This is a genomic window from Paenibacillus sp. FSL R10-2778, from assembly GCF_038593035.1.
Classification (GTDB): domain Bacteria; phylum Bacillota; class Bacilli; order Paenibacillales; family Paenibacillaceae; genus Paenibacillus_AQ; species Paenibacillus_AQ odorifer.
In genome coordinates, this window is sequence record NZ_CP151956.1 from 5,875,900 (window position 1) to 5,933,570 (window position 57,671).

The 57,671-nt window shown below is 44.9% G+C and carries 40 protein-coding genes, 1 pseudogene and 1 riboswitch (2 of these 42 only partly in view); of the genes and pseudogenes, 11 read left to right on the forward strand and 30 right to left on the reverse strand.

The window, feature by feature from the left end:
• The 4 genes from NST40_RS26360 to NST40_RS26375 all read left to right on the forward strand — a co-directional run.
• Positions 1-936: the 3' portion of a DUF6385 domain-containing protein gene (locus NST40_RS26360; RefSeq protein WP_342410139.1), read on the forward strand. The gene continues 441 nt to the left of window position 1, outside the view; the window shows 936 of its 1,377 coding nt (coding positions 442-1,377); the start codon falls outside the window, past its left edge; its stop codon occupies positions 934-936.
• A gap of 113 nt (positions 937-1,049) precedes the next feature.
• A complete protein-coding gene (locus tag NST40_RS26365) occupies positions 1,050-3,095 on the forward strand; it encodes a TPR domain-containing glycosyltransferase (RefSeq protein ID WP_076277204.1) in 2,046 nt (681 codons plus the stop codon).
• On the forward strand, positions 3,092-4,513 hold the full coding sequence (locus tag NST40_RS26370; RefSeq protein ID WP_076277203.1) for a glycosyltransferase: 1,422 nt from the start codon (positions 3,092-3,094) through the stop codon (positions 4,511-4,513). Before NST40_RS26365 ends, NST40_RS26370 begins: the two co-directional genes overlap by 4 nt.
• 15 nt (positions 4,514-4,528) lie before the next feature.
• Positions 4,529-6,478 carry a glycosyltransferase family 2 protein gene (locus NST40_RS26375; RefSeq protein ID WP_076277202.1) on the forward strand — a complete coding sequence of 650 codons (1,950 nt, stop codon included), beginning with the start codon at positions 4,529-4,531 and terminating at the stop codon, positions 6,476-6,478.
• A 25-nt stretch (positions 6,479-6,503) separates the two neighbouring features.
• Here NST40_RS26375 and NST40_RS26380 read toward each other — a convergent pair whose 3' ends face one another.
• The 8 genes from NST40_RS26380 to NST40_RS26415 all read right to left on the reverse strand — a co-directional run bounded on the left by NST40_RS26380 (position 6,504) and on the right by NST40_RS26415 (position 15,032).
• Positions 6,504-7,241: a glycosyltransferase gene (locus NST40_RS26380; RefSeq protein ID WP_076193397.1), complete on the reverse strand. Its 738-nt coding sequence runs from the start codon at positions 7,239-7,241 to the stop codon at positions 6,504-6,506.
• Positions 7,234-8,439 (reverse strand): hypothetical protein, encoded by a 1,206-nt coding sequence (locus tag NST40_RS26385; RefSeq protein ID WP_076277201.1) that lies wholly within the window; start codon positions 8,437-8,439, stop codon positions 7,234-7,236. The genes NST40_RS26380 and NST40_RS26385 overlap by 8 nt, the downstream gene beginning before the upstream one ends.
• Positions 8,436-9,920, reverse strand: a complete 1,485-nt coding sequence (locus NST40_RS26390; RefSeq protein ID WP_076277200.1) for a hypothetical protein — start codon at positions 9,918-9,920, stop codon at positions 8,436-8,438. Before NST40_RS26390 ends, NST40_RS26385 begins: the two co-directional genes overlap by 4 nt.
• A gap of 69 nt (positions 9,921-9,989) precedes the next feature.
• Positions 9,990-11,069, reverse strand: a complete 1,080-nt coding sequence (yunB, locus tag NST40_RS26395) for a sporulation protein YunB (protein ID WP_076099391.1) — start codon at positions 11,067-11,069, stop codon at positions 9,990-9,992.
• Positions 11,070-11,223: 154 nt separating this feature from the next.
• Positions 11,224-11,835 carry a VTT domain-containing protein gene (locus tag NST40_RS26400; RefSeq protein WP_076099392.1) on the reverse strand — a complete coding sequence of 204 codons (612 nt, stop codon included), beginning with the start codon at positions 11,833-11,835 and terminating at the stop codon, positions 11,224-11,226.
• A gap of 287 nt (positions 11,836-12,122) precedes the next feature.
• Complete coding sequence (locus NST40_RS26405) at positions 12,123-12,992, reverse strand: glycine betaine ABC transporter substrate-binding protein (protein ID WP_076220053.1); 870 nt, start codon at positions 12,990-12,992, stop codon at positions 12,123-12,125.
• 13 nt (positions 12,993-13,005) lie between these two features.
• The gene (locus tag NST40_RS26410; protein ID WP_076099393.1) at positions 13,006-13,839 is read right to left on the reverse strand and encodes a proline/glycine betaine ABC transporter permease; all 834 of its coding nucleotides are present in this window, start codon (positions 13,837-13,839) and stop codon (positions 13,006-13,008) included.
• A complete protein-coding gene (locus tag NST40_RS26415) occupies positions 13,839-15,032 on the reverse strand; it encodes a glycine betaine/L-proline ABC transporter ATP-binding protein (protein ID WP_036685362.1) in 1,194 nt (397 codons plus the stop codon). The genes NST40_RS26410 and NST40_RS26415 overlap by 1 nt, the downstream gene beginning before the upstream one ends.
• A gap of 256 nt (positions 15,033-15,288) precedes the next feature.
• Here NST40_RS26415 and NST40_RS26420 point away from each other — a divergent pair, with 256 nt between their 5' ends.
• The gene (locus NST40_RS26420; protein ID WP_036685364.1) at positions 15,289-15,846 is read left to right on the forward strand and encodes a transcriptional regulator; all 558 of its coding nucleotides are present in this window, start codon (positions 15,289-15,291) and stop codon (positions 15,844-15,846) included.
• 72 nt (positions 15,847-15,918) lie between these two features.
• Here the strand turns inward: NST40_RS26420 and NST40_RS26425 are convergent, their stop codons facing one another.
• The gene (locus NST40_RS26425; RefSeq protein WP_342410141.1) at positions 15,919-21,054 is read right to left on the reverse strand and encodes a carbohydrate binding domain-containing protein; all 5,136 of its coding nucleotides are present in this window, start codon (positions 21,052-21,054) and stop codon (positions 15,919-15,921) included.
• Between the two features lie 291 nt (positions 21,055-21,345).
• Between NST40_RS26425 and NST40_RS26430 the strand changes: the two genes are divergently transcribed.
• Entirely contained in the window at positions 21,346-22,380 is a 1,035-nt protein-coding gene (locus NST40_RS26430; RefSeq protein WP_256719035.1) for a LacI family DNA-binding transcriptional regulator, read from the forward strand.
• Between the two features lie 124 nt (positions 22,381-22,504).
• Here NST40_RS26430 and NST40_RS26435 read toward each other — a convergent pair whose 3' ends face one another.
• The 3 genes from NST40_RS26435 to NST40_RS26445 form a co-directional block, all read right to left on the reverse strand.
• Entirely contained in the window at positions 22,505-23,515 is a 1,011-nt protein-coding gene (locus tag NST40_RS26435) for a ketoacyl-ACP synthase III (RefSeq protein ID WP_076277199.1), read from the reverse strand.
• 131 nt (positions 23,516-23,646) lie between these two features.
• Positions 23,647-24,315 carry a DUF3153 domain-containing protein gene (locus tag NST40_RS26440; RefSeq protein WP_076277198.1) on the reverse strand — a complete coding sequence of 223 codons (669 nt, stop codon included), beginning with the start codon at positions 24,313-24,315 and terminating at the stop codon, positions 23,647-23,649.
• Between the two features lie 1,297 nt (positions 24,316-25,612).
• A complete protein-coding gene (locus NST40_RS26445) occupies positions 25,613-27,010 on the reverse strand; it encodes an MATE family efflux transporter (protein ID WP_342410142.1) in 1,398 nt (465 codons plus the stop codon).
• Positions 27,011-27,172: 162 nt separating this feature from the next.
• Here NST40_RS26445 and NST40_RS26450 point away from each other — a divergent pair, with 162 nt between their 5' ends.
• A complete protein-coding gene (locus tag NST40_RS26450) occupies positions 27,173-28,054 on the forward strand; it encodes an AraC family transcriptional regulator (RefSeq protein WP_076220150.1) in 882 nt (293 codons plus the stop codon).
• A gap of 77 nt (positions 28,055-28,131) precedes the next feature.
• Here the strand turns inward: NST40_RS26450 and NST40_RS26455 are convergent, their stop codons facing one another.
• From NST40_RS26455 to NST40_RS26465, 3 genes are all read right to left on the reverse strand, one after another.
• The gene (locus NST40_RS26455; RefSeq protein ID WP_341088817.1) at positions 28,132-29,742 is read right to left on the reverse strand and encodes an extracellular solute-binding protein; all 1,611 of its coding nucleotides are present in this window, start codon (positions 29,740-29,742) and stop codon (positions 28,132-28,134) included.
• Positions 29,743-29,810: 68 nt separating this feature from the next.
• A complete protein-coding gene (locus tag NST40_RS26460; RefSeq protein ID WP_036685379.1) occupies positions 29,811-30,704 on the reverse strand; it encodes a carbohydrate ABC transporter permease in 894 nt (297 codons plus the stop codon).
• 11 nt (positions 30,705-30,715) lie between these two features.
• The gene (locus NST40_RS26465; protein WP_094903677.1) at positions 30,716-31,591 is read right to left on the reverse strand and encodes an ABC transporter permease subunit; all 876 of its coding nucleotides are present in this window, start codon (positions 31,589-31,591) and stop codon (positions 30,716-30,718) included.
• A 503-nt stretch (positions 31,592-32,094) separates the two neighbouring features.
• On the opposite strand from NST40_RS26465, the gene NST40_RS26470 reads away from it, so the two are divergent.
• Positions 32,095-34,329, forward strand: coding sequence for an AraC family transcriptional regulator (locus NST40_RS26470; RefSeq protein ID WP_342410143.1), 2,235 nt, complete (start codon positions 32,095-32,097; stop codon positions 34,327-34,329).
• Between the two features lie 86 nt (positions 34,330-34,415).
• On the opposite strand, the gene gtfA is transcribed toward NST40_RS26470, so the two are convergent.
• The gene (gtfA, locus tag NST40_RS26475) at positions 34,416-35,858 is read right to left on the reverse strand and encodes a sucrose phosphorylase (protein WP_342410144.1); all 1,443 of its coding nucleotides are present in this window, start codon (positions 35,856-35,858) and stop codon (positions 34,416-34,418) included.
• Between the two features lie 372 nt (positions 35,859-36,230).
• Here gtfA and NST40_RS26480 point away from each other — a divergent pair, with 372 nt between their 5' ends.
• Together NST40_RS26480 and NST40_RS26485 are read left to right on the forward strand one after the other, a co-directional pair.
• Positions 36,231-37,223 carry a LacI family DNA-binding transcriptional regulator gene (locus NST40_RS26480; RefSeq protein WP_076128039.1) on the forward strand — a complete coding sequence of 331 codons (993 nt, stop codon included), beginning with the start codon at positions 36,231-36,233 and terminating at the stop codon, positions 37,221-37,223.
• Positions 37,224-37,423: 200 nt separating this feature from the next.
• The gene (locus NST40_RS26485; RefSeq protein WP_342410145.1) at positions 37,424-39,364 is read left to right on the forward strand and encodes an exosporium glycoprotein BclB-related protein; all 1,941 of its coding nucleotides are present in this window, start codon (positions 37,424-37,426) and stop codon (positions 39,362-39,364) included.
• 369 nt (positions 39,365-39,733) lie between these two features.
• Here NST40_RS26485 and NST40_RS26490 read toward each other — a convergent pair whose 3' ends face one another.
• The 4 genes from NST40_RS26490 to NST40_RS26505 form a co-directional block, all read right to left on the reverse strand.
• Positions 39,734-40,846: a cysteine desulfurase family protein gene (locus NST40_RS26490; protein ID WP_076221014.1), complete on the reverse strand. Its 1,113-nt coding sequence runs from the start codon at positions 40,844-40,846 to the stop codon at positions 39,734-39,736.
• A 35-nt stretch (positions 40,847-40,881) separates the two neighbouring features.
• Positions 40,882-41,919 carry a tRNA 2-selenouridine(34) synthase MnmH gene (mnmH, locus tag NST40_RS26495; RefSeq protein ID WP_341003823.1) on the reverse strand — a complete coding sequence of 346 codons (1,038 nt, stop codon included), beginning with the start codon at positions 41,917-41,919 and terminating at the stop codon, positions 40,882-40,884.
• Positions 41,920-41,977: 58 nt separating this feature from the next.
• On the reverse strand, positions 41,978-43,039 hold the full coding sequence (gene selD / locus NST40_RS26500; protein WP_076277190.1) for a selenide, water dikinase SelD: 1,062 nt from the start codon (positions 43,037-43,039) through the stop codon (positions 41,978-41,980).
• A 528-nt stretch (positions 43,040-43,567) separates the two neighbouring features.
• Positions 43,568-44,377: an alpha/beta hydrolase gene (locus tag NST40_RS26505; RefSeq protein WP_076130474.1), complete on the reverse strand. Its 810-nt coding sequence runs from the start codon at positions 44,375-44,377 to the stop codon at positions 43,568-43,570.
• 105 nt (positions 44,378-44,482) lie between these two features.
• Positions 44,483-44,669: riboswitch (cyclic di-AMP (ydaO/yuaA leader) on the reverse strand.
• A 261-nt stretch (positions 44,670-44,930) separates the two neighbouring features.
• On the opposite strand from NST40_RS26505, the pseudogene NST40_RS26510 reads away from it, so the two are divergent.
• Positions 44,931-45,026 (forward strand): annotated as a pseudogene (locus tag NST40_RS26510) (glyoxalase); the annotation flags it as partial.
• A gap of 77 nt (positions 45,027-45,103) precedes the next feature.
• Here NST40_RS26510 and NST40_RS26515 read toward each other — a convergent pair.
• From NST40_RS26515 to NST40_RS26560, 10 genes are all read right to left on the reverse strand, one after another.
• A complete protein-coding gene (locus tag NST40_RS26515) occupies positions 45,104-45,277 on the reverse strand; it encodes a hypothetical protein (RefSeq protein ID WP_169744809.1) in 174 nt (57 codons plus the stop codon).
• A gap of 84 nt (positions 45,278-45,361) precedes the next feature.
• On the reverse strand, positions 45,362-46,120 hold the full coding sequence (locus tag NST40_RS26520; protein ID WP_256719036.1) for a Nif3-like dinuclear metal center hexameric protein: 759 nt from the start codon (positions 46,118-46,120) through the stop codon (positions 45,362-45,364).
• 60 nt (positions 46,121-46,180) lie between these two features.
• Positions 46,181-48,235, reverse strand: coding sequence for an alpha-glucuronidase family glycosyl hydrolase (locus tag NST40_RS26525; protein ID WP_076277189.1), 2,055 nt, complete (start codon positions 48,233-48,235; stop codon positions 46,181-46,183).
• Between the two features lie 82 nt (positions 48,236-48,317).
• Complete coding sequence (locus tag NST40_RS26530; RefSeq protein WP_256719033.1) at positions 48,318-49,337, reverse strand: endo-1,4-beta-xylanase; 1,020 nt, start codon at positions 49,335-49,337, stop codon at positions 48,318-48,320.
• A gap of 44 nt (positions 49,338-49,381) precedes the next feature.
• Positions 49,382-50,914 carry a glycoside hydrolase family 43 protein gene (locus NST40_RS26535; protein ID WP_076277187.1) on the reverse strand — a complete coding sequence of 511 codons (1,533 nt, stop codon included), beginning with the start codon at positions 50,912-50,914 and terminating at the stop codon, positions 49,382-49,384.
• 47 nt (positions 50,915-50,961) lie between these two features.
• The gene (locus tag NST40_RS26540; RefSeq protein WP_139329891.1) at positions 50,962-51,864 is read right to left on the reverse strand and encodes a carbohydrate ABC transporter permease; all 903 of its coding nucleotides are present in this window, start codon (positions 51,862-51,864) and stop codon (positions 50,962-50,964) included.
• A gap of 59 nt (positions 51,865-51,923) precedes the next feature.
• Complete coding sequence (locus NST40_RS26545; protein ID WP_076277186.1) at positions 51,924-52,892, reverse strand: ABC transporter permease subunit; 969 nt, start codon at positions 52,890-52,892, stop codon at positions 51,924-51,926.
• 87 nt (positions 52,893-52,979) lie between these two features.
• Positions 52,980-54,686, reverse strand: a complete 1,707-nt coding sequence (locus tag NST40_RS26550) for a sugar ABC transporter substrate-binding protein (RefSeq protein ID WP_076184796.1) — start codon at positions 54,684-54,686, stop codon at positions 52,980-52,982.
• A 115-nt stretch (positions 54,687-54,801) separates the two neighbouring features.
• On the reverse strand, positions 54,802-56,337 hold the full coding sequence (locus NST40_RS26555; RefSeq protein ID WP_342410146.1) for a response regulator: 1,536 nt from the start codon (positions 56,335-56,337) through the stop codon (positions 54,802-54,804).
• Positions 56,338-56,354: 17 nt separating this feature from the next.
• Positions 56,355-57,671, reverse strand: the 3' portion of a protein-coding gene (locus NST40_RS26560; protein ID WP_076277209.1) for a sensor histidine kinase. It continues 486 nt past the right edge of the window; the window shows 1,317 of its 1,803 coding nt (coding positions 487-1,803); its start codon lies off the right edge, out of view — the gene reads right to left on this strand; its stop codon occupies positions 56,355-56,357.

Here is a 57,671-nt window from a genome sequence, read left to right on the forward strand (position 1 = left end):
ACTAACATTCTCGAAGGCACGATTACTAGCGTGCTCGGAGCTACGATTACGGCTGGTACCATTACTAGTGTACTAGGCGCAACTATTACCGCGGGTACTTTGTCCTCAGCAGGTACGGTCACCAATATCCTTAACGGGACCATTACCAGCGTACTTGGAGCTACCATCACCGCCGGTACTTTGTCCTCAGCAGGTACGGTCACCAACATTCTTAACGGGACCATTACCAGCGTACTTGGAGCTACCATCACCGCCGGTACTTTGTCCTCAGCAGGTACGGTCACCAACATTCTTAACGGGACCATTACTAGCGTACTTGGAGCTACCATCACAGCCGGTACCCTTTCATCCGCAGGTACAGTAACCAATCTCTTAAACGGGACCATTACCAGCGTGCTTGGAGCCACAATCACCGCGGGTACTTTGTCCTCAGCAGGTACGGTCACCAATCTCTTAAACGGGACCATTACCAGCGTGCTTGGAGCCACAATCACAGCCGGTACTCTGTCCTCCGCAGGTACAGTAACCAATCTCTTAAACGGGACCATTACCAGCGTGCTTGGAGCCACCATTACCGCTGGTACGCTCAGCAGTGTGACCTCTATATCACAACGCAGCTTTATCGAACAGACGACGACGGGTATTGCAACTGCTAATGCCTATACTCCACTGCCAGCAGTGACTACGAGCGTATTGGGTACCTATTCCTTTTTCATCAATAACACTGGAGCTAACCCAGTCAACACACGAGTAGAAATCAGTGCTGACGGAACAAACTATTTCGTCGATACCACAGGAGATAATCCTTTAGCAGCAGGTTCTATCGATGTGATAGTTCCAGCCAGATTCCTGAAATATACACGCTTATCCTATCAATCAACGAATGCAGGGGCCGCCTCAACAATAAATGTAAGTTTCAACGCACAGGGAACGTAATGCAGATGCCCATCATATGTTGTAACGAAAGAGTGCATGGATATCCATGTGCTTTTTCTTTTGATAGCAAAAGCTGATTTCAACTTCTACATATGTAACAAGGAGGAAACAACGTGAACAATATTACGCTTGGCGTCCACCTCATCGTTAACAATGAAGCTGATCTTCTGCCCCACTGTCTCACAAGCGTAGCAGGTGTTGACGAGATTGTGGTCATAGATACAGGCTCTACTGACGAATCCATAGCTATTTCCCAAGCGCACGGGGCTAGAGTATTCCAACGGGAATGGACAGAAAACTTTGCTGCAGCACGTAACGAAGGTCTCGATCAGGCGGATACCGATTGGATTCTAGTCCTTGATGCCGATGAACGCCTGCAAACTCCACTTCCGGAACTCCGCAGCCTCCTGCAAAACACGCAAGCTCAGGCTTTTACAGTACACATTGATAATTGGCTTGGCGTTCGGCCTGAGGATAAGGTAAAGCACAGTGCGGTTCGTTTATTCCGAAATGGACAGGGTTATCGATATAGCGGAAGAATTCATGAAGGAATTGACGCTGCAATCCTTAAATCACATAACATCTCGGCGATTGTGCATAGTGATATTGAGATTGAACACTTCGGATATTTGCCGGAAATCATGGCACGAAAAAATAAAATCAAACGCAATGAGCAGCTGCTGCGACGCGCTTTAGCCGAACAACCGGAAGATCCTTTTCACTCGTATAATTTAGCAGTCACCTGCTGTCAGGACGGTCGTCTTCAGGAAGCAGAGACATTACTTCGCCAGACCCTTCACCATGTGCCACTTGAAGCTTCTTACCGTCCTACGATGATTAGAGATCTCTGTAAAATTTATCTGACTCAAGGAAAAACCAATATCATAGATCCCTTGCTGTTGCCTGAATTGGAGCGTTATGAGGATTACCCTGACCTGCATTTTTTATTAGGCCAATCTTTGGAGAGTCAAGGCTTGTTAGAACGTGCTTTTCAAGCTTATCAGCGTGCAGCATCCATTTCTGGAGATCATGTTAGTCAAAAATATGTATCTGAGCAAGGGATGAACACCTTCCGCCCACTTTATCGACTAGGCTTAATCTCAGAGCGGCTTGAGCTTCAGGAGGACGCTGCGAGATTCTACCACCGTGCGCTTCAACACCACTCTTTATATAGGCCTGCCTTGCAGGGAATAGCTTCTGCTTTTCAACGCTTAGCTGTACCCGATGAGGAGATTGCCGGCTTGCTGATACAACTCGTCCCCCCAACTAATGCTGCCCAACGAGCTGCAATCATTGACAGCTTATTTGAGATAAATGCTAATGAGACCATCACTAACTTATCCCGAGACACTTTTCCCTTGGAATTAGAGACGGCAAATTGGATGATCTCTTCACTCCTCATCACCAGCAAGCTAGAGGACGCCTATACAACCATAAGACAAATGACCTCCTTAGCTACGCAAGATAACCATGATTTAGAATATCTGAAAAAGTGGGCTACCCTCTGGGCTATTTGCTCTTGGGCGCTTTTTGGAGAATTCCACAATGACCTGCTAACCTATGCACCAGACGAACTCCGTTTCGGACTGCAATACATTCAGAAGTGCCACCAGCAACAAAAGGTAGATCCCGCTGAAGCAGAGGTAGATTCATTAACATTACATTCCTCATTCATTTCAGATTTGATCGAACAATCAGTAAAACTACACCAGCCCGCGTTAAGCGAAGCTTTGATAAAGCTGTTCCCTCCCTTCCGGTCTGAATTAGCCGCAGCATTATATAAAGAAGGGAATAGGAATGCAGCCGGTGAGCATTTTATCAGGTTAGTTAGCGATCAAGCAGCTGATGCGAAGGTTCTTTTTTATATAGGTGAGATGGTCTTTGACAAAGGGCATTACACGGAAGCCAGTGAATGGTTTCAACAAGCACTGGAGCAGATGCCTGAGCATGAGGCTGCCCGAGTGGGTTTAGCACTCTGTTACCTTCAGCAAGCGAAGCTTAGCATGGAGGAGGCACTGAACAGCTTGGATGCAGCTAACGTTCATGGTCCACTGCAAACGGATATTGGTGCCATCCATAAATCCATCTTTTTACTAAATCGTACACCGTGGCACACACAGTGGAGCTTCCGCCAGAGTGAGGGGAGGACAGCCAAATGAGCATGCCAAGCCAAAAACCTCTGATTTCTCTATGCATGATCGTTAAGAACGAAGGAGATAACCTAAGCCAATGTTTAAAAAGTGTACGTGGTGTCGCCGATGAGATCATAGTAGTCGACACCGGCTCTACCGACTCCACGCTACAAATTGCTCTAAGCTTTGGAGCTAAAGTTGTTCACCATCCTTGGAATGGCGATTTTGCCGCTGCCCGCAACGCGGGTCTTCAGCAAGCCCACGGACAATGGATTCTCATTCTGGATGGAGACGAGGAACTGGATGCGAAAAGTAAGGGGGAGCTGTTGCTGTGTGCGGAGCATTTGGAGTATGAAGCTTTTTTTCTGCGCATTCATAATCATAAAGGTTTAACCGCAGCTTCCCAGACCATTACTGTTAATCCGATTATCCGGCTATTCCGTAACCGCCCGCAGTACCGTTTCAGCGGCATCATCCACGAACAGATTGCAGAAACGATCGTAAGAGCTACACCCAAAGCAGCTATGCATTTAAGCAACGTAGTCATCCATCATTACGGTTATGCAGACGGCGTAGTAGCAAAAAAAGATAAGATCAAACGAAATGTAGAGCTGCTCAAGGAACAGCTAAAGTTAAATCCCAATGACCCCTTCCACCATTTCAATATGGCTGTTGAATATATGCGGCTTAGTGAATATCAACCGGCTCTAGAGCATATCAAAAGATCACTTAACGAAGCTCCACCCGACACAAGTTACGTTCATCTGCTGCACAAATATCAAATCCGCTGCCTGGCAGAATTAAAAGATTTCAGCGCGGCGCTGGAAGCTTGCGACTCAGGGATAACCTTACATCCGGATTATCCTGACTTGGCTCATATCAAAGGTGTGCTGCTGTTTCAAATGGGGGCCCTAGCTGAGGCCAAAACAGCATTGCTGCAAGCCTTAGTCATTGGAGAAGCTCCTTCCGGTTACCATACCGAGTCCGGATTCGGATCTTATTTGACATTTTATTTGCTGGGACAGTTATGCGAAGAAATAGGCGATGAGACCAAGGCCTGTGTCTGTTATACCAAAGCTGCTCAGCTTCATCCCGAGCCAACACCCATCATAACCCGACTGATCCGAGCCTTAAAATGTGCTGAGCGCGAAAATGAAATTTTGGGCTGGCTTCACGCTCATCTACCCGAATACACAGCTGCTAAAAGCGGACTTCTCTTAGATTTATTGCGGATTGAGGGATGTGAAGAGGCAGCAAAACAGCTGATGAAGACCACAGGGCAGTCCTCATCTAATGACTCGTTATTCAACCCAGCCTATCACCCAGGGCGTTCGGAGCTTTTGTTGGCGGATCGTCTGCTTGCCTCCCTCACTTCTTCAACCCCCTATTCTCCAGCGGCTAAAAGAGTGCGGCTCGCACTTCCACTGCCCAGAGTTTCAGATTAGGAAGGACGTATTCCTATGACCACACCGGATATCACACTTTGCATGATTATTAAGAACGAGGCAAACCATCTGGAGAAATGCTTATCCTCTGTGCGCGGGCTAGTGTCTGAGATTATCATTGCGGATACAGGCTCAGAGGATAACAGTAAAGAAATCGCTCAGAGGTTCGGTGCAAAGATTATCGACATTCCTTGGGAAAATGATTTTGCCAAAGCGCGGAATATAAGCCTAGAGTATGCAACTTCCGCTTGGGTTCTGGTACTGGATGCTGATGAGGCTGTGGATCATTGGAGTGAGGAGCTGCTCCAGCCCTTGCTTGGTGCCGAGTATATTCATGGGTATTGGCTGCCCATTATCCACTATGTCGGTGAAATACCTGAAGCGGATTTTGTTACAGATCATGTCTGTCGATTATTCAAAAATGATAAAAGAATTATTTTTCGCGGAAGTATTCATGAGGAGATTGCCAGCAGCATTTGGGAGCTTCCAGCGGGGGAGATCGCTTATGCAGATTTGCGTATTTTCCACTACGGATATTTAGAAGATGAACTGCTGCGTAAAAATAAATATAACCGCAATTTAGCACTCATCAACAGGGATCTGCAGCTTCAACCGAACCATCTTTTTCTTCGTTACGCGTTAGGGGCAGAGTATTATCAGCAGGGTCAATATAAAGAAGCGGCAGAGATCCTCCTTCCGCTGCTCACCGATGTTCCAGCCCCTTCCGGTTATGTCTCAGATATTTACCTTAAGACGGCGTACGCCTTACAACTATGTGACCGAAAGCAGGAAGCCGAGGAAGTTTTTCGTACGGGGAGCGGTCTTTTTCCTGATTTCACGGATTTATTAGAAAGCTATGCCCTCCTATTACTGGAACAAGGGAAGCTCAGCTCAGCCAAGCACTTCTTGGAGAACGCACTTCAGAGCGGGAATACAGCACAGAAATACCCTTCTTCCTCAGGCAGTGGAACGTATCGGACAGAACTACTAGCCGGAAGAGTCTGTGAGAAGTTATACCAATATCCGGATGCGTGGAGACATTACGAGGCTGCTATACAACATAAGCCTGATTATAGCGAAGCGTGGAAAGAACTCGTCCCACTAAGCCTTCTATCTGGAGAGAAGGCACAACTACGAGCATTGACCCACAACTATCTTCACTCTTTATCTCCTGATACTTTGTGTTATCTTCTGCCCGCAGCGCTCAATGCCCGCGATCCGGAATGGCAAGCTGAGCTTTCTACAGCCAGCCAGTTACCCTCATCTGTTCAGGCTGCATTGCAGGCGATTCTGGAAATAAACAATCAACCGGAACATCTTCAGACACTCGCACCGCTTGAACAGCTGCTTCATGATCCTTCCCATCTTTCCAACCGATCCTTTGTACTTGGCTACCTGTGGGCTTTCTCTTGCCGTATTGGAGATACTGAGTCTGCCATGCGCTGGCTTGTCTGTCTATTGCCTTACAGACCGGGGATTTTATCGATCCATCATATTTTAGCGGGGAATTATAGGCTTAAAGCTGATCTTTCGGATCTCAACTATGCAGCACAATTGCTGCTTCAGACTGGTGCTTGGAATAGTTTATTGACACTTTATCGCCATTCGGAAGGATCTTCCTTACAATGGTCCAGTCTGCCGCAGCCCTTACTCTACGGATTACTCGAAGCCCCTACCTCCATAAAAAAACAATGGTGCTCTATTTATGTCAGCAAGCACCCTCAATATCATACACCTGCAGACTGTACCGAGTGGCAATTATACGCTGCGATAGCCTACTCCTGTGGAGAGATGCCCATCCTTCATGTAGAGGATGAAGCCGCTTTGCGTAGAGTCGGGGGGGCTACCGCAGCCGTGAGCCTCGCTTATTACAAGCTGCAGCTCGCAGCAGAAGTATATCCGCAAGGGATACCATCAGCTCATATCCCTTCTGCGCTGCTTCTGAGATCTGCCAGCCGGACTTAGCCGGTTGGCAGATCAGATGCGGATTTCAAAGCTCCTCTTGCCATTCCACCAGATGGGGCTGCTCATCAAGGATAGATTCGTACTGCTCCAGACTACCCCAGCGCCCCTCTGGATCAAGCTCCAGGTAACGCGAGTATTTTCGCCGAAGCTCCTCAGGGGATATCGCCCAACCATAATGTTTCACACGCAGCTCGGTAAGAAAACCCGGCAATACCGAATAAGAGAGCGGAAGTCTTGGCACATGATGATCCATTTTCGGAAAAAAATAATGAAAGTTCGGCAAATACCGGACTAGTGTACGGGTATGCTTCGTGTGGATATTCCAATGCTCATCTTCACGGTAATGTGTGGTGCCGCCCCAAAAATCAAATAATCGGAAGGATACCCAGTCATACACATCCTGATCGATGAGTCGCCTCATCTCCCGTTTAGCAGACTCTTCATAGAATTCATCGGCATCCACAGACAGCAGCCAATCCGGATTCGTAGATACCGCCAGCTCCCACAATGTTTGCCGTAGCTCCCATTCACGGTTAAACAAAGAGCTTTGCAGGGTTACGAGCTTCTTAACTTTGGCAAAAGAGAGACATAACTGAGCCGTATGATCTGTACTCCCATCATCCACGATCACAATATCATCCACGAACTCACTTAATTCCTCCAGCACCTGCTCTAAATACCTTCCGGCTTCGTTCCTGACCTGCATTATAGCGGTCAGACGATTGCCTGACGTTTTGCGGAGTGGCCCTCTATGACTACTCATCCTCCACTCTCCTTCTCAATCGTCTAACAGCCTCTTCGAGATCTGCCATCTCTGACAAAAGTGGCCATGCCTGATTGTCTTGCCCTCCTGCATTTAAAAAGCTGCGAATGGCCTCGTGCCGCCTGCCATACAGCAAGTGTATGGTGCCTTCCATGGCTTCATCCACATTTTCTTCCTGCTCATGTTGCAGCACTATTGCCTTTTCCCATTGAAAAGTCCGCACATAATTTTGCACCAGCAACGCTTTTGCCTCGGGAGAAGTTAGCGGACTTAAAATTCTTACCGCCGCTGCCTCATCCTCATTCAGGTGGAACAACTCCGCGCGAACCAGTTCATCCTGCCCGGAATGGAGCCAGCCCTCCATCCTTTCTACTGCTTGCTTCTCCTCTGCGGTAAATGCTGTAATCGCAAATTGGCGGACCGCCGTTTCCAGATTCCCTGTCTTGGCTTCTATTGCAGAAAAAAACCGGAAGTGTGAAATAAGGCAATCCAAATATTCATACAGCACCATTAACTCAAAGGATTGCGCCAGATATCGATTCGCTGTGGAGTCCCCAAGCAAATACAAATAAGATGCTGCCAAATAATGTACAACAGGCTGGCTGGGCAGCTTGGCGCACATCGAAGTATAATAATCCGCCCTAAGCTGGAGTTGAATCCTAAACCAGTCCTTAGCAAGGAGGGGCTCCTCCTGCCATAAGCTCCCAATCGCCTTACTCCATAACACTTCATAATCTGTCAGAAAATAAATCCGCTCGCGCTGACATACAACTCCATAGGATTCCTGCTGATCCCCGTCGAGATAAATAATATTCTCCCTGCACAAGCTCTGCTCCAAATAGATCCGTTCTGATCGGGTTCCTACTAGATCGGCCTTTGCTCCAAGCAAGCCGCTGTATTTATCCCATAAGACCTTATTTTCTTCTTCCGGACAGCGCTCTAACAAAGCCACTATATATCCCGCTTGCAAAGAAAGAACCTCTGGTAGCCAATAGGGAGAAGAGACCAGAAGTGTGTACTCCCTCGCCTTGAGAGTATGAATATCCGCGATCATTACCGGCTTGATCTGGCTGTTAGTCTGCTGCTCAAGAGTCATTCTTCCGGCAAAACAGACCTCTTCCCGCTCGGGCAGAAGATCCAACAGTCTTTTATATTCGTATTCCTCCCAGGAGCCTCTGCTCAGAATTAAATATTTCATGACTGCGCCTCCTTGCCCTTGCTGCTATCTGCCTTCTTCCCCTGCGGTTCGGACAAATCCCCTACATAACCTATAGTTAGTGAAGCTTCAGGGTGAAGCTGCAATTGGTGCGAAGTAGACGCCTTACAGGTAATCACTCCAGGCACATTCCCGCCTTTATGAGCAACTCGCTCTAATGGAAAAACAATTCCCGAAGGGTCCCCCCTAAGCAACCGCCCCACCTCTTCGTCCATATCCGTAGATAAACTAACGATCAGATCCGCGGAACCTTGGGTGATCGCCTTCACTACCCGTTCAACGTAATATTTCTCATACCTGATAGAGTCTGATAAATACACAGTTATCTCACACTCAAATAATGCAGATGCATTCCTCAAAGCCCGCAGCCAAGCCTCTTGACCACGAACTGCAATCACTACATCCTGTTCATTTACTGGCAAGCCGGGAGCTGTGTTCATCCAGCTGTCCTTGATCCAGATCCAGCGAATATTCTTGTAGCTCTGCTGCTCCTGTGTAGCTGCCCATTCCTGCGGAAGATGGTCCCCATTCCCATCCTCTTCACAATAAACAATCGCCGTCACTAATGGCGTTGTCAAGGATGCCTTACCGAGTGAAATAACAGGTTGTGTTGATTGTAAGAATCCATTCTGCGGTACAAGATGTTCTTCGGCTTCTAAGACATCTTCCAGCGCCCATTTTGTACTGTACGCCTGCCAGCCATCCGCAAGTGTTGGTCCGTTCAGCCTTCTCTGGCCCCTATCAAGTGAATGTATAGCATGAACATACACAGCATCACTTAGCGCCAGCTTGGCTCCAGACTGCCGGGCTCGAAGACACCAATCGGCGATCATAAGAGGCCGCGCTTGAAGCGAGATGTCCAACCCTCCAATACGCTGAAGCAGCTCTTTAGAGAACAGGAGACAAGAACCCGTTAGTACATCCATCTCTCGCCATTCTCCTTGATGCCGGCCAAGACTGTAGCTTACATGAGCAGCAAACTCATCATAGGTGCCGAAGTGAAGACGTTTCTTCCCTTCCCCTCTTTCGGTTGAAGAGCGAGGGGCCACCACCTTAACTGCAGCATCATCAAAAGGAACCCACAATAGCTCACTTAGCCAGCCAGGCGATACCATGATCGAATCTTCAAGCAAAACCGCGAAACTGGTTTCGATCTGTGCCAAAGCCTGGTTAGGCATGTACTCCTCCTTTTCATAAGGAAAAAAGAGAATCGGCTGCTCCTGTGAGAACTGTCCCGCTAAAGTTTCCATAGGAAAATCAGGAGTCATCGCCACAGCAATAATGCGCACAGACTCTCCAGAATGGAGCAGCAGCAAGGGTAAGCAAGCTGCGGCACATTCCAGGCGGCTTAGCTCAACTACAAGGGTAAGCCCATCTTTACTCGGCAGTGGAAGTAGTCCCGTGCGCTCCAAGAACCCATACCTTTCCGCCAAGCGTTCCACATTCAGAGATTCTTGCGACATTAGGATTCACGCTCCATTTATTAAAGCTGTTCTACCTATAGTCTATGAGCGCTGAAGCGTGATATCCCCTTAATTTCCTCCGCCCGCGCCTTTGTCTTCTTCCGTATGCTCTGCACCCGTACTCGCGGGATCGGTTGCCGCTGGAGACGAGCTGTTATCTTTCTGACTATTACTGGAGGTATCCTTGCCCTGATCCACTACTCCACTCTTATCCCCGCCTACAGCTGGAGCAGGAATGGCAATTCCCGGAGCACTGCTGCCGTTCGCCCCCACAGGTTGACCTTGATTATCGTAATAATACATAGGTACATCTCCAACAACCATCAGATAAGACACAGGAATTTCTGTATCCACTACCTGCGGCTCCATATCAAAAGGAATGACGACTGCAACCTCTGTCACAATATGAATGTATACCTCGACCAGAATCATATTGATCCCAGCGTTTTGCTGGCGGGTGCTGAGTTCAACCTTAACCGCACCTTGTGGTTCAATCTTGATCGGAATATCGGGTCCATAAGAAGCAATAAGGGGACTGCCCAGCGCTTGCCCCAGCGGAATATATTCTGTTCGATTATGCAATTCCTGCAGCGTAGACTGAATGACCTGTGCCGCTTGCGAAGTAATACGCATATGCTCCGCGTAGTTGAGCATGAACCCTGATATTTTCCCGTTCTTATCCGTCTTCCAATCAATTAGCTCTTCCGCATTCCCTCCATTCGCAACCTGAGAGGTAATCGCCTTATTAATCGATTCCGTAGCGATTTGCTTCACACGTATTTGTGCTAAATGCAGGATGGGCGGCTTCATATGCAGCTCCACATAGCGCAAGGATTGCAGCACCAGCACAAGTATTACTAAGGAGGCTATCAGCCAAAATTTGCGTCGGCTTCTTGGCTTATGTGTTCTTCCGCCTGCAACCGTTACCTTACTCTCTGGCCGGCTGGATAACCTAAAGCGGCCTTTGCTACGTTTGGCTTCAAAGCGCGTACGCTGCGGCCTAACCGCTGCCCGGCTGGGTTTTGACTTGAATGCAGAGCTTCTCGCTGAGAATCTCCGATTCGTGTCCCCATTTATTTTTGGCAGCCGAAAATGGCCTAGATCAGGTATTCTCAGCCTTCGGTTCCCCCATTTTTTCAATCTGCCCATTGCAATAGTCCCTCCCGCCTTACGCAGAGGTCAAGCCACCTCCACTTAATTTAAGGTATTCGCTAAGAGGACAAAAAAGAAGAACGTTCCCTCCGGCAAACTGCGCCTGAAGTAACGTTCTTCATCCTTTAGATCATGAACTGGGAAGATGATATTAGTGCATTCTGCTCCGCTTATCCTCCTGCAAATGGTCCCAATGACGCCGAATAAAGATGCCAATGAGAATAGCTATAAACACCGCATACCAGGTAAGATAACCATTCCATTCTTCACGCGGAACAATTAAGGTGGATCCGATCGTACCGAATAACCATATATAAGACAAATTACCAAGTACGGTTCCCCATATAAAAGATGAGGCTTTAATCGGTGAAACAGCAGACATGAAATTGATTACATTATTCGGAATAATCGGGATCGTACGCAATAGCACCAGTGTCCAAATCCCATATCGATCCAAGTAACGTTGCCATTTATCATAGCGCTTCAGTTTGCTTCTCCATTTTCGGTCAAACCAGTTATACAGATATCGCCGAATGAGAAAATACATCAGTATTCCGCCCAGATTGCAGGCCAGCCAACTGATCAGCATACCTCCAATTACGTTAAAAACAGAGACATGCAGCACGATCAAAATTACGAATGGAAAAAATCCTAATATACTCTGCAAAAGTGCGAGCGGGATGGTCACGAATAAAATAGATGGCCCGCTAAGGCCCAGCGTTTGCAGCAGCCAATCAATCCAGGTATTTATGGTCTCTGTCATGAAGCAGTCTCCTCTCTTGACTCCTTGCAGCAGCTGCCTCCTGATTTACTTTGACAAAGCATAAGTCTAAGTGTGTAAACTAGGTATCCATTCTTATTGAAATATAAGCAGGGTACACTAAGAGCTTGTAATACTTTGCTTATATTCCCAAGAAAAACACCCCTTACGGGGTGTTTTATTGAATGAGCTTGCTTATGAAGTGTAATGTGTAAAGAACAGTAGTTAGCGTACAAGTTACATTTTTGTTTCCATTTATTCTTCACATCATAACACAGTTTTTAATCTACTTACAATTCTATACCTGCAACCCAAGCATTCACTTTATCCGGATTGCTCTCCACCCAAGTTTTAGCGGCTTCTTCTGGTGACTTCCCACCCTGAACCTCGATCATTACTTTGGCCATATCTTCTGCTGTCCATTCGAATTGATCCAGGAATTTGTAGACATTCGGCATGTCATCTTTCAGACCTTGGCGAACCATCGTGTGGATCTGTTCATCCGCACCGTAAACCCCTTTTGGATCTTCCAGATATTTCAGATCCATATTGGCGAACATCCAGTGCGGTGTCCAGCCTGTAACAACGATTGGCTCGTTGTTGTCATAAGCCTTTTGCAGTTCCTGAGCCATCGCTGCGGATGAGCTTTCAAGAAGTGTGTAATCGCTAAGATCATATTCAGCGATAGCTTTTTCTGTGGTTGTCATAATGCCGGCACCTGGCTCAATGCCGATAATGCGATTGTTCAGCTTTGCTGCCATATCACTGTTCTTCAAGTCTTCAATAGAGTTAATATCCATATAGGCAGGAACAGCCAAGCCAACCTTAGTCCCGTTTAGATTTGCACCCAAATCTTCAATTTTTGCACCGTACTTCTCTAAATAAGCCGCATGGGTGCTTGGCAGCCAAGCTGCAACCATTCCATCCGCACTACCGTCTGCAACCCCAGCCCACATTGGACCAGCATCTACCTGCAGCATTTCAACGGTAGCTCCAAGCTTAGTTTCAAGTACTTCCTTTACTACATAAGTACTCGCAATTTCCGAATCCCATGCTACATATGCTAATTTTACCTTCTCTTTACTTGATGAGGAACATCCAGCAATAACAGCAATCATCATAATAACTAACAGGAATAGCCCTATATTTTTCTTCTTCATTTATTTAAAACTCCTATCTTTGTTTTGGTTTTAGTGCGTTCTGTGTCAAACGGTCCAGTAGAATGGCGATAATAACGATCGCAATCCCTGCTTCGAATCCGTCTCCTGTCTTAGCCTGTGATACCGCACGGTATACATAGGCACCCACGCCCTGTGCACCAATCATCGATGAGATAACAACCATTGACAGTGACAACATAATGGTCTGGTTCACACCTGCCATAATTGTTGGTAAAGCGATTGGAAGTTGCAATTTAACCAATTTCTGAGTAGGTGTCGATCCGAAAGCATCTGCTGCCTCCACCAGTTCCTCCGAAACCTGACGAATTCCGAGATTGGTCAAGCGAATCGTTGGCGGAATTGCAAAAATAATCGAAGCAATAACCCCTGGAACTACGCCCAGTGAGAAAAAGGATACCGCTGGCAATAAATATACAAAAGCCGGCATCGTCTGCATAAAGTCCAAAATAGGCGTAACTATATTTCTAACGGTATTTCTCTGCGCACATAAAATACCAATCGGCACACCAATTACTACAGCCAATATCGAGGCGGTTAGAACAAGGGCCAAGGACTGCATAGAAGGTCCCCATAATCCAAGATTATCGATCAGAAGCAACCCAATGACCGCAAATAGTGCCATGCGCCATTTACCGATCCAATAAGACAAAGCTGCAATAAGCACGATAAGTACTAGTGCTGGCAGGAAGGTAAGTGCATTTTCAATGCCAGCCACCATACCACCGATAATCGAATGGATGAAGTCAAACAGGGGCCCACAATAAGTCGTCAGCCAATTTTCCAACCACTCGAGTGCCTTTCCCAAAGGCAGTTTAGGAATGTCCATTATAATCCTCCTTCCGGTACCGCGTTGCCGGCGAGTGCGGAAAGAACGGCTCCTTTAATCACAATACCCTTCAATTTATCCGCTTCATCTACGACGGCTACAGGCAAATGTGTCTCAGATATTAATTCAAAGAAATCATTGAGTAGCGTTTCCGGTTGTACACGTGGGATTTCTCTCCGCGTTACTTCCAGAATAGATTTATTATCATTCAGTGCCTTAAGGGCATCCTCAGCTGTAATAACACCCAGAAGCTTATTTTCCTTGTCCACTACATACAGACTGAATATACCACTGTCACGCATTAATTGAAGCGCTACCCGAGGCCCGCGTTCAGGTCTGACTGTTTCCGGCTGACGCATTACATGAGCTGCAGTCAACACCTTGGACAAGTCCACATCCTCCACGAATCGCTCTACATATTTATTGGCAGGTTGGATGAGGATTTCTTCCGGTGTACCAATTTGCACAATGACTCCGTCCTTCATCAGTGCGATCCGATCTCCAATCCGCAAAGCTTCGTCTAGATCATGAGTGATAAACACGATGGTCTTCTTCACTCTGGCCTGTAATTCCAGCAGCTCTTGCTGCATGTCTTTACGAATAAGCGGATCCAGTGCACTAAATGCCTCATCCATAAGCAGGATATCCGGGTCGTTGGCAAGGCCCCGTGCCAGTCCAACACGCTGCTGCATCCCTCCACTGAGTTGATCAGGACGATGATTCTCCCAACCTTTCAGACCTACCAGATGCAAGGCTTCCGTTGCCAGTTCAGTTCTTTTCTTTTTATCTACGCCCTGAACTTCAAGCCCGTATGCTGCATTCTCCAGTACGCTTCGATGTGGAAATAATGCGAACTTCTGAAACACCATGCCGATGTTCTTCCGTCTGAATTGGCGCAGCTGCTCCGGGTTCATTTTCACAACATCTTTCCCTTTAAAAAGAACTTGCCCCCCTGTAGGCTCAATCAAGCGGTTCAACAAACGAACCAGCGTCGACTTACCGCTGCCGGACAAACCCATAATGACGAATATTTCTCCTTCTTCAATGCTGAATTCGGCTTTGTTGACTCCGACTGTCAACTTCAATTCCTGAGCAATTTTTTCCTTCGACATCCCTTGCTCTAATAAAGGAATCGCGCGTCCCGCATCATGACCGAATACTTTGGTTAGTTGTTTCACCTCTATAATAGCCATGCCGTCCTCCTTCTCCCGAAATGTTATCCGGGTTTAGTTCACTTATAGTAGTTTACCGGACTATTGAAAATTCATGCAAACACCATATACGGATAAAAATTAGTGTACAGTTTTAACTTTACGAACTTTATGTATGGAATACTCTGTTTTACGCCAAATTCCTTTATTCATGAATTCTTTACTTATGGAGGGGGATTTGATTACAATACATTGTATAAGGTTGCAGTCTATCGACCTATTCCTCAGGAGGGACATCATGAACGATTTAGAAGGGCTTACGCCCGAACAAATAGAGAAGATTAGTAAAGCCCGTGAACGTGTGATCGATTCTATCGGCAAAAACATGGATCTGTATGGCATTACCTTGTCTATTGGACATTTATACGGTTATATGTACTTCAATCAAGGTCCAGTGACACTGGATGAGCTCAGCAAAACAATGGGAATGAGTAAAACGTCCATGAGTACGGGAGTCCGTACCCTTCTAGATCTGAAAATGATCGACAAAGTATGGGGGAGAGGGACGCGCAAAGACTTGTTCACCACTGTGCCTGACTGGCATCAGAACTTCAGTGATTACTTCTCTATTAAATGGAGAAAAGCCGTCGAAGGTAATATGATCTCACTAGCGAAATCACTTGCAGAAATTAACGATATGAAAAAAGAGTATAGTGACGATAGTAAACTTATGCAGCTCTTAAATACAGATGAAGAAAAAATAACTGAATCCATTAACTACTACCGCTGGTTGCTGAAACTAATAGAATCTTTTGAGAGTGGCAAAATTTTTGAATTTATCCCTAAAGAAACTTAAATCAAACCCACAAAAAACACACAAAAAAACGACAGTGCTCCTGTAAAAGGAAAACACTGCCGTTTTTTTCGTTTACCCTTCGATCAAGCTTACATCATCCAAATAAATTGTACTGCCCGCGCTAATTTCACTATTCGTCTCCGTACTATTCCCATCTATAAGCCCTAGCAAAAACACCAGATGAACACCAGCGTCTGTTGCCCCATTCATGGTAAAAGTGTAGCTGTATTCGTCCATATTCTGGGTCAAGGCTACAAGCTCAGCTTCCATATATTTGGTGTAGTCCCCGCCTTTATGCTCCACAGCTACCTGAATATTGCGGTTTACTGTAGAACGAGCTTTAAACTTCAAGGTGTACGTTTTTCCCTGAACGAGCTTGAGATTTTCGTAATCCACCTGTGCGCTATAAGGGGCTTGCCCGGTACCTGTTAAGTTGATAGCAAATTCCCCCTCTTGAACAGAAGCAGATCCGATTCCGTCAAAATACTGGCTCCAGCCCGTTGCATCTACATCGAAGGTTCCATTATCCAGCGTACCGCTTGGCGGTATTACTGGTGGACCCCCTTGTACCTCCCTGACCACAATATCGTCAAAAGAAATCGTATGCGGCGTATTGTTAGCCGCAGGATCAGCGCCCAGCGTTTTGCCGATCAGATAATTAAGCTTCAGCGGGTTGCTGTTCGACACCGTAAATTGTGCTGTATAAGTAGCCCAATCCGCATGAATATCAAACTTAGCTTGCGCGGAAGCAGCTGAAGTATTGGAGTATTCTAACACAATTTGGCGCGGAACCGTTGATTTTGCTTTGAAGCTCACCTCATATGTTTTTCCGCCCTCCAGTGGAATACCCTCTTGGAAAAATTGTGTATGCCACGCTTCCCATCCGGCCGACGTAATCAGGATTTCAGCTACGCCATCCTTCACATTAAACGCGGAGACGCCACCTTCTCCGGACCATGTAGTCCAGCCCGTCTTATCGCTGCCAAACGAACCATTGATGACTAGATTGTTATCATTAGCTAGAATAGTCTGCGCGACAGTTGCAGTAACATAATGTTCAGCCTCAACAGTAATGGTATAACTTCCTTCTGCCGGAAATACTGCTGCTTCAATTGTGATTTTTCCCGGTTCAATAGTGTACTGCTCTGCATTAAGTGTTGTACCGTTAACCTTTACCGCCATGATTTGATTCCGCCAATTTGCATTGTCGATAAAAGTAAGCTCAATCGGCTGCGAAACTCTGTTATTGCTGCTGTCGCTTAGCAGCTCCTGCGGTTTGGCCGGTGCATTTTTGATCTCAAATTTCACATTGTCAATGATAATATCATGGTTTTGAGGAATACTAATCCCCTCAACCTTCCCAAGCAGGAATTTAAGAGACAATGTATCCTTGCTGCCTTGCCGGAATTCGAATCTGTAATGATTCGTCTCCGGCGTTACCTCCAGAATATTGCTGAACGAGGCCTGATACGTACCATTTTCTACGTTCACCCCGATTTTGCGGATTACGGTTGAACTGGCATCAAATTCAACCACATAATCCATTCCAGCAGCAGCTTTCAAGTTGTTCTGAAACAACATTACAGAATACGCCTGACTGCCGGTATTCGTAATGCTAAATTTTGCTGTTCCATCTGCAACCGTAGCGCTGCTCTGACCACCCTGCTCTGTCAACAGGCGATCCCAGGCGCTAAACCCAAAGTTAAATTCACCATTCAGGAGCGGGTAATATATTAGCGATGGATCAAAATAGAAGCTAGTACGTATCATCTGGAAGTTATCCAGAACGACTGTATCCGCTGCCCCGTTTAACAAAAATACGAATTGTCCTTCATGATCGGTTGCACCTGCAAGATTGATAAAGGTGGCTTTAATTTTTTGCTCACCTTCGCTTAAGTTAACCGGTTGTTCTGCCTGTACACTGCCGTCTTTTGCTAGTAGTTGGACCGTTCCTGTGCGTGCAGAGGAGACTGAAGCATTGAAGGTAACCTCGTAGTCCTGCCCTTGAATGAGCTGAATTCCCTTCTGAAGTAACCGAACCTCACCATTTTCACTGCCGCCAATCTGCAGCTTTAACTGGCCAGCGTCATTAACGCTTGATTCTACCGTGGCACCACCAGCTGCTTCCGTATGCCAATAACTCATCCGATTGGGTTCCCCAATATCGAAAGTACCATTGTACAGATGATTACCGTTGGCCAGCGGTTCCTTCGCACTATCATGCGGGAATTGAATATTCTCAATCTCTTCTAATCTGACATTACCAAACCATACCGGTGAAGTATTGGTACCCACGTTGAACTCGACGCGTGCAGCAATATCTGAGTTCTCCTTCATTTGAAACATCGTTTCGTAATGCGTCATCGCTGAAGTTAGATCTACCTTAAGCGATGGAGAATACGCTGCAAATCCACGAGATTCTCCACCTGTTAACCGAACGCTCATACTGCGGGACATATCGGTTTTGGCATCGAAGCTGAGTTTATAGAACCTGCCTTTAGCTATAGATACGATAGCTTGGGGTTGAATCGAATAAAAATTCCCGCCCCCACTGCTGATATCTACCTTCACATAATTGCGCTCCCCAATAGGAACGGTAGAAACCGTAGCTTCAGCCCCTGTTTCTTTATAAAGTGCCCAATGTGCGGTATTCGGGATTCCCATACCGCCATCCCCCGGCACCTGCTCCGAATAATTGTTGTTATAGACCATGTTGCCGTCTGCCAGTGCAAGCTTGGAGCCTTCCGGATAGGCTGCCTTCTCCAGTGTAACTGGAACAGGCTCACGGTACTCACGACCTGTCAGCTCGTAGACTCTAACGTAATCAATCTCCATCGATTTTGGAAATACGGTTTCGCTAGTCGGATCACCATCAAAGTTACCGCCTACGGCCAGATTCATCAGCAAGTGGAACTTCTGATTAAACGGCGCTGGATACACATTATTGGCAGGCTGCCCATTGCTGATGCTGTACCAGTCATTTTTGGTCGAATATAATTCACCATCCACATACCAGCGAATTTCGCCCGGCTCCCACTCAATAGAGTACGTATGGAACTGCTCAATCGTAGCGTTATCCGGAAATACATATTCTTTGCCGGAGTATACATTGTTCGGCGCCATACCGCCGTAATGAATCGTCCCCGCTACCGTGTCTGGACGACTGCCCCAGCCTTCCATAATATCAAGCTCACCGGAAGCAGCCCAAGTCCCGTACACATCGTTCTCCGGCAGCATCCAGATCGCCGGCCAGTACCCTTTTCCAGTAGGTGCTTTGGCCCGAATTTCAAATTTCCCATATTTCTTACTAAACAACCCTTTAGTCTTAATCCGTGTAGAAGTATATTGTTTGCCAGCTTTTTCTTCTTTGTGGGCCGTAATGATCAGGTTACCGTCCTGTTCCTTTACATTCTTTTCATCGTTGGTATACCACTGCTTCTCATTGTTTCCCCAACCTGGATTGTTGTATTGCGAACCATCTCCAAGGTCATAGGTCCACTTTGTAGCATCAATCTCTCCATCATTAAACTCATCCCCCCACACCAGTGTCCACGGATCAGTGGTTGGTGTTGGCGTGGCTGTTGGCGTGGCTGTGGGTGTTGGCGTTGGTGTTGGTGTTGGTGTTGGTGTTGGTGTTGGTGTTGGTGTTGGTGTTGGTGTCGGTGTCGGTGTTGGTGTCGGTGTGGCTGTTGGTGTCGGTGTGGCTGTTGGTGTCGGTGTTTCGGTTGGTGTTGGTGTTGGTGTTTCGATTGGCGTAGCAGTTGCCGTAGGTGTCGCCGTTGCTTCAGGTGTGGAGTTTGGTGTCGATATTGGACCTACATTCCCCGAACTGCTTGGCGCTGAGCTTGCTATTGGCAATGTTGTTTTGCCAGTGTTTCCTTTTTTTAATGCTACACCGCCAATCGTTACTCCATCGGCTTTGTTATCTATTGTGGTTACGCTTCCGCTGCCTTGAATTGTTGTACCTCCAGCGCTCGCAGATAGGATTAGTGCCGCCACTTGTGAATTGTTCTCCAATGTTAATTGGGCCGGACTTCCCAGAGTAAGGCTGCCGACAGTTCCAAGGATTCTTAACAAAGAACCGCTGACTGCTGAGTCTGCCGAACGAACCGCTCCAAATGTTCCGCGAAGCGAAATATTGTGAGGAACGACATCCATCTCAACATCCCCAAACCCTGCCCCGGTAAGATCGCTGCTTTCTTCCAAGATTGCCCCAGATAGCAGCTGCACTGTACCCACAGCTGTCGACCCGCTGGCATAAATCCGAACCTTACCATTAGGCTTGGCTACTTGAAGCAGTCCAAGAGAAGTATGGTATAAGCCGATACTTTGCTCGCCGCCCCCGCGTACAAAAGTAGTCCCTGTTACCTTTACACCTTCAAGCTTTGCATTCCCGTCAGCTATCCCCTCGGTTAGATAAAGATTACCTTGGATGACCGTGTCTTTAAGAATCACATCAGCCCGATTAATGACTACATTGCCCTTAACTGTTCCTAGTGAAGTCTCTCCTGATTTCAGGAGGAGTCCCGAAACCATTCGATCAGCCAACTGAGCTAACTCTGCACGGGTGATCCCACCATCTGGCTTAAACAAACCTCCAGGATATCCTTTTACATAACCTGCACTCGATAGAACAGCTATTGCTTTTGCGGTTTCATCGCTGACTCCGTTCAGATCGGTGAATGCTGCTGTACTGCTTTTGTCTGCATTGAAACGAAACACTTTCTCCAATGCTAACGCCGCCTCAGCGCGCGAAAGTGCTTTTGAAGGATAAATATTGTTCTTCTGATCACTGCTTAAATATCCAGCTGCAATCCCTTTGGCTATATCATTTTTATACCAGTCTGTAGCCTGGACATCAGCGGGAACCTTATCCGATTGCTCCTGATAATTAAATATACGATTCATAATAGCTGCGAATTCTGCCTTCGTGACTTCCTTACCCGGACGAAACGACCCGTCGTCATATCCGCTTATGATCCCATTTGCGCTCCAACGCTGTAATGGGCCTGCGGCCCAATGACTTGGAGATACATCGGTAAACGCTTTCAATCCATTGATTGGTTCATTTTCCACTTTCGTTGCCGCTGAATCAGGTGAGTTTTCCTTTAACGCCTCTGCCGCTGAAGCATTCATGCTCCCAACCGGTGATAGCAGCCCGGTGACAAGGAGCATAGCAGCAAGCGCTGCTGTGAAATTCCTTTTCATCCTAAACATCACTCCTCGAATTTCGTAATATTCGTAATTCAAGCGAAAAATCGAAATCGGTTTCGACAATGCTATTGTTGCTTAGTTTTCTATTTTTGTAAAGATCTAATTTTGAATTTTTTTACATAGATTATTTTGGAATAAATCTGCATAGTGAAATATATATTTGACTTGTTTCGGCAATAATAATAGACTGAAAATAATTGAATTTTCATTCACCCTATTCATAATAACTCGCAAATAACCGCTCTAGAACAGTCTTTTTCTCAAATTTCAACTATTCAGCGGAGGGTGGCTTTATTAACTATGAATATCAAAATGATTGCCGAAATGGCCGGCGTTTCTGTCTCGACTGTTTCGAAAATTATGAACAATTACAGTGATGTTTCCGAAAAAACCAAGCAAAGAGTTTTGGAGATCATCGAACAAACCGGATATTCACCTTCCAACTCCGCCAAGACACTCGCAACTAAGAAGTCGAATCTGATCGGGGTTATTTTTGCTGGCGAGCTTAATGTCGAATTTACCCATCCCTTTTTCGTAGAAGTGCTAAATTCCTTTAAGAAGCAGATGGGCGTTCTGGGCTACGATCTCATTTTCTTTTCCAACGAGAAATTCATCAGCAGCGGCGATTATTTCGCTCGATCTGTTCATTTCAATGTGGATGGATGTGTCATTATTTCCGGGCAAAAGATGGAGCCTACCATCCGCGATCTGGATATGAGCAGTATTCCTTGTATCGGAGTCGACCTCGAGCTAAAGGGGAAAAAATCCGGCTTTGTGATGTCAGATAACTTTCAGGTTTCTTCCAAGGTCGTGGAGCATTTTTATCTACTTGGCTACAGAGAGCTTGGATTTATCGGAAGTGCAGCGGATTCAGATATTTCTAACCTGCGGGAATCCGGATATGTCAAAGCTATTGAAAGTTTTGGCCTCACTTTGAACCGTCAGTGGTTTGTTCATGGCGACGATTTCTTTGAGCCCAGCGGTTATACGGCTATGCAGCAATTAATTCAAGCCGGAAATTTACCAAAAGCCATTTTTGCGGCTTCTGATTTGCTGGCTCTGGGAGCCATCCGGGCTTTGAAAGAACACGGCCTCAGCGTTCCTGAAGATATTGCCATTATCGGTTGTGACGACATTGAAGCCTGTAAATATACCAGTCCAAAACTGTCGACCATCCGCCAGAACAAAGAACGGCTTGGCATCCTCGCTGCCCATATGCTCTATGACTTGATTAACAATCAGTCTGGCGGTGGATCGTTTGTAGTGGAGCCTGTGCTTATTGTACGTGAATCCTGTGGCAGTCAATTAAATACTCAGTAATCAACAAAAAAAAGACAACAGCCAATGTAAGCGGGTTTCCGCAAACAGCGTTGTCTTTTTATTGATTAACCGAAACGTTTCGTTATAAACATTCATTGGACATTAACTCGCCAAATTCCACCTCTTAATATGGAGTAGGTATCCCTACCTGATGATCCAAATTCAACTCAATCAATTGTCCAGCCTGGGTCAATCCGGCACCAAAACCATACATCAGGATCTTTTGTCCATTTTGTACTTTACCCTCGCAGATGCCCAAATCGAGTGCTAAAGGAATCGTGGCAGCAGAAGTATTGCCGAAATTCACAAGACTGTGCAGCACCTGCTCCAGCGGATAATTTAATCGCTCACAAATTGGCTCAATCATGCGCATATTAGCGCTGTGTGGAATAAACCAGTCTACTTCCTCCAGAGTTACCTCCGCTTTTTCAAGCAGTTGTTGCACACCTAAAGGAACCGTTCTGACCGCCCAGCGAAACACTTCACGTCCGTTCTGTACCAGCATTTGTGTATCTACCAGCTCAATATTGTTTACAGTATGGGCAAGCCCCGTACGGTAAACATGATGTGCCCCACCGCCATCACTTGCCAGCTGGAAGCCTAAAAATCCCGTCGACTGCTCATCACTTTCCACAAGTACAGCTCCCGCTCCATCCCCAAAAAGAATACATGTACTGCGGTCAGTATAATCCGTAATCTTGGAGATCGTATCCGCACCAATAACCAGTACCTTGCGATGCATTCCTGAAGCCACATAACTGTGAGCAGTATGCAGTGCATAGACAAAACCCGCGCATGCTGCACTCAAATCCATAGCACCAGCAGTCTGTGGAATGTTAAAACGATTTTGAATCAAAGAAGCTACTGAGGGAAAGGAAAAGTCAGGTGTGCTCGTAGCTACCAGGACCATATCGACATCCTGAACGCTTTTTCCATAACGAGTCATAAGATCCTGCACAGCTGCTGCACATAAATCACTTGTATACTCATCCTGCCGACTAATTCGGCGCTCACGGATTCCGGTCCGTTGCACAATCCATTCATTATTTGTATCTACGATCTGTTCCAGATCGGCATTAGTCAGTCTTTTAGCTGGGACATAGGTTCCGATAGCGGTAATTTTTGCACCTTTCATTCCAATCACCTCTTCAATTAGTATCTGATATTAGTACTTGGTACTAATTATAACTCTGTGCCTGCTAAAAAGTAAAGAAGGCCGGTAAAGCATCCTAGCTTCCCGGCACTTCCGAAACCTTACGAACCCACTTAGAACCGTTTTCTATTACGCTGCTTTCTTTTTCTGATAAACAATATAATCGCAGTTACAATAACCACCACTAAAATGATAAGCACAATCACGATATTCCATACATTAGGCACATAAACCTGCATTTGAATTGGCTCTGTATCCGCTAGTGTAACATTCCAAGTAAGGGTTCTGCCGTCCTCCACATTTGCATTATTGTCTCCATATAAATCCACAGGTAACGTTAATTTAAAGTCAAAAGCCATGTTTTGCAAAAACGCCCGAATAATCGGCTTCGATAAGCTGAGCGATCCCATATTATCCATTATGGTGTCTATGTAACTATTTAATTTAGGCTTCGCCTCAACATCATATTTGGTATAAAACCAATAATCTTTGGTATCTAATTTCAGGTCCACAATATCTAAGTCACCAGAGAGTGCTTTCATTTCCTCAAAAGAGGCATAAGATTTCATGAATTCATAGACTGTAGATTTTCCATCTTGGCTTTTCTCTAGCTCAATCCCCTGATCTTTAAGTTTGTTTACCAGAGCATCTTCCATTTTTCCGCTAATCAACGCTTCTGCCCGCGAATTCACTTTCATATTCACTGCAAAATCTACGCTTCCATTCTTATTCACTGTGACATGCGCTGTTCCTTTAGAACAGCCTGATAATAGTACAAGCATTAAGAGCAGCCCTAGTAGCGAAAACCTCTCTCCATTTTGACAACAACATTTCCCTCAAACCCTTCACTAACATGTATTTATATAACGGCTACCCATTCTATAAAGGCTACCTCATTTATATCATAGAATCAAACTCTATATGAATGAATAATCAAATTTGAGGACCGTCAAACTTAAACTTTATACGCGCATAAAAAAGAGGCCCTCACAGAAGTAATCATTTCTACTCATGAGGTAACCTCTTTCAAAAAAACATCAGCAAATTTGATGTTACTTGGAGTGCTCGTTGTCGCTTGGGTGCACGGTGTTACTTGGACTTTCAAAGTCGCTTTCGGACTCCAGAGTCGCTATTTGCGCAAATACTGCTCTTTTGAACAACTATCGGACTCCAGAGTCACTATTGCCGCAAAATCACCCCATTATGAGCCATTTTACGAGGGATAGCGCCTCTCCAGTCCGAAACTACCCGCAAAAGGCTCTAAATTAGCAAATAGCGGCAGCTGAGTCCGAAAGCACAACGCCAGACCTCCCGTAACCGCCCTACTGCCCCTAAACTAATCAATTTTTAAGCCACAGAGTTGCTCTATGTTACTTGAAGTGCTCGACGTTACTCGGGATGTTCAAAGTTACTTGAAGTGCTCGACGTTACTCGGGATGTTCAAAGTTACTTGAAGTGCTCGACGTTACTCGGGATGATCAAAGTTACTTGAAGTGCTCGACGTTACTCGGGATGATCAAAGTTACTTGAAGTGCTCGACGTTACTCGGGATGATCAAAGTTACTTGAAGTGCTCGACGCTACTCGGGATGATCAAAGTTACTTGAAGTGCTCGACGTTACTCGGGATGCTTAATGTTACTTGAAGTGCTCGTTGTCGCTTGGGTGCACGGTGTTACTTGGGCTTTCAAAGTCGCTTTCGGACTCCAGAGCCGTTATTTCCGCACAAACGTCTCTTTTCATAAGCTATCGGACTCCAGTGTCACTATTGCCTCAAAATTACCCCTACATGAGCCATTTCACGAGGAATAGCGCCCCTCCAGTCCGAAACTAACCGGAAAAGGCTCTAAATTAGCAAATAGCGGCAGTTGAGTCCGAAAGCACAACGCCAGACCTCCCGTAACCGCCCTACCTACCGCCTGCCCGCAACCGCCTTACTACCGCCTCCCGCAATGGCCCTACTATCGCACTACTGCAGCACTACTACCACCCTACTGCCGAAACAAAAACACTACTCCACAAACAACGTCCTACTCTAAAACCACTCCATTGCCCATCAAGCTGGACTTATAGAGTCCCGCTTATGTGGTTAACGAGGCGTTTCTTTTCCCCGCTCCATGTAGTGAAGCATTCTCTTCACTCAAGCCGGTGTCCGCTTGGCGGAGAACCTTTCGCCCCCTCCAGCGCACCAAAACAAGCAAACCTCTCACCAATTCGTCGGCTATCATACAACAATAGATACCTATGAGTCCCCAGCCGAAGCTGATTCCTAACCAATAGGAGCAGCCCACGCCAATGAGGGACATAGACACGATGGAAGTATACATCGTATAACGCGTATCCCCGATGGCATTCAGCGCGTTGCCGAGGGCCATATTCAGCATTTTGGAGGGCTGGAGCAATAGATTTAGAGCTAACAAAGAAACCCCGATCGCAATAATTTTCGGATCAGATGTGAAATAAGCGAGCAGCTGTTTTCCGAACAGGAATAGTAACAGCATGTTAGCTGACACAATGCTCAAACCAATGAAGAGTGTACGATATGCACTGCGATAAGCTTCTTTCAGTTTGCCTGCTCCGAATAAATGAGCAATCTGTATCTGACCCGCCAGCGCAAAAGCATAACCAAGCGTGAAGCAAAAGGACTCCAGGGTGTTAAGATACGTGCGTGCTGCTAACGCTTCGGCTCCAAGTGCAGCCAGAAAGGAATACACAATAAGCTGGGAGAATACCCAACAGGAAGAATTGATCCCGAGAGGCCAGGCAATCTTCAGAATTTGCTTGAACAGCTTGCCATTGAATATACGGAAATCTCTAAGTCTAACCTTGATCTCGAAAGAACGCCGGAATAAGGAGTAGAGAATAATCACTCCGACCAGTCTACTGACAATACTGGAGATCGCGATGCCCGCAAGGCCTAGCTGTGGCAGTCCGAATACACCAAATATAAAAATATAGTTCAGAATTATATGGATGACATTGATTATAATCCCTGTGTACATCGGCCCTTTGGTATTCCCTGTGTTCCGGATAGCGGTACCGAGGGAAGCAATCATTCCGACCATAAAAAGTCCACCGCCGACGTAGGAGATATAGACATTGGAAAGTGACAATAGCTCAGGTGCTATATTTAGAACCCCACCAATAGGGCCCGCATAGAAAAACAATACAATACTCACGACAATCCCCAACACGAGGCTAACCGTTACCCCCATAATAGCAATCGTGCGCGCTTCACCAAAACGTTTGGAGCCCATTCTCTGTGCGATCAGAATCCCCGCTCCACCCGCAAATGTTGTAAAAAGTGTGGTCAATGCACCGAACAATTGATTGGAAATGCCGACTACGGCGACTGCATCATCAGAGATACGGCTGACCATTAATGTATCTACCGTACCCAGCAGAGTCTGTAGAAATACCTCTATAAATATAGGCCAAGCCAATACCCAGAGTCCAAAACCCTGTCTTTCTTTTTTCACTATACAAACCCTCCTCGTAAACCATGCCTACAGACTCAGCCTAAAAAATAACATCTTTATTCATTAGGTCAGACTAAATTATAGATGATATACTTTGGATGATGGTACAGATTTCAAACCAATTATTACATTATTCCAACCTCACTAAAAGGAGCTTCTGACATGAACATCTTGAACTTCACCGTTCCTCCGTTGCTGTACTACATTGTAAGCGGATTCCATACTTTCTCCCCCGGCCATTATCATATGAGCCGCCATAATACCCGGGTGTTCGATTTGCTTGTAGTTAAACAAGGCTGTTTATATATGAGTGAAGGCGGTCTCCCTTTTCAAGTAAAAGCAGGTCAGGCGCTCTTACTTCGTCCAGACAGCCATCATTTCAGTACGGATAGCTGCAAGGAATCCACCTCTTATTATTGGCTGCATTTTCAAACGGTGGGCGACTGGAATATGACCGAGGATACGACTGCTACGTTTGAGAAAGACAACGTCAAAATAGAGAACTCCCTGCAATCTGACGAATTTGATATCCGGCCGTTTAGCTTACGCTTACCTCAATATACAACTCTGCTGCAGCCGTCCAAGATGGAAGAGCTGCTCTCGCAGCTGAATCAGCTTGTGCCTAATTCCCATTTAAGCGATACTCCATTTCAGCAGCAGCTGTTGTTTCAGGAGGTTATACAGCAGTTATCCGCCTCCCTCAGCCATGAGCGCCCCTCGCCCTCCAAAATATGTGCAGAGCAAGCGGCCTCCTATTTACGCAGCCATTTTCGTGAGCATATCACTGCGCAGCAGCTCGGGGAAAGTCTAAGCTTTCACCCTGTATATATCGCTCGTTGCATGAAGAAGGAATACGGCTGTGCGCCGATGGAATATCTGCTGCATTATCGGATTCAGCAAAGTAAACTTTTGCTGATGCAGACCAGCTACACAATTGCCCGTATAGCCGAGGAAGTTGGCTTCAATCAGGCGCCTTACTTCAGCTCCAGCTTTATTCGAATAGAAGGAACCACTCCACGGGAATTCCGTCAACGTTTCTCGTAAATCTGAGTACGTTAAAGAACACAAAAAAAGGGATGCTCCCTGCCATTAGGCTTAAGGAACCTCCCTTGCTACTTTTATTATTTCAAACCCTTCTCCTGCACATAAGCATCCCATTGCTTGATATATTCGGTCTGGATTTTTTCAAGGCCGGCTTGCTTAGCCTTTTCCATAAAGGTGGCTAAACCCGCATCAACATCCTCTACTAATCCAGCTTGCAATGGATACAGGTATTGCTTTTCCACCTGCTCTAGTGCTGCTTTTTCCGCCTGATAAGAGGTATAATCCTCAGCAAAACCGGTGAAAATATCCGGCTTCTGAATTTTGTCGAGCTCAGCGAAAATTTCCTTCACGCCATCATAGGATTTATCAAATAGCATGAACTCCGGATTCCGCCAGGCCCAGCCATTCATTCCCTCGCGTGTAAAACCGTTCGTTGAAGCATCTCCAATAAGTTCATAGTAGCCGTTCGCATCAATTTTATAGTTCTTTCCTTCCACACCGTATTGTGTCAGCTGATTATAACGTTTATCCATGACCATTTTTTCATAGAAGGCCAGTGCACGTTCAGGGTTCTTGCTGCTCTTCGGAATGGCGAAACCATTATGAATAGGATGAACTGGTGTTGCATAACCAATGGTATTGCCATAAGGATAGTAACCTAGATCCCAATCCGGATGTGCTGCTTTCACCTTCATCAACGTATCGTTGAAGCGAGTCGGATTATCTCCGAAGATGCTTGCTGCCTTGCCCGCGATAATCGGAGCCTGGATGGTATCCTTCAAGTTCAGGACGTTTTTGGAAATCAATCCGTTTTCCTGCCAGCGTCTCATCGTCAGCAGCTCTTCTTTATGTTCCTCCGAGCCCCAATACAGATAAGCTTTTGAAGGATCATCGTACTTAATACCAATACCATAAGGCAGCGGACTGCCGACCTGTGCGGTAAGTGTTGAATATACATCATGAATGTTACCTCTTACATCACTGTTAAAAGAAGCAGGTGACATCTGCGGTTCATTTTTCTTGATTCCTTCCATGTATTCTTCATAGCTAGCCAGATCTGTCGGCTGAGGCAGATTGTATTTCTTGCGCAGATCCTCACGCCATACGAAGCCGTTCGTTACATACTCCTTATAAGTCGCTGGAACGGTGTAAATCTTGCCATCAATCTTCACAGCATCCCACATTTCCTGTGGTACGAATTGCTGGAGTTCTGGGGCAGCTTTGGGCAGCAGATCATCAATAGCTAAAAAAGCTCCCTTTTTCGCATAAGCCTGATATTGTGTCCAGTCCGCAGTGAAGATCAGATCGATTGATTGACCCGACGACAGCAGCAGCTTATATTTCTGATCCCAATCTGTCCAGGTTGTATAGTTGAATTTAACGGTTGCATTCAGATCCTCTTCGGCCATTTTGTTAATTTCCGCTTCAATGCTTGAGAGGTCCTTCGGCGCATCGCCTAGCATGTAGAATTGCAGCTCGACCTTTTTGGAAGTGTCCAGTCCGGTCTTCTCCTCCGTCCCTGCGTTCGTACTTTGTGCTGTGTTTCCTCCGCTATTGCTCTCTTTTACCGCCGCATTGTCTCCGTTTGCAGAATTAGAATTCCCCCCGCAGCCTGCCAGCAGCGTCAAGCCCAATACTGACGTAAGCAGAATAGACATGCGTTTGCCCCGTTGTTTATTCATCTGAATCCTCCCTTTTCACTATGCTTCTATGTTAGCCGACTGTACCTTAACCCGGTAGTGGGCAGGTTGCGGTTCTAACCTTTTACAGCGCCGATGGTTAGGCCTTTGACAAAATAACGCTGAACGAACGGGTACAGAAAAAGAATAGGTCCCGTCACGACAATTGCCATCGCCATTTTGGTAGACTCAGCAGGGACCTCCGTAGCCAGTGACACCCCGGTTCCCGCCCCCATCTGTGCGATAAACTGTGCTGAATTGATAACATTGTACAGATAGAATTGCAGCTGATATTTATGCGTATCATTGATGAACAGTGAAGAGGTGAACCAGTCATTCCAGTAATACAAAGCCAGAAACAAACCGACTGTAGCGATGCCCGGCATGGAAAGCTTGAGTACAATCTGCCAGTAAATCCGGAAATCACCGGCCCCGTCTATTTTGCCAGAATCGAACAATTCCTCAGGAACTGCTGATTTGATGAAGTTTTTCATTAAAATGATCAAAAATGGCGTCATCAGACCTGGAAGCACCAGTACCGCATAGGAATCCAGCAGACCGAGGTATTTCGTAATCATGATGTACCACGGGACAAGTCCTCCCCCAAACAAAGTCGTAAAGTATATATAGAAGGAAAAGCTATTTCGATATTTAAAATCTTTACGCGCCAGTACATAACCCGCCATAGTCATGAAAAAAAGTCCCATTACCGTTCCAATCGCAGTTGTGCTGACTGTGACCGCATATGCCCGCAGCACCTCATCCGGGAAGATGAATACCGTCTTGTAGCCCTCCAGTGAGAACTGTGCCGGAATCAGATGATAGCCATCGCGAATAATGGACTCATTGCTGGTCAAAGATGCAGAGATAATTAGCAAAAAGGGCAGCAGGCAAGCGATCGATAAGCCAATAATGACCACATAGGCAATCCAATGAAGCATTCGCGTATATTTATCCTTTTGAATTTTCATTTCTTATCCTCCTAGAACAGGGCGTAGTCATCGTTTATTTTGCGGATAATGTAGTTGACCGTCATAATGAGGACGAAGCCGAACAAGGATTGATAGACCCCGGCAGCCGTTGCCATGCCCACATCAAAGGTTACTTTAAGCGAACGGTATACATAGGTATCAAGGATATCCGTCGTATTGTAGAGCAGCCCGTTATTGCCTATTAATTGATAGAAAAGATCGAATTGGCCCTTCATAATACTCCCGAGCGCAAAGAGCAGCAGCACCACAAAGGTTGATTTCAGCATCGGCACCGTTATATACCAAATCCGTTGGAAAATATTAGCGCCATCAATTTTGGCCGCTTCATAATATTCGTCACTAATCCCCGTAATCGCCGCCAGATAAATCACCATGCTGTAGCCAAGATTTTTCCATAGATAAAAGATAATGATCAGAAAGATCCATGCCCAAGGTTTACTGTAAACGTCGACCGGATCAAGGCCAAATTGGGTAAGCATTGTATTTAAGAAACCGCTGTCATAATTAAACAAGTTGTAGACAATTACGCTGAGAATTACAAAAGATACGAAGTAAGGCAGAAACATTACCGATTGGCTAATCTTTTTAAACCATTTTCCATTGAGCTCACTCAGCAGGATCGCACAGACAATTGCCAGCACATTTCCCAGTACAATAAAAGCAATATTGTATCCTATCGTGTTCATCGTGAGCTTCACCAGCGTACCGGATCTCCAGAGGAACTCGAAATTCTGTAATCCCACAAACTTGGAGTTGAACATGCTGCTGTTGAAGTCGAATTGAGTGAACGCATAATAGATGCCTACCATTGGAAAATAGGAATTCACCAGAAAAAAGATCAAGGTGGGCAGCAACATCAGAAACATTACCCGATTGTGCACCAGCTCATACAACAATCCTTTCTTCTTTCTTGTCGTTCGTAAGCGTGCTCTACCATCAGCCTGGATGCCAAGTTCGACGTTTGAAATTCCTTTGGATGAGGTTTGGCTCAAGATCTCTCACTCCCCTTAATATAGAAACTGCATAATTCCACTATAGGGGGATTCTTCTGAACACAGAAGTGAAGCTTACAAGCCTTACTGCACAAACTGGCGAAACAGGAACTGAACAATCAGGATGTTTATGTAAAAGTCTTCGGAGACCCACTGAGCTTCTCAAGCTTCGCTAACTCCTTATAATCCTTGTAGAAAAGACTGTTTTGTACACGAATATTTAATTTGTTCACTCCCTTCAGATTGGAAAAATGCAGGATTCTAAGGTTGCTCCACTGTTCTGTTCACTCTTGGGGACTTATAATAAAGGAAATTCATAATATGAATTCATCCAGAGTCTTGTCCGAATAAGTCATATGATGATCAGGGGGGACGGTATGAAGAATAATGATCTACGGAGAAAAAGACTACTGTATGGCAAGCTGCTCACCACCATAACCCTGTGCATATCGTTAACCCTTCTTATCTCTACTTTTGTTTACTATACGTACTACATCGGCGTCGAGAAGACGCAAACCTTTCGCTCCGATCTAAGGGATCTGACCCAGACTGGCAAAAAAGTGGTCAACATGGCTGAAGTCGCGCAAACGCTTTCATTTCAATTGTATCGAACCAGCACGATTTCTCATCTGTTGTTCTACAACAAGCCCTCTATTTATGAGGTAACCGCGGCGATGTCCGATCTCGGAAACTACTTAAATTCCATGCCTTATATTGAATCCATCTATGTATATAATCCGAATAATGACACGGTTTATATTTCGGCAGCACAGGGCCAGAATGGCGTATTCACCACCCGCGAACTGGTGGACACTGAAATTATTCAGATGCTGAATCATTATCAGGATTACAAAACATTTACGCCGATTCCGCGAACCTATTCCATAGATGAACCTGAGAAAAAAACCATCTCAGTCTATACTTACCTTTGCTATGATGCGATCAATTGGGACCGCTCTATTAACTCTGCGGTTATTGTTAACATATCCGCGGCTTGGATCAATAAAGAACTGGCTAACGGCAATACACCCGGTAGTGGCAGTACCTACATTTTGGATGACCAAGGCCGTTTTCTGTCGGGGAATAAGCTGACATTGGAGAAGCTCTCCGGGGATGAAAACAGTTGGCTGGAGCATCAAGTAAAAGCACGTTCTGCCGGCTATTTTACTGCCCCTTTTAGAGGGAATAAATCACTGGTGTCCTATACTTCGCCCGATTCGCTTGGCTGGCAATATGTGCGCATTACTCCTTATGAGGTAATTACTGAACAGACCAATCATATCCGCAATACTACGCTTCTGATTTCTTTAATTATTTTATTGTTCGGTCTTGTTATTTCTAGGGTACTGTCCAAACGGCTTTATCTGCCGATTGATTCGATCGTAAGCCGAATGAACACCCTTGAGGCAGATAAACGTAACAGTATGTTTACGATCAGGCAGAACTCATTACGCAATCTGGTGCTTGGCATTAAATCTCCTCATAACAGCCGGCAAAATGATGTTCAACAACTGGGTATTTCTTTTAATTTAAACGAGGGCTACCGGCTAGTATTACTACGCATTGATGAGTACGAAGCTCTGCGAAAGGAACGAGGCTCTTATCTCCTTCCGTACAAGTTTGCCATCATGAATATTGCCTCAGAGATCTGTGGACAGACTTATCAGGTGGAAACTGTAGATATGAATGACGATAGTGTGGTCATGTTGCTTAGCAGCATGACCTCCACTGAGCATCTGGATACCGAGCTGATTGAAGTGCTGCTGCGGCAGATCCGTGTGGCCTGTTGTGATTATTTAAAAATCGGACTGTCGTTAGTGTACAGCCCTATCAGTGATAATCCAGATGTACTAAACCGGCTGTACAGTCAGGCCAGAGAAGCTTCCAAACATAGACTGTTTTATGGTCATGGCAGCCTGATCAATGCTGAGCGCATTAGCGAGCTTCAGAACAATCTTTACTCCTACCCGGCTGACAGCGAAAAAAAGCTGGTCGATGCGCTCACAAGTGGCAGAACAGACGAAGCCCGCAGTCACTTCTCCGAAATGGTACGTCAAATGGAGCAATATCCCTATCATGTGCTGGAACTTACTGTTTCAAGGGTGACGCTAACGATTAAACGAATTGTCGATAACATCAAGAAGCTTAGTCCTACCCCCACCGAAGGGATAATGGTGATGCCTTCGCTTGAACATTATGAAACAATAGAAGAATTTGAGGCAGCTTTTTACCAGCTTTTTGATCATATTCAGGAATTCCAAGCGGATAAGCGCAGCTCCAAGCAAAGCGATCTAATCCGGCAAATCAACCAAACCATTCAGCAATCTTACATGGACCCTTGCTTAAGTCTGAACCAAATTGCCGATGAACTTAATATGTCTCCAATCTATGTCAGCAGACTTTATAAGCAGCAGACCCTAACCACTATTGTGGATGTCATCATGGAGGTACGGATGAAGGAAGTATGCCGCCTGCTTGTAGAGAGTGATTTATCGGTATCGGATATTGCTGAAGTAACTGGCTTCACCAGCAGTTCTTATCTCCACCGGATGTTCAAACGCAACTTCAGCCTTACACCAATAGAATTCAGACGGACCAAAAACAGTTCATAACATGAATCACCTATACTCCAAAACGAAGGGTGCTCCAGCAGCCATTGACCCAGCCTTTGGAACACCCTTCGATAACATATGAAATATTAAAATAACTTCGTAATATTTGCTTCATTCTCACCTGCAAGAATGGTGTATTCTTTGGTCAACAGATTAGCTTCAAGCTTCGCTACACTGTTCTCATTTTTCCAAGTGATGTTCAGCTCATTCTCACTACCTTGTTCAATCTTGATCTCACCATTAAAAGCTGGACAGCTATTTCTGAATTTCAACAATGCGAACAGCTTTTGAACAACAGGACGTTGTACCTCAGCAGCAATTTCATCTTTAGAATAATAATGGCGGTTAATATTGCGTCCTTCTTTTGTGCTTTCGAGCAGCTCAATATCATTCTCGCCCGCGAATAGACCAACATAATAAATCTGTGGAATACCAGGGGCGAAGCACTGAATAGCTCTGGCCAAAAGATACGCCTGATCATCATTGCCAAGTGCAGAATAATAAGTGCAGTTAATTTGATAAATATCCAGATTATTATAAGCGGCGGAGCTGTATTTTTTCTTAACATTTGCTCCTTGGCTATATAGGCTTTCTCTGGTCATTTCAGCTTCTTCGTCGGTCATCAGATCCTTAACATCCACCACACCGATGCCGTCATGTGTATCCAGGGTAGTGAATTGTTTTCTCGGACAGATTTCCAGCCAATGCGCAAGCCGATTTACTTGTCCACTGTATAGAGCATGTAATACCAACATTGGCAGGGCAAAATCATAGACATAATAATCCTTGTCTGCAATCTTCAATTGAATGCTGTAATGCTCATGGATTTCCGGAAGAACAGTTACGCCATAAGGCTCCACTACTTCTTTAGACAAATTTAACATTTCCCAAATATCCGGTTCTACGAAAAAGCAGCTGGTACCCATCTTTTTGTTGGCATAGGCAAAAGCGTCCAGCCGGATAATCGATGCTCCTTTATCAGCAAGGAAGGTCAGATTGTCTTTCACGAATTTCTTCGTGGTTTCGGTAGTCACGTCCAGATCGATCTGCTGCTCATCAAACGTACACCAAACCTTTTCCTTCGTCCCATCTTTAAAAGTAACCTCTACGTATGGCGCCCGCGGTTTACGTTTATAAATTAAATCCACATCAACCTCAGTTGGTTCACCGTTAGGCCAGAAATCCTTGTAACGAATAAATAAATCCTTGTATTGCGATTCATCCTTCTTCTCAAGGAAATCTTGAAAGTATGGAGACTGCTGTGAAATGTGATTGATCATGAAATCATACATCATGTAGAACTTCTCGCTCATCTCTTTGATTTCCGCCCAGTCGCCAAAAGCCGAATCAACCTTCGTATAATCCATCGGAGCAAATCCCCGGTCGCCCGAAGAGGGGTAAAACGGCAATAAATGAACCCCACCCACGACTCCTTGCAAGTGTGTATCCAGTACTTCGTTTAGTTCTTTTAAATTGTTTCCCATGCTATCTGCGTAAGTGATAAGCATAGCTTCATTTTTAATCTGCATATTGGCGTTCTCCTTCTATTTCAATTTATACACTCTTGCTTCATAAGGTCTGAGAAATCATCAAACTAATGCAACTTATGAAAGCGTTATCCTAACAATCTTGTTCCTCCCTAGATGAAGGTTTATTCAAAACCAATTTTATAGACGCGCATATAATATGTCAAACGTTTTCATATAATTAAATCAATAAAAAAAAGCTATAATTATTAGAATTTAATATTATGTCCATATATTTGTGGTAACGTATAACATACCTATTATAACTATCAGAAACTATCTATGCTTTTACAATTGTTAGTCTCGATTAGTGTCAACAATCCAAGAAAGTTGTAGAATATAGATTAGAGCATTTTATGAAACGGGGATGAGGGTATGGCAAGTATTAAAGATGTTGCCAAGGAGGCGGGCGTTGCTGTAGCTACCGTGTCCAGAGTAATGAACAACCGGGGATATATCAGCAAAGAGACGCGTAAAAAAGTTGAAAAAGCGATGGACGCCTTAGATTATCATCCTAATCAAATCGCCAGAGCCTTACAGAAGAATCAATCCTTTTTTATTGGGATTATTGTTCCAGATTCGAACCACCCTTTCTTTTCCGATCTCATCAAGTATGTTGAAATGAGTGCTAATGAAAAAAACTATAAATTGCTAATATGCAATTCTCTTGATGATCCTGAGAAGGAAGCCAACTATATTAGCATGCTTCGCCAGAATCAAGTAGATGGCATTATCATGTGCAGCCACACTATGAATATTGAAAGCTATAAAAAGGTCCCTTTCCCTATTGTCTCTTTTGACCGTTTTATTTCTTCCAATATCCCTTGTGTGGGATCGGATAATTACCGCGGTGGTGAGTTAGCTACCGAACATTTGATACAGCTGGGCTGTAAACGGCTGCTACATATCTCCGGCCCGCTAGATCTGGATATTCTAGCGAATCGCCGTCGGGATGCTTTTGTCATCACAAGTATGAAACATGGTGTAACTTACGATATTATCGAAGGCGCGCACAACAAGCTTACCTTTGATTATTTTTGGTCCTTTGTCACCGAAAATATCTCTCCGGCCCAACTTCGAGAATATGATGGAGTATTTTGCAGTAATGATATTGTGGCTTATGCTTTATACATTTATGCTGAACAGCAAGGCATTCGAGTGCCCGAGCAACTGAAAATCATCGGTTATGATTACCACAGCTTTACCCGCATGCTTCAGAGTCCTAAATTGACTACCATTATGCAACCTAGTGATCGGATCGGGGTCATGCTGACCAATACTCTCCTGCAAATGATCGAAAGTGCTGACGGAGAGCTAATCAACAACACTACTGTAGACGTAACTCTCATTAAAGGAGAGACTACTTAACGTATCTATTAAAAAGGTAGACTACCGTAATTAGCGGTGGCCTGCCTTTTTTGTATTACTTCATTAATAACGACTTTCAGAAATAACGACTTTTAGGGAAATTTTTGTAACCACTTCCGCTTCTCAGAATATGCTGATTGGGCAGGTTCCCATTTTTTAAAGGAATGAACAGGAGAAGTTCAAGGAGGAGATATAGAAATATGCCTGATTACAGACCATTTAAAGGGGATGCTATCCTAAACAAGCATGGAAGGATCAGCAGTCCTATTAGAAAGAGGGAGTGTAACGCACTATTAAAAATAGTCACTGATCTCTCTGCAGTGGTGCCCCCCGTACTTACGAATCCCACAACACTTCATATTGCCAATCTCCAAAGAGTGTTAAGAGAACTATTGGAATTCTTGCATACCTCTAAGTTATGCAGCCCTTTTAGAACTGAGCTACTTTCTGTAGTAGAGATAACCATTGTATCGACCGAAGTCAGTCCCTTCTCTGTCGTAAGCGTGGGCACTAATCTTCAACTGCTGTTAGCAGAGTTATTATCTTTTATTCTCGCCACGAAGATTGACTCTAATTGTAAAGATCAGCTGATTATTCAGATCAGACATATTCAAGCTTCTATTACACAAGCAATTGGATTACCTATTAAAGGTGTGACTGGACCTCAAGGGCCACAGGGACCCCAGGGACCCCAGGGTCCGCAAGGAGCGCAAGGGATTCCGGGCGCAAAGGGAACCACAGGGGCAGGGTTGCAAGGAATTGTTGCTTTTAATCCTGCATTAAGCCCTACCTATCCAGCAGGTCAAGTAGTAACCTTTAATGGCAGTACCTATATTGCTATTGTTGCTGGACCAACGGGAACACCTGGAAGTTCACCAGACTATTTATTAATTGCTGGTGGCTCCACAGGCCCCCAAGGACCGCAAGGACCACAAGGCCCTCAAGGAACGCCTGGACTTCAAGGACCTCAGGGCCCGCAAGGGGTAGGGCTGCAAGGAATTGTAATCTTTAATCCTGCACAAAGTCCTACTTATCCAGCAGGTCAAGTAGTAACCTTCAATGGCAGCACCTATATTGCTACTGTTTCTGGACCTACTGGAATACCTGGAAGTTCACCAGATTACTTGTTAATCGCTGGTGGTGCGATGGGACCTCAAGGACCACAGGGTGTGCAAGGGATTCAAGGACCAACAGGTGCGCAAGGACCAGCGGGTCCAGGCGTAGGAGCAACTGGAGCGACGGGCTCGACGGGTGCTGCCGGCTTGGCGGGCCCTGCTGGTACAACGGGCGCGACGGGCGACCCGGGCGCGGTCGGCGTTGCCGGAGCTACGGGGGCAACGGGCGTGACGGGTGATCCGGGGGCGGCCGGCGTTGCCGGAGCTACGGGTGCCACAGGGGCGACGGGTGATCCGGGGGCGGTCGGCGTTGCCGGAGCTACGGGTGCCACAGGGGCGACGGGTGATCCGGGGGCGGTCGGCGTTGCCGGAGCTACGGGGGCAACGGGCGTGACGGGTGATCCGGGGGCGGTCGGCGTTGCCGGAGCTACCGGTGTAACGGGGGCCACAGGTGATCCCGGCGCGGTCGGAGCTACTGGCATTACCGGAGTCACTGGTGCAACCGGTAACGGTGCAATTATTCCGCTGGCATCCGGAGGACCTATTATTATGACCACGGTTTTAGGTGGTTTGGTTGGAACAACAAGCCTTGTAGGCTTCGGAAGTTCAGCCACAGGTATTTCGCTTGTTGGCGGTAATATTGATTTGACAGGTACTCTCCTTGGACCGCTTATCAATTTTGCATTCTCAACTCCTCGAGCAGGAGTAATAACTTCCATTGCCGCTTACTTCAGTAATACCATAGCTTTATCGCTGCTTGGTACTACGATAAATGTAACAGCGCAATTGTACCAATCTGCCACACCAAATAACACATTTACTCCTATTCCAGGCGCAACAGTCCCACTTCCACCTATCACCGGTACTATTAATCTTGGAACTTTTGTCAACGGAATTACGAATGGTATCAATTTTACTGTAACACCACAGACACGTTTGCTTATGGTATTCTCAGCCACCGCTACAGGTCTTACCCTTGTAAATACAGTCACTGGTTATGCAAGTGCTGGCTTTACGATTGTATAATCACTAAAAAAAAGTTAAAAAAGGCATCTGCGATTCCTTTTGAAGGAGGTGGCAGATGCTTTTTTTGTAATATGCGCATTCAACTCTTGATCTTTCGGACTCAGATGCCGCTATTCGTTAATTTATCACTGTTTAGAGAGATTATCGGACCTGAGAGGCGCTATTGGGCAGAAATGATGCTCAGTAGTGTCTATTTTGTACTAATAACGCCTATGGAGTCCTATAGCAACTCAAAAATAGGAAAATATTGCAAATAAGAGCGCCTGAGTCCGATAGCGATTCCGTTCACTGGGAGCCATAATCCGTTCACTGAGAATCATAGTGCGTTCACTAGAATTCACACTTTGTCACTGTTTGCAAAAACGAACCTCATAACAAATACACCTTCAGCTTATCGATGACCTCATCGATTTCCGCTGTAGTCGTATATCGTCCCACACTAAAACGAACCGCTCCCCGTCCAATATTCTCCGACACATGCATAGCCTTTAAAACAGGCGAAATCAACGTTTCACCGGAATGGCACGCCGAGCCCGTTGAAGCCGCCACAGCTTCCAGGGAATCGATAATTTCATGACCCACTGCTCCAAGAAAACTAACGTTAAGGGTGTTAGGCAAGCGCTTGTGTTTATGACCATTCAAATGAATTTTTTCGCCAAAAGACTCCTGCAGTCTTCCATAGAAATACTCCGTAACTTGCTTAACTCTTTTTCTAGAATCAGAGTCAGCAGCAAGCTCACAGGCTTTTCCTAAGCCAATAATGTAGGGTGTATTTTCTGTCCCCGCTCTTCGCCCCTGTTCATGGCCCGCACCGTGTATCAAAGGCTCAATGTGAATGCCGTCCCGAATGTACAATGCTCCAATGCCTTTGGGCGCATATAATTTATGGCCTGCAAGCGTTAGAAAATCCACTCCCAAATCCGCTACATCGAGGTCTACTTTTCCCGCAGATTGTGAAGCATCTGTATGAATAAGAATGCCCCGTTGGTGGCAGACCTCAGCTATTTCCTTGATCGGCTGGATCGTGCCCGTTTCGTTATTAGAGTGCATGATGGAGACCAGAATGGTTTGGTCCGTGAGCTGCTTTTTCACATCGTCAACCTGCACCATTCCATAAGAGTCAACAGGTACATAAGTCAGGTTGTATCCCATCTGCTCCAGGTACTGACAAGGTTTAATTACAGCTGGATGCTCAATAGCAGACAGGATAATGTGATTACCTTTATGGCGATACGTTTGGGCTACTCCTTTAATGACAGTATTATTAGACTCACTACCCCCACTGGTAAAAAGCACCTCACCCGGCGCACAATTCAGGAAATCAGCCACCTGTGTTCTTGCCTGCTCTATTCCGAGTTTAGCTTCCCGCCCCAAAGAATGACTGCTTGAGGGATTCCCAAAATGACCGTAAAGATAAGGGATCATAACCTCTGCTACTTCCTTATCTACTGGTGTTGTAGCGTTGTAATCTAAATAGATCATATTAAGTAAAGCCCCCTTTAACCATAACGCGAAACTTATACTTCTTGATGTTTTAAAAAAGAACGCACAGCAGTCTCAGCTTCATCCAGATTATTCACTTTAAAAGTAACTCTCTCAATGCCTTCATACTGAGTGGACGTATAATCGTATCTAGGATCATAGTAATATTCTAGCAGCAGCGCCACAGCTTCGCCGAACAAATCCGCCTGCAAGCATCGTTCGATTTCTGCTGCAACAGGGATATGAATTCGGGATTTAATACTCCGAAATGCAGAAATACACTGCTCCTTGTACTCTTCTGGCCGGTAATCCTCAAGGATTTGCTGCACTCTGGCTTGCAAAGGCATCTCAATCCAGATCTGTGTTCCGCTCTCTTTTTGCTCGGCCATAAATGGGGGCATTACTACCTTACCAATCTTTTTGCTCTCCGCTTCAAATAGTACATAAGGAGAATCCCCGATCTTAATTAACTCCTCTAAAAGAAGACTATCGAACGTTTTTTGATTGTTCGCACGAAGGCCAATCTCACCAAAAATAGAACCACGATGACCTGCCATCCCTTCCAAATCCAGAACGGGGTAGCCTTGCGCTTTCAGGCGGTGTAACAGATTGGTTTTACCTGTGCCTGTATTTCCGTGAATCACATAAGACTTCGCCTTACATTCATAGGACTCCAATTCGTCGAGCACCCATTTACGATAAGCCTTATAGCCGCCTATCAGCCGGTAAGCATGAATATCCATTAAAGAGAGTACGGTCGCAGTTGTACGGCTGCGCATACCTCCCCTCCAGCAGAATACTGCTTTGTCTCCTTGAATCGCTGCAAATTCTTTGACAAAAGAAGGCAGTTTTGCCGCAGCAATCTCCAAACCACGTTCTTTCGCGGCCTGCACACTTGTCTGTTTATACAACGTCCCTACTTCAGCCCGTTCCTGATCATCAAAAAAGGGAATATTCAAACTATCCGGCAGCGTTGCATCTTTATATTCAGAAGGAGATCTAACATCAATAATGGTGATCTGCTTCTTGTTTTTTAACACTCTAAGTTCTTCCAGTGTAATGTCCTGAAACAATATGCTCTCTCCTCTGGTGGCTAACCTTCATAATTTGCTCTAAGCTGATATACAACAGTTATTCCACAGCAGCTATAACCGTAATCTGACCCGGATGCTCTTCCGTTACCTCTCCGATCAATGCCGCTTCTACCCCTGCATCTACTAACTCTTTTAGCAAATCTTCGCTTTGTTCGGGGGCCACAGAGATCAGCAATCCGCCAGAAGTCACAGCGTCACATAGAATATAGCGGCTTAGTTGGTCCATCTCTTCCGGATAAAGAATGCTGCCTTCCAGATGGGCAAAGTTATTCTTAGTGCCTCCTGGAACAAATCCCTGTTCCGCAAGCTCTCTTACTCTTGGCAGCATCGGTACATCGTCTTGACGAATGATCAGGCCCGTGCCGCTCCCTTTAGCCATTTCCGAGGCATGTCCCAGTAGCCCAAATCCGGTAACATCTGTACAAGCATGTACATCATAAGGCTCCATGATTTCAGCCGCTTTTTTATTCAAAGTAGACATTACTGTCGTAAGGCGTGTGGTTTCTTCAGGAGATAGCTGATCCTTTTTAATGGAAGTTGTTAAGATCCCCACACCGATAGGCTTCGTTAGAATCAGCTTGTCTCCCACCTTGGCGCCCGCATTCGTTCTTACTTTGTCAGGATGCACAAGGCCCGTAACGGCCAATCCGAATTTGGGCTCTTTATCGTCGATGGAATGTCCGCCCACAAGAGTAGCTCCTGCTTCCTGTACTTTATCCGCTGCACCGCGCAAAATGTCACCAAGAACGCTTTTATCTAAAACAGAAATAGGAAAAGCCACAATATTAAGCACCGTAAGCGGCTTTCCACCCATCGCATATATATCGCTTAATGCATTGGCTGCTGCAATTTGACCAAATGAATAGGGATCATCCACGATCGGCGTGAAAAAATCAACAGTTTGCACTAACGCTAATTCATCACTTAAACGATACACCCCTGCATCATCACTAGTATCAAGACCTACTAGTAGGTCCGGGTTAGGAACAGTTGGTGGCAGACTGCGAATAACCTGCATGAGATCGGCGGGACCGATTTTGCAGCCGCAGCCCCCTTTTGAAGATAATGAAGTCAGTTTTATAGTTTCAGCTTGAGACATCATGACTCAGCTCCTTTAGTATGAATTATCTTAATCTTACACGAGTAGATCGCATTGTACAAAAAGCAAGAGTAGCAGATGTGCTGCTTGTTACGCCTTCCTCTATACACTTACTATCACTACTTAGGTCTACCGTTCTTTCCCACGTCGGGTGAGCTATATTTGATGCTGTGGTAGGGTGGGACATTAAGTGGCGTTCTAGGTACAATATGCTTGTAAATGTTCAACATCCATCGGTTAGTAAAATAACCAAAGGCTGGCTCATTCGTAGATTTTACTACTGATAAGCCAGCCTTTAGTTGGATGTCCATTATATTAGGGAAATCCTTGAAATCCTTCCTAAAAACATCCTATTATTAGGGAGGATTTCCCTAATCCACTTTCTAGGAGCCATAATCTCCTTCATTTTAGGGAGAATTCCCCTAAATTTCAACCCAAAAGGACGTCCAATAGCCAGCTCGTGCTCCCTGGCTATTGGACGTCTTTTTTCTCACTTAAACGCTTCGCTTGTGAAGGTCTCCCAATAGATCAGCTAATCTGCTGACTGCCCTGCTGCTTCTCTAAGAAACGTTGAAGAATCGCATTGAATTGCTCCGGTTGGCACAGATTACTTGGATCTAATGCGTTCGGAATAATCGCCAACTGCGCCTGCGGCAGCTGAGACACCATTTCCTTCATACAATTCACTCCAAATTCATTAAAGTCCCCTACAATACACAAAGCGGGACGTTTAAAAGCCTTTAAACATCTGGTGTAATCAACATGGCTCGTAGCCAGCCTTTGCCGATATAGCTCCCGGGGGCGTTTGTCCAGCAGTCCTCTTCTAATCTCATTGTAGGCCAGACTCCAGCGCTCTCGGTACATCATCCGAATCGAAGGCAACACCAGCTCGCTTGGGAGATAATACATTAGTAAACTGCAATATGCTGCCATAGTTTGTATTTTCCCTACTATTGTTGATCCGTGAGTCCTACAAAAGCTATCCGCGACCACAATTGCTTTTACACGCTCAGGATATTGTTTGGCAATATGCTGAACGACTAAGCCACCATAGGCGATTCCTACAAAAACTGCTTCACGGATACCTAGGTCATTCAACAGCATAATCAGATCCAGACATTGCGTCTCAATAATCTCATGTGGGGCCTCCAGCAGTTTACCAGACTTGCCATTCCCCCGTAAATCGCACAAAATCACTTTATATTTATCGGAAAAATACTCCAGCTGTGGTTTGAACATACTGTGTGTTAATCCATGTCCATGGATAAACACAACCGGAGTGCCAGTTCCATTGATTTCATAATAGAGCGAAGTTCCGTTCAGTTTAGCGATAGGCAAAGGTAACACCTCTTTCATAATAAATTCTACGACTATATCTGCTTAAAAACGCAGCAAAAAACCACAGAGGGATTCTCTGTGGCTATTCATCACTAAACACGCCATTCATCCTCTCTCCATACGCTTACGAGGTTAGCTGTCGGATTCGGGCAGTGAGAGTTGCCCTACCTGCAGGGATGCATATTATGCACCCGGAACAGGATTCACCCCATAACCAGTGCCGACTCTCACATCGGCTGCCAGTTGTTGGTTCCCCCGCTTTCCAGAAACGGAAATTAAGCGGATTGCTTATGTAATTGTAAATTTAAGATAATTCTCAGTTCTGAGATGAATCATACTCTTGTAAGGTTTTCTTGTAAAGGAGGGCTCTGGTCAAAATAATGTTGAAAGCAATGCTTTTCATTTCATATTAAGCATACTCTTCATTTTCTCTTTCTTTTGCTCTTGTTTACTCGTTTTCTTTAGAAAAACAGCTCTGAAGCAAGCGAAAAAGGGGGTGATTCACCAGTACTTTCCTATTTAATAAGAAACGACAATCTTCAATACCAATATTGGGCCAGTTTCTGTACCTTGGGGTGTTCGTCGTTTCTATGTCCCCGATCCGTTTGGCAAGCTTGTTAATATTATTTCACATGAACAGCACGAATGATTTCATAAAAAAGAAAAAAGCTAAGCAGAATCAGAGATCTCCCCCTGTCCACTTAGCTTCCTTTTACAATACTATGGCTACAAAAGATCGGCGTTTTTCAATGCATGCTCCCAGCTTGGAAAAAAGAACAGCGCACTTCTCATAAGCTCTGGGTCGCTTTGCTTTACTTGTTTTTTACTGATTGAGCTTCCGTCGCTTTGCAGCTTTTTGATCCGACTTAATACTTCATCAGCCTCCAAAGGAATTTCCATTGAAACACTCCTTTCTCAGTGACCTGTTTCCCTTCATTTTCTCCATAATATGTTTATTTATTCCGTACTCTTAATTTCCCCAGATTAAACCATCTGATAGATGGGTTGTTCAGCAATGAACCGGGTAGGAAGCATGGGATATTTGTCTGCTAAGATTTCAGCTAAATATTTCATCCCCGGCGCTTCACTCTCCGCATGACCTAACATGATGAGCGCTTTAGATTTTCCTTGGTGCCCTGCATCCCGCACATATTCCGGAGTCTCCCACTCTGGTCCCTCTCCAGCGATAATTAAATCAAGATTGTGATCATTAAAAAGCGGAATAGCCATCATCCCGCCTCCTCTGTAACCTACTAATATCCCTACACGTTTGCAGGACAGAGACAGGTCACCAGCAGCGCGTACATAAGAGATGCCTAGCTTACTTTTAATATACTGAGCAGCTTCCATTACAGTCATAGCAGGAATAGTGAGAATCGTAGCAGCCGCTTGCTGCTCTTCCACATAGTCTGACCAATCCAGCTCTCGCAGCAAACCCATCATAATCCCATCCGGCTCTTGCCGATGCCAATAATCATGATAACGAAAAATAGCTATTGGGGAATGTTCGATCAGACTTTTTTTCGCATGATAAACCGGATCACCTTCTAACCACTCGTTCGCCGCATGATGGCTATAAAATACACCTTCATGCGTGATCAGCAAATTGGCTCCTAACGCTATTGCTTGCTCCACAATATTTTGTGTGGCAGAAAAGGCCGTAATAATCCCTGTGACTTCAGTTTCCGGTTCCCCTGGGTTCAGAATATCCACAGTCCCTTCTACCTGTTCCACAGTTCCCATTAAATCTTTCAAAATCGCTCTAATCGTGAGGCTCACTATCATCATCCCTCGGTTCAAAATCTAATAAATCTTTCTGCCTTTAAGATCCTCAATTCCGCTCTTGCGGTAAAAATACGTATTGATCCGATCTCTCCATTCCTGCGCATGCTCTGCTTGCTCTTCAAGACGTTGCTTCACTTGCACATACAATCCACTATCCATGCTGCCTTCAAGTGATTCCCATGTTGCTAGAAGCTGTGCAGCCTGCTCTGCCCCCTCGAAATGAGTATCGTAGATATGTTGTATAACCGTTTGTCCCGATTGCAGAACATGCGTGTATGGAACATGATGGAAGAACAGCAGCAGCTCTTCTGGACAAGACGCTAGATTCTCATAATTTGATGCATTAAGACCTATATACTGTCCGCTATACCCCGTTCCCGATTTGACTGAACGATCCACACCAATGCCCTTATGATCCGCATAATGGTACGTTCCCCACTTGGCGTATTCATATCCATCCACATTCGGCCCATAATGATGATCCGGATTAACCATCCAGCCCACACCTAATGGAGCTGTGTAAGATTCGTAAATCCTCCATGAGTCCATTAACATCCCGCGAATAGCAGCCACTAGACCTTCATCAGTGCCAAAGGTAAGGCGAATCCATTCCTCAGCTATTTCTTTTGCCGTCAGCTCCGGATTCCAAATTAATCTCCCATATCCATACAGATTGGCTTGAGCTAACCCATGCCCCGTCCAGTTCATGTCATCCCCAACATTAGTTACAGCAGCCACACCATTATATTTATTTCCCCACACCGATCCGTCCACAATATGTTTCACAAGTGTAGTTTGCCCTTTGGCATAAGTATTGAAATCAAGGACTTCTTTCCACTGTGGAACGAGATAACAGAGATGCCGCTGCTGCCCTGTATATTCTTGAGCAATCTGAAACTCCATCAGATGATTGGTATGTTCCAGTGCGCCAAACAGCGGAGATACCGGTTCTCTGACTTGAAAATCCATCGGTCCATTCTTGATTTGCAGCACTACATTATCATTAAATCGGCCATCCAATGGTTTGAAATGATCATACGCTGCTCTGGCCCGATCTGTCTTACGGTCACGCCAATCCTGCTTGCAGTTATATACGAAACAACGCCAAATCACGATTCCGCCAAACGGCTCCAGTGCTTCTCCCAGCATATTAGCGCCATCGGCATGGTCACGCCCGTAAGTGAATGGCCCTGGTCGATTTTCTGAATCTGCTTTGACCACAAACCCGCCAAAATCAGGGATCACTCGATAAACCTCACCCGCCTTATCTTTCCACCATTGCCGCACCGCTGGGTCCAGTGGATCAGCTGTCTCCAATGCTCCGATCTGTATCGGGCTGGCGAAGTTAGCACTGAGGAATAGCTTAATTCCGTATACGCGGAATATTCCTGCAATTAACGCGATATCAGGCAAATATTGCTCCGTTATAAATAGAGATTCAAGCTCATGAACATTCACATTGTTAATCGAAATCGCGTTGATCCCCACAGAGGACATCAATCTGGCATAATCACGCAGCCGCTTTGTATCGTTAAGAAATTGATTGGACTCGTAAAAAAAGGACCGTCCAGCATAGCCACGTTCAATACTGCCATCAAAATTATCCCAGTGATTAATCATTCGCAGGCCGTTCACCGGATTCATAGACAAATTCAGAGCGTCTATCTCGCTTTCTGTTCCTATCAGCCGTAACAGATGGAATACGCCATACAATATTCCAACAGGCGTTGAAGCACCGACAGCGATACATTGCTCAGTAGCATTTGTACGTATAAGGAAACCTTCAGGACCCAGTGAATCGGTTCGTTCTCCTGCGAATACTCTACTAATTAATGGATTCCCCCCTTGGAAGGTTCCTATAACGATACACGGTCCTTCAGGTTTCGCTGTGAGCAGTGGCGCTTTGCCCAGCATAGAGGTCATCCCCTGTATGAATTCCGCGGCTGCCGCCTGAATCGTCTCGTTGTCCTCCGTTACTACCAACTCAACACACCAATCTATATATTGATTGTATAGAGATCCTGATTTCAGCTGACCATAATTGAGCCAAGCCTCATAAGCGGTATTTGTCATGTTTATTCCTCCCGTATAAATAACCCGCCCTGGATTGAAAAGGACGGGTTCATGATTCGCAAGCTTGAGCAGGTTACCCGCTCTATGATTTGGTGACAGCGTTAAGCAATTGGTGATACGCTGGCTTAGGATTATGCTGCTCATCGAATAGAAATGGCCAATTTTTCCGTCCCCGAACAGGGAAGCCGTCCAGCCATGTATAGTCATCCGCTGCTCCCCAGAAAGTGACTGAGCTAATCACGTCGCGGTATTCTTTCAACAGAGCAAACATCGCTTCATAGCGCTCTGCCTGTAGCTCGAGCAGTTCGGCAGGTGCAACCTTTAAATCCATTCGTTTGTCATCGAAACGGAACATGGACACATCCAGCTCTGTCAATTGGAGCTGAAGCCCTAAAGATGCATACTTCTCAATAGCAGCACGTATTTCATCTAAGTCCGGATCGTATAGATTCCAGTGGGCTTGCAATCCGACGCCATGGATCGGCACTCCTTGTTCCAGCAGCGACTTCACCATTTTATAGATTTTGTCACGCTTAAGAGGATTAGACTCGTTATAGTCGTTGTAGAATAATAAAGCCTTAGGATCGGCTTCATGAGCGAATTCAAACGCTTTGCCGATAAACTCCGGTCCGACAATGTCCAGCCACTTTGACTGGCGAAGAAGTTCTTCTCCTTCATCTGCAATAACTTCATTTACAACATCCCAAGCATAGATATCTTCCTTGTAACGTCCAACCACGGTCTGAATATGTGATTTGAGCCGTGCAAGCAATGTCTCTTTGCTTACACACCCGCCCTTCTTATCCTCAAACAACCAGTCCGTAGTCTGGTTATGCCAGACTAAAGTATGCCCACGCATAGCCATATGATGTTTTCGGGCGAAGGCAACCAACTGATCTGCTAGTTTAAAGTTATAACTGTCTTCAAGCGGATGCAGACTTTCAAACTTCATCTCATTCTCAGCGGTAATGCTATTGAAATGATAGGCGAGCAAGTGCTCCTGTGATTGTATCGTCATCGGGTTAACGGCTGCGCCAATTTTGAAATCCTCAGCAAATATATTTTTTAGTGCAGGTTCTGTGTAATCACTAGCTTGTCTCAACAAGTTCCCTCCTGACAAAAGCATTTATATCAGTATTCGAATAATTAAGACTGATAATCGAACCAATCGAAGTAGGCAGGCACCTCAGCCACCTTGCCATGACCTGTTGCATATAATCCAATAAGAACACCCGTAAATCCATTTCCTTTTACGGCTTGAGGGGATAATGGGTACGCTGCTGCTGTTGATAGCTTATTCCACTCCTGCCCATCCAAAGAATAAAGGAAGCTGTATTCGGAAAGCTCAGCCTTAACTTTCAAATAAATTCGCTCGGCAGTAGTTGGAACCTCTGCCGCTGTATGGGTTACTCCATCCATAGTCACATGAGCTGTAATCACTTTTTGCCCGTTTTTTTGAACAAGTCCAATTTCATAATGAGCGTTCTCATCTAATCTGGCGCAAAGTCCAGCTTCCACATCAGCAATAGATGAAGGCATTTCTAGCAGCGTGCTCCATTCTGCCGAAGTATGCTGCTGTCTTCTGCCTACAAAAGCCACTTGGCCTACTTCACTGAGACCTGAAGATTGTCCCCGAAGAGATAACCATCCCTGTCTTTCGTTTAAGGACCAGCTTCCCTCAGCCGGATTCCGCAGAAAGGCTAATCCCAGCGGCAATACTTGATCATCAAAATCATATCTTCCACTAGTCTCAGGTTTTGGCGATTGACCAGGTACACGTGAAACCTTCATTTCCAGTCCAACTGTATCTTCATTATTATCGATCATCGGCCATCCGTCTTCAGTCCAGCTTACCGGAGCAAGGAAAGTCTCTCTTCCAAGCACAGTAAATTTTGCATCTACTAGTCTTACTCCAAGGAATACGGCCCACCAATCCCCGTTACGATCCTCAATCAAATCGGCATGCCCTAAATACTGAATGGGATTGTCAGTACCGCTGTGCGTCAATATCGGATGCGGCAATCGTTCAAACGGTCCATAAGGAGAGGAGCTGCGGCCAATGATCTCCCGATGCTCCTTAGCCGTTCCTCCTGAAGCCGTCATGATGTAGTACATTCCATTTATTTTGTACAAATGGGGTCCTTCCGTCCAAGGTCCGCCATCCCCAGTCCAGATGACAACAGGTTCTGTTAATGCTGCTCCCGTAGCAATATCTATCTCATATTGGATGGCATGGGAGTCATAATCTGCCCCCTGCTGGGTGGTTACATATACCTTTCCATCCTCATCAAACATTAGAGAAGGATCAATTCCTCCATAAGGAATACTAATCGGATCTGACCACGGACCCGCAGGGTCCGTAGCCGTAACATAGAAATTCCCTTTCCCGTGTACTTCGGTCGTTATCATGTAAAACGTTCCTTCATGATAGCGGATCGTTGGGGCAAATATCCCTCCAGAGCTCTTGCTTTTACGAGTATCCAGCTGACTTACACGATGGAGTACATGACCTATTTGTGTCCAGTGAATCAAATCCTGACTATGAAAAATAGGTACGCCAGGGAAATACTCAAAGGAGCTGCAAACTAAATAGTAGTCATCCCCTGCCCGAGTGATACTTGGATCAGGATAGAAGCCTGGAAGTATCGGATTCGTGTATGTGATTAAAGATGGGGTCATAATTTAACAGACAACCTTCCTATTACTTAATAGTGATTGCAAGCTCCTTATTCCTTCACGCTTCCTACATTTAGACCGACCACAAAATATTTCTGCATGAATGGATAAACTAGCAAAATTGGAACCGAAGCAACGATCGTAACGGCTGCCCGTATGGAGATTGGTGTAACCATGGCATGTACCGACTCCTGAGTCATCCCTGTCCCGTTATTTACACTAGGGTTACTGTTCGAGTTCATAGTAGAGGATAGCAGCTTCATTAATTCATATTGCAATGTACTCAAGTTCTGGCGGGAAGAGGTGTAGATAAACGCATCAAACCATTGGTTCCACGCACCTACTGCAACAAAAAGGGCGATGGTAGCAAGAACAGGTTTACACAAAGGGAAGACTACTTTCATGAAGATCTTGAATTCCCCGGCACCGTCGATTCTTGCAGATTCCATAAGACTTTCATGTAAGGTACCAATGTAAGTACGGATAACGATCATATTAAATGCACTTACCATGGACGGGATTACATATACCCAGAACGAATTGAGCAAATGAAGATCCTTCATAAGGAAATAGTTTGGAATCAGACCCGCACTAAAATACATGGTAAGGACGAATATAAAGGTAATATGTTTGCGGAAAACATATTCTTTCCGGCTTAACGTATACGCAAGCATCGTGGTTAAAAATAGATTCAGGATCGTAGATATCACTGTTCGTGCTACCGAAATCCAAAAAGCATTATAAATTGTACCTGAGGCAAAAACCGCTTTGTAGTTCTGTATGGTCCACTCTCTAGGCCATAAATAAATGCCGCCGCGGATGGTATCATTCCCCGCATTAAAGGAGACTGCTATAGTATTCAGGAATGGATACAAGGTAACAATAACTAGACAAACCATAAATATAGTATTGAAGGTGCTGAACACTACGGGTTCGAACCTCAGATTTTTCATCCGGTTTCCAGCATTACTTTTTGGAGATTTTTGAGGAATCAATTGAGTTTTTTCCATGATTATAACAGCCTCTCTTCCCCTAGCCGCTTCGCAGTCCAGTTAGCTAATAGCAGCAACGTTACACTTACGACTGTTTTGAAAATACCACCCGCGGTAGCTAAGGAATAATTCCCTTGCGCTATACCATATTTCAATACAAATATATCAATCGTTTCCGACCAATCTACGACAAGCCCGTTTCCTAACAAGTACTGAACCTCAAATCCAGCTTCCAGTACATGTCCTACGGACATTATTAACAGGATTACAATGGTTGCTTTCATGCCCGGCAAAGTTACATGACGCATTTTCTTATACCGGTTCGCTCCATCAATCTCAGCAGCTTCATATAAAGCCGGATCAATAGAGGCGATAGCCGCCAAGTAGATGATAGTACTCCATCCGACTTCTTTCCAGACGTGTGAAGCACCTACAATACCCCAGAAATACTTCCCTTCACTCAACCAAAGGATCGGTGAATCAATGAGATGCAATTTCATGAGCATGATGTTGATAATCCCGTCATTAACCGAAAGAGAAGTAGCTACAATGCCTGTTACAATAATCCAAGAGAGGAAGTGAGGCAAGTAGGATATGGTCTGAACGGTTCTTTTCCAAAATACATTTTTGATCTCATTAAGCAGCAATGCCAGTATTATCGCAGTCACAAATCCTAGAACTAGATTAATTAGGCCCATGGCCAACGTATTGCGCAGTACTCTCAAAAAGCTATCGTCCGTAAAAAGAAACTTGAAGTGTTTTAAACCCACCCATGTTTGTTCACTAAATGCTCTAGCTGGTTTATAATCTTGGAAAGCCATCGTCCATCCCCAGATGGGAACATAAGCAAATAGTATAATATAAAGCATTAATGGAACCGACATCCAAATCAGCTGTTTCTGATTCTTAATCAAGGTCATAGTAATCGGTTGCTTCTTTTTTCTTTTAGGATGCCGGTTAACTTTTTTCCCCGTTAATATCTCATCCATATATGTTTTCTCCCCACATCATCCATATATTTCAGAAAGTGGTTGGCCTAATAAGCCACCACTTTCTGATTTTTAAGCAAGCTCTAACTATTTAACACTCCAAGTATCAAATCTCCATTTAAGCTGTTCATTGATTTTGTCTTCATAGGCTTTGACATTCGCTTTACCAATTTCTCCAACAAAGTCATTCCAAACCTTATCGAATTCTGATGGACTGGCCAAGATTGCTTTTGGCAGGTACTTGGTTCGCAATTCATTCAGCTTCGTTTCGGCAATTTTGGCATCTGAGCCTTCAACAAGATCTATGGACCAAGCTGGATAAGCTACTGGGTTCGGCTCAGGCTCGCTGAAGAAATCCACATAACTGTTGTAGCCATAAGCATCAAGGATTTCCTTGTCATACGGTTTGAGTGCAGCCCGGTATTCTTCTGGTTGAGCCGCAGCATCTGTTGAGTTTCCATCCTCAAAGAATCCTTGCAATTTCGGAGCTGTAGCATACCAAGCATCTGCTTTGTTGCTGAGCTTCCATGTAGCATCAACTGCGTTCTTCCGTTGTTCTTCATTTCTTATAAAACGGCCATTTTCCACTTGATAATCTTCACCTTCAATACCCCAAGTGAAGATTTTTTGCCAATCTTCTTGAATCAATGTATCCATTAGTTTAATAATTCTTTCAGGGTTTTTGGCATTGATACTGATCCCGAAGCCATTATTCAAGTTCAGCGCTGGGCGATCCAGATAATAATCTTTAGTGCTGGTATCAAACACAAGTGGAAGTCCTACATAAGTTCTTTCATCTTTACCTTGTGTCCGGAGTGAATCTTCTGCTGAACCAAAGTTCCAGTGCTGATCAAACATTCCCAGAACGGCTCCACTAGACAGTTTCGCCAAATATTGATCGTAGTTTTGCACAAATGTTTCTTGGTCGATAACGCCCAATTGGTTCATTTCATTAAGCTTTTGATAGTACTGCTTAGCATAGTCTTTATCTGCGAAGATTTCTGCAACGTTATCATTAACTACTACCCCGCCATCATTAGGGTGTCCGATCAGATGCTGAGGAGCGTTAAACAACCCCCAGTTTCTCCAGTCGTTGTTAAGAATTTCGAATCCGATGGTTGGCGTTCCATCGATGGTTGGATTTTTTTCTTTATATTTCACAATGAGGTCAAAATACTCGTCCAAGGTCTTCACCTGTGGGTAACCAGCATCTTTCAGGATGTCCTTCTGAATCCAGAAAGCAGGACCTGCATAATAGGTTGTATTCACTTTACCGTTATACGCACCATAATTCGGAAGCGTATAAATATGTCCATCATTCGGGTCTTTCATCATGTTCCAGTAATCTGCGTAATGCGCTTTCAAATTTGGAGCATATTGTTCAATCAAATCTTCAAGCGGGATAAAAGCTTCCGCTCCTGTCAGCTTAGTATTGGCAGTCATCAAATCCGGATAATCCTGACCGGCAATCATTACGCCTAACTTCTGGTTAAGATCCCCAGCTAAGAATTCGAAATTGAATGAGGCGCCTGTTTTTTCTTTAATCATTTTATAAATTTTATTATCTGGTGTTGGTTGCTGACCTGCTTCTCCAAGAAAGATACTAATTTCAAAAGGTTCAATCTTCTCAGAATCTGTTCCTGCAGCAGTTGAAGTGGCTGTTTCTGCTGGTTTGTCTTCTCCCTTAGCCGTCGTATTGTTGCTGTTATTTCCTCCACACCCTGCTAAGGTAAAGCTTAGGGATAACACAGCAATCAGACTAAGTTTCCATTTGGATATTAACTTGCCCCCCATAAAGCACCTCCATATATTTGTTGGTGTAACAATGTTGTAAGCCCTTACAAGTTAAATTATAGAGGTGATAATCTTCTGAAAATACGCCAGAATTAAAGATGTACCCCCAAAAAGTTTAGGTATTAGTGTTTTTAAATTCGTTAGGGCTCATATGCAGTTTTTTTTCAAATTGCTTGAGGAACTGACTATAATTTCCATAGCCCACTTTCTCAGCGATTTCACTATTTTTTAACTTATTTTGTTGAAGTAAATGTACTGCTTCTTTTATTCGGAGGTTATGCAGCTGTTCATTGAAATTAATACCGTTCTTCTTGATCAATAATTGGCCCAGATATACCGGGTGCAGGAAAAATACCTCTGATAGTCTCTTAATGGTAAGACATTCGCGAAAATGCTCTTCAATATAATTGTTAATCTCCTGAACAATCCCCTGTGATCTTAGGTTTTGTTCCTTAAGAAGGATGTCAATACTGGCCTCGCCGCAGAAAAGCAAATTACGCATTAAGTCCGTCAAGGTGATCATTGAGTCTAACATCGCGGGGATTCTAATTTGATTAGATAAGGAGGACTCATGGACTTCACTGGCTTCCGAGGTAAACTCAATAATCTTATACATCATATGAATAACAATTTTCTTCACAACCTCTGGAGCGATGCGCTGCTCACGGAAACTGCGGGCTGCCGAGTTCACAGCCTGGTTAAAATCTGCGGAGTCCAGTGTGTTAATAGGTCTTATCAAGTCATCCATCAGTTGAATTTGATCATAGTGATAACTGAAGGGACTATCCTTAATCTCTTGATAAGTCAGGACCGCTGCATTTTCAGGATAATAAAAATAATACATTAATGCTTCTTTCGCCGTTCGGTAACTGTCCCCGATCTGAAGCAAGGAGCCTACGCCAGCGCCAGCTGCAATACACAAAGCTTGTTTTGGGTGTTCATTCAGCAAGGGAGTTGCGATCTGATCGATCACAGCTCCCTCAGTGGACAATGAATTATATCCATATACGATTCCAAAACAATGACTCTCCAGATCCATCAGGAACATCGAATCTTTATCGGTTAGGAGGGCTGAGGCTTGCTCTCTGATGTCCGTATACAAAACCGGCTCTGTCTGTATCAAACAAATATTCCAATGGCTTTTCCCTTCCGATAGTCGGTTAAGGATCTCCTGATTCGACTGCTCAGCTTTCTCATGCAGCATTCCTTTCAGGAGAGAAACAGCCTCCTCTAAGGAGGCTATTTGATTTAAACTGCGCTTCTGAGCTTCCTGCTCCAGCTCCTGATATATCTCCAGCAATTCTTCTGCCGCCTCTTCCGGAAACACTGGCTTCATCAGATAATGATTAATTCCATAATGTATAGCTGTCTTGGCATATTCAAACTCACTATAACCACTTAGTATGGCAAATTTGATCTCCTTAATCTCAGCTTGTTGCCAAGCTGCGATCATCTCCAGCCCATTCATTAGCGGCATATTAACATCCGTAATTACAAGATCTGGCTCTAGCTGTTTCATTAGCTCCAGCCCCTCTTTGCCATTGCTGGAGGTTCCACATACCTCAAAGCCAAGCTCCTGCCAATTAATCCACAGCTGCATCGCTTCAAGCGCACTAGGCTCATCATCGATCAATAATACTTTGTATTTCATTGGGGGTCCCTCACTTTCTAGCTATTCTTCCGTTCCAGGAGTTTTAGTGGAATGTCAAAAGTGACAATGGTCCCTTCATCCGGAACGCTGCTGATATCAAAACGGACCTGATCTTCATAGTACAATTCTAATCGGCGGTACACGTTGCGGATTCCGATATTCGTTCCCGAAGACGCTTCATTTTGAACATTACCTAATAATTCTTGCAGCTTCTCTGGCTCTATCCCTTTACCGTTATCAGAGACGGTAACTTTTAATCGTCCCTCCTCCACTAACGTCTTCACTTTTATCACACCTAGTCCCTCTATGGCCTGTAGACCATGTTTGCAGGAATTCTCAACGAGCGGCTGCATGCTTAGCTTGGGAATCTTATATTGAAGCGACTGCTCATCGATCTCAAATTGATAGTCGAATTTATCCCTGAACCGGAATTTTTCAATTTTCAAATACATCTCGATGAAAGTCATTTCTTCTTCCAAGGTAACGAGATCCTCTTTCCAGCTCAGCAGCCGTCTAAGTAATTTCGATAAACTCTTAATGATATCCGTAACATCCGAGTAATTATTTTTAGTACAGACCACCAAAATGGCATTTAACGTATTAAACAGAAAATGCGGATTCATCTGGCTTTGCAGGAAATTCAGTTCAGCTCTTACTCTTTCCATCTCCAGATTATTTTTTTGAATCTCCAGTTTATATACATCATTGATCAAGGAATTAATGGTAGTGGTCATCCTGTTAAAATTACGGATCAAGCCCCCGATCTCATCCTGACCTTCATCAATCCGAATCAGCTCAAATTTCTCATTGGATACTTTCTGCATATGTCTGGACAACCGTTTCACCCGATAATTATAGGATCTTAACATCACATATAAAAAAGCGGTTGTGATTAGCGTGACAATAGACGCCAGAATCCCTGCATAAATCCGAATCTCCATTATCGCTTGGGCAATACGCTCACCTTGTGTAATTCCTATTATCCGCCAGCCTTTTATATAACTAGCTCCGCCGACGGGTACAATATGCACATCCTCCTTGCGCTCATCATCCTGCAGCTTGAACACGGGATAAGGTTCCGCGGTGCCTCTTTGATAGCCGCTTTGTGCAGACATAATAATCTCGTCCTGCTCGTTAACTAAATAAAGACTCAAGTAATCTTTTTCCCTGATAATCACGTCATATATTTTACTGAGATCCAAATCAATTCTAAGCAGCTTTTCAAATTTATTGTATGAGCTGTAAGCGTCCATTCGCTCAATAACACTCAAATAAGGCGCTGTAGAAATCACACTAGAGGTATCACTCATATGATAAGCGGCAAGAAACAGATG

Bases quoted from the DNA above. Each gene is read 5' to 3' on its own strand.
- NST40_RS26370 (WP_076277203.1), top strand. From the start codon at position 3,092: ATGAGCATGCCAAGCCAAAAACCTCTGATTTCTCTATGCATGATCGTT.
- NST40_RS26375 (WP_076277202.1), top strand. From the start codon at position 4,529: ATGACCACACCGGATATCACACTTTGCATGATTATTAAGAACGAGGCA.
- NST40_RS26380 (WP_076193397.1), bottom strand. From the start codon at position 7,241: ATGAGTAGTCATAGAGGGCCACTCCGCAAAACGTCAGGCAATCGTCTG.
- NST40_RS26385 (WP_076277201.1), bottom strand. From the start codon at position 8,439: ATGAAATATTTAATTCTGAGCAGAGGCTCCTGGGAGGAATACGAATAT.
- NST40_RS26390 (WP_076277200.1), bottom strand. From the start codon at position 9,920: ATGTCGCAAGAATCTCTGAATGTGGAACGCTTGGCGGAAAGGTATGGG.
- yunB (WP_076099391.1), bottom strand. From the start codon at position 11,069: ATGGGCAGATTGAAAAAATGGGGGAACCGAAGGCTGAGAATACCTGAT.
- NST40_RS26400 (WP_076099392.1), bottom strand. From the start codon at position 11,835: ATGACAGAGACCATAAATACCTGGATTGATTGGCTGCTGCAAACGCTG.
- NST40_RS26405 (WP_076220053.1), bottom strand. From the start codon at position 12,992: ATGAAGAAGAAAAATATAGGGCTATTCCTGTTAGTTATTATGATGATT.
- NST40_RS26410 (WP_076099393.1), bottom strand. From the start codon at position 13,839: ATGGACATTCCTAAACTGCCTTTGGGAAAGGCACTCGAGTGGTTGGAA.
- NST40_RS26415 (WP_036685362.1), bottom strand. From the start codon at position 15,032: ATGGCTATTATAGAGGTGAAACAACTAACCAAAGTATTCGGTCATGAT.
- NST40_RS26420 (WP_036685364.1), top strand. From the start codon at position 15,289: ATGAACGATTTAGAAGGGCTTACGCCCGAACAAATAGAGAAGATTAGT.
- NST40_RS26425 (WP_342410141.1), bottom strand. From the start codon at position 21,054: ATGAAAAGGAATTTCACAGCAGCGCTTGCTGCTATGCTCCTTGTCACC.
- NST40_RS26435 (WP_076277199.1), bottom strand. From the start codon at position 23,515: ATGAAAGGTGCAAAAATTACCGCTATCGGAACCTATGTCCCAGCTAAA.
- NST40_RS26440 (WP_076277198.1), bottom strand. From the start codon at position 24,315: ATGCTTGTACTATTATCAGGCTGTTCTAAAGGAACAGCGCATGTCACA.
- NST40_RS26450 (WP_076220150.1), top strand. From the start codon at position 27,173: ATGAACATCTTGAACTTCACCGTTCCTCCGTTGCTGTACTACATTGTA.
- NST40_RS26460 (WP_036685379.1), bottom strand. From the start codon at position 30,704: ATGAAAATTCAAAAGGATAAATATACGCGAATGCTTCATTGGATTGCC.
- NST40_RS26465 (WP_094903677.1), bottom strand. From the start codon at position 31,591: ATGTTTCTGATGTTGCTGCCCACCTTGATCTTTTTTCTGGTGAATTCC.
- NST40_RS26470 (WP_342410143.1), top strand. From the start codon at position 32,095: ATGAAGAATAATGATCTACGGAGAAAAAGACTACTGTATGGCAAGCTG.
- gtfA (WP_342410144.1), bottom strand. From the start codon at position 35,858: ATGCAGATTAAAAATGAAGCTATGCTTATCACTTACGCAGATAGCATG.
- NST40_RS26480 (WP_076128039.1), top strand. From the start codon at position 36,231: ATGGCAAGTATTAAAGATGTTGCCAAGGAGGCGGGCGTTGCTGTAGCT.
- NST40_RS26485 (WP_342410145.1), top strand. From the start codon at position 37,424: ATGCCTGATTACAGACCATTTAAAGGGGATGCTATCCTAAACAAGCAT.
- NST40_RS26490 (WP_076221014.1), bottom strand. From the start codon at position 40,846: ATGATCTATTTAGATTACAACGCTACAACACCAGTAGATAAGGAAGTA.
- selD (WP_076277190.1), bottom strand. From the start codon at position 43,039: ATGTCTCAAGCTGAAACTATAAAACTGACTTCATTATCTTCAAAAGGG.
- NST40_RS26515 (WP_169744809.1), bottom strand. From the start codon at position 45,277: ATGGAAATTCCTTTGGAGGCTGATGAAGTATTAAGTCGGATCAAAAAG.
- NST40_RS26520 (WP_256719036.1), bottom strand. From the start codon at position 46,120: ATGGGAACTGTGGAACAGGTAGAAGGGACTGTGGATATTCTGAACCCA.
- NST40_RS26525 (WP_076277189.1), bottom strand. From the start codon at position 48,235: ATGACAAATACCGCTTATGAGGCTTGGCTCAATTATGGTCAGCTGAAA.
- NST40_RS26535 (WP_076277187.1), bottom strand. From the start codon at position 50,914: ATGACCCCATCTTTAATCACATACACGAATCCGATACTTCCAGGCTTC.
- NST40_RS26540 (WP_139329891.1), bottom strand. From the start codon at position 51,864: ATGAAAAATCTGAGGTTCGAACCCGTAGTGTTCAGCACCTTCAATACT.
- NST40_RS26545 (WP_076277186.1), bottom strand. From the start codon at position 52,892: ATGGATGAGATATTAACGGGGAAAAAAGTTAACCGGCATCCTAAAAGA.
- NST40_RS26550 (WP_076184796.1), bottom strand. From the start codon at position 54,686: ATGGGGGGCAAGTTAATATCCAAATGGAAACTTAGTCTGATTGCTGTG.
- NST40_RS26555 (WP_342410146.1), bottom strand. From the start codon at position 56,337: ATGAAATACAAAGTATTATTGATCGATGATGAGCCTAGTGCGCTTGAA.